General features: G+C 66.9%; 42 protein-coding genes, 3 tRNA genes and 2 pseudogenes (2 of these 47 cut by a window edge). 27 read left to right on the top strand and 20 right to left on the bottom strand.

What is annotated here, in order from left to right:
- The 4 genes in view from Amac_RS06330 to Amac_RS06315 are tightly spaced (each overlapping or abutting the next) and all read right to left on the bottom strand, a layout consistent with a single transcriptional unit that may run on beyond the window.
- A protein-coding gene (locus tag Amac_RS06330) for an acyl carrier protein (protein ID WP_155353366.1) crosses the window boundary here: on the bottom strand, positions 1-99 show its start. It extends 180 nt beyond the left edge of the window; only the first 99 of its 279 coding nucleotides appear in the window; its start codon is at positions 97-99; its stop codon lies off the left edge, out of view.
- Positions 96-623, bottom strand: a complete 528-nt coding sequence (locus Amac_RS06325; RefSeq protein ID WP_155353365.1) for a PaaI family thioesterase — start codon at positions 621-623, stop codon at positions 96-98. Before Amac_RS06325 ends, Amac_RS06330 begins: the two co-directional genes overlap by 4 nt.
- Positions 620-1,486: a ferritin-like domain-containing protein gene (locus Amac_RS06320; protein WP_155353364.1), complete on the bottom strand. Its 867-nt coding sequence runs from the start codon at positions 1,484-1,486 to the stop codon at positions 620-622. The genes Amac_RS06325 and Amac_RS06320 overlap by 4 nt, the downstream gene beginning before the upstream one ends.
- Entirely contained in the window at positions 1,483-3,195 is a 1,713-nt protein-coding gene (locus Amac_RS06315; protein ID WP_218040900.1) for an AMP-binding protein, read from the bottom strand. Before Amac_RS06315 ends, Amac_RS06320 begins: the two co-directional genes overlap by 4 nt.
- A 628-nt stretch (positions 3,196-3,823) precedes the next feature.
- Here Amac_RS06315 and Amac_RS06310 point away from each other — a divergent pair.
- The 11 genes and pseudogenes from Amac_RS06310 to Amac_RS06260 all read left to right on the top strand — a co-directional run bounded on the left by Amac_RS06310 (position 3,824) and on the right by Amac_RS06260 (position 26,025).
- A complete protein-coding gene (locus tag Amac_RS06310; protein WP_246268121.1) occupies positions 3,824-10,555 on the top strand; it encodes a type I polyketide synthase in 6,732 nt (2,243 codons plus the stop codon).
- Complete coding sequence (locus Amac_RS06305; protein ID WP_155353362.1) at positions 10,548-16,373, top strand: type I polyketide synthase; 5,826 nt, start codon at positions 10,548-10,550, stop codon at positions 16,371-16,373. Before Amac_RS06310 ends, Amac_RS06305 begins: the two co-directional genes overlap by 8 nt.
- A gap of 662 nt (positions 16,374-17,035) precedes the next feature.
- Positions 17,036-18,451, top strand: a complete 1,416-nt coding sequence (locus Amac_RS06300; RefSeq protein WP_155353361.1) for a xylulokinase — start codon at positions 17,036-17,038, stop codon at positions 18,449-18,451.
- Positions 18,452-18,806: 355 nt separating this feature from the next.
- Complete coding sequence (locus tag Amac_RS06295) at positions 18,807-19,088, top strand: hypothetical protein (protein WP_155353360.1); 282 nt, start codon at positions 18,807-18,809, stop codon at positions 19,086-19,088.
- Positions 19,085-19,513, top strand: coding sequence for a PIN domain-containing protein (locus tag Amac_RS06290; protein ID WP_155353359.1), 429 nt, complete (start codon positions 19,085-19,087; stop codon positions 19,511-19,513). The genes Amac_RS06295 and Amac_RS06290 overlap by 4 nt, the downstream gene beginning before the upstream one ends.
- A 180-nt stretch (positions 19,514-19,693) precedes the next feature.
- Complete coding sequence (locus Amac_RS06285; RefSeq protein WP_155353358.1) at positions 19,694-20,368, top strand: hypothetical protein; 675 nt, start codon at positions 19,694-19,696, stop codon at positions 20,366-20,368.
- Between the two features lie 221 nt (positions 20,369-20,589).
- Positions 20,590-21,243 (top strand): helix-turn-helix domain-containing protein, encoded by a 654-nt coding sequence (locus Amac_RS06280; protein WP_218040899.1) that lies wholly within the window; start codon positions 20,590-20,592, stop codon positions 21,241-21,243.
- 213 nt (positions 21,244-21,456) lie between these two features.
- The gene (locus Amac_RS06275) at positions 21,457-24,123 is read left to right on the top strand and encodes a hypothetical protein (protein WP_155353357.1); all 2,667 of its coding nucleotides are present in this window, start codon (positions 21,457-21,459) and stop codon (positions 24,121-24,123) included.
- 659 nt (positions 24,124-24,782) lie between these two features.
- Positions 24,783-24,968 carry a helix-turn-helix domain-containing protein gene (locus Amac_RS06270; protein ID WP_155353356.1) on the top strand — a complete coding sequence of 62 codons (186 nt, stop codon included), beginning with the start codon at positions 24,783-24,785 and terminating at the stop codon, positions 24,966-24,968.
- A gap of 153 nt (positions 24,969-25,121) precedes the next feature.
- A pseudogene (locus Amac_RS57845) lies at positions 25,122-25,196 on the top strand (hypothetical protein); the annotation flags it as partial.
- Positions 25,197-25,485: 289 nt separating this feature from the next.
- Positions 25,486-26,025, top strand: coding sequence for a tyrosine-type recombinase/integrase (locus tag Amac_RS06260; RefSeq protein WP_281356250.1), 540 nt, complete (start codon positions 25,486-25,488; stop codon positions 26,023-26,025).
- Between the two features lie 234 nt (positions 26,026-26,259).
- Here the strand turns inward: Amac_RS06260 and Amac_RS06255 are convergent.
- Positions 26,260-26,331: transfer RNA gene (locus tag Amac_RS06255), tRNA-Val, on the bottom strand.
- A 10-nt stretch (positions 26,332-26,341) separates the two neighbouring features.
- A tRNA-Gly gene (locus Amac_RS06250) sits at positions 26,342-26,413 on the bottom strand.
- A 123-nt stretch (positions 26,414-26,536) separates the two neighbouring features.
- On the opposite strand from Amac_RS06250, the gene hutH reads away from it, so the two are divergent.
- Genes hutH through Amac_RS06230 form a run of 4 tightly spaced genes read left to right on the top strand, consistent with a single transcriptional unit; the run spans position 26,537 to position 30,559 of the window.
- On the top strand, positions 26,537-28,072 hold the full coding sequence (hutH, locus tag Amac_RS06245; RefSeq protein WP_155353354.1) for a histidine ammonia-lyase: 1,536 nt from the start codon (positions 26,537-26,539) through the stop codon (positions 28,070-28,072).
- 58 nt (positions 28,073-28,130) lie between these two features.
- Positions 28,131-29,123 carry a chorismate-binding protein gene (locus Amac_RS06240; protein WP_155353353.1) on the top strand — a complete coding sequence of 331 codons (993 nt, stop codon included), beginning with the start codon at positions 28,131-28,133 and terminating at the stop codon, positions 29,121-29,123.
- Between the two features lie 3 nt (positions 29,124-29,126).
- Positions 29,127-29,957: an aminotransferase class IV gene (locus Amac_RS06235; RefSeq protein WP_155353352.1), complete on the top strand. Its 831-nt coding sequence runs from the start codon at positions 29,127-29,129 to the stop codon at positions 29,955-29,957.
- Positions 29,954-30,559 carry a DUF305 domain-containing protein gene (locus tag Amac_RS06230; protein ID WP_246268100.1) on the top strand — a complete coding sequence of 202 codons (606 nt, stop codon included), beginning with the start codon at positions 29,954-29,956 and terminating at the stop codon, positions 30,557-30,559. Before Amac_RS06235 ends, Amac_RS06230 begins: the two co-directional genes overlap by 4 nt.
- On the opposite strand, the gene Amac_RS06225 is transcribed toward Amac_RS06230, so the two are convergent.
- A complete protein-coding gene (locus Amac_RS06225) occupies positions 30,556-31,962 on the bottom strand; it encodes an LVIVD repeat-containing protein (protein WP_155353351.1) in 1,407 nt (468 codons plus the stop codon). The two genes, Amac_RS06230 and Amac_RS06225, sit on opposite strands and share 4 nt — an antisense overlap.
- Before the next feature lie 73 nt (positions 31,963-32,035).
- The gene (locus Amac_RS06220) at positions 32,036-32,452 is read right to left on the bottom strand and encodes an SsgA family sporulation/cell division regulator (protein ID WP_155343490.1); all 417 of its coding nucleotides are present in this window, start codon (positions 32,450-32,452) and stop codon (positions 32,036-32,038) included.
- A 498-nt stretch (positions 32,453-32,950) separates the two neighbouring features.
- Between Amac_RS06220 and Amac_RS06215 the strand changes: the two genes are divergently transcribed.
- A tRNA-Val gene (locus tag Amac_RS06215) sits at positions 32,951-33,025 on the top strand.
- 88 nt (positions 33,026-33,113) lie between these two features.
- Here Amac_RS06215 and Amac_RS06210 read toward each other — a convergent pair.
- From Amac_RS06210 to Amac_RS06175, 8 genes are all read right to left on the bottom strand, one after another.
- Positions 33,114-34,310: a site-specific integrase gene (locus tag Amac_RS06210; protein WP_246268099.1), complete on the bottom strand. Its 1,197-nt coding sequence runs from the start codon at positions 34,308-34,310 to the stop codon at positions 33,114-33,116.
- On the bottom strand, positions 34,282-34,467 hold the full coding sequence (locus tag Amac_RS06205; protein ID WP_170321715.1) for a ribbon-helix-helix domain-containing protein: 186 nt from the start codon (positions 34,465-34,467) through the stop codon (positions 34,282-34,284). The genes Amac_RS06210 and Amac_RS06205 overlap by 29 nt, the downstream gene beginning before the upstream one ends.
- Positions 34,468-34,623: 156 nt before the next feature.
- Entirely contained in the window at positions 34,624-34,797 is a 174-nt protein-coding gene (locus Amac_RS06200) for a helix-turn-helix domain-containing protein (RefSeq protein ID WP_155353349.1), read from the bottom strand.
- 167 nt (positions 34,798-34,964) lie between these two features.
- Positions 34,965-36,797, bottom strand: coding sequence for a cell division protein FtsK (locus Amac_RS06195; protein ID WP_155353348.1), 1,833 nt, complete (start codon positions 36,795-36,797; stop codon positions 34,965-34,967).
- Entirely contained in the window at positions 36,794-37,138 is a 345-nt protein-coding gene (locus Amac_RS06190) for a hypothetical protein (RefSeq protein WP_155353347.1), read from the bottom strand. The genes Amac_RS06195 and Amac_RS06190 overlap by 4 nt, the downstream gene beginning before the upstream one ends.
- A gap of 56 nt (positions 37,139-37,194) precedes the next feature.
- Complete coding sequence (locus Amac_RS06185; protein WP_155353346.1) at positions 37,195-37,383, bottom strand: hypothetical protein; 189 nt, start codon at positions 37,381-37,383, stop codon at positions 37,195-37,197.
- 44 nt (positions 37,384-37,427) lie between these two features.
- Complete coding sequence (locus Amac_RS06180) at positions 37,428-37,565, bottom strand: hypothetical protein (protein WP_155353345.1); 138 nt, start codon at positions 37,563-37,565, stop codon at positions 37,428-37,430.
- Positions 37,565-37,792 (bottom strand): hypothetical protein, encoded by a 228-nt coding sequence (locus Amac_RS06175; protein WP_155353344.1) that lies wholly within the window; start codon positions 37,790-37,792, stop codon positions 37,565-37,567. Before Amac_RS06175 ends, Amac_RS06180 begins: the two co-directional genes overlap by 1 nt.
- Positions 37,793-37,959: 167 nt before the next feature.
- Here Amac_RS06175 and cutA point away from each other — a divergent pair, with 167 nt between their 5' ends.
- Together cutA and Amac_RS06165 are read left to right on the top strand one after the other, a co-directional pair.
- The gene (cutA, locus tag Amac_RS06170; RefSeq protein ID WP_155353343.1) at positions 37,960-38,328 is read left to right on the top strand and encodes a divalent-cation tolerance protein CutA; all 369 of its coding nucleotides are present in this window, start codon (positions 37,960-37,962) and stop codon (positions 38,326-38,328) included.
- Positions 38,329-38,621: 293 nt separating this feature from the next.
- On the top strand, positions 38,622-40,049 hold the full coding sequence (locus Amac_RS06165) for a helix-turn-helix domain-containing protein (RefSeq protein WP_155353342.1): 1,428 nt from the start codon (positions 38,622-38,624) through the stop codon (positions 40,047-40,049).
- A 43-nt stretch (positions 40,050-40,092) separates the two neighbouring features.
- Here the strand turns inward: Amac_RS06165 and Amac_RS06160 are convergent, their stop codons facing one another.
- Positions 40,093-41,424, bottom strand: coding sequence for a helix-turn-helix domain-containing protein (locus Amac_RS06160; RefSeq protein ID WP_155353341.1), 1,332 nt, complete (start codon positions 41,422-41,424; stop codon positions 40,093-40,095).
- A gap of 558 nt (positions 41,425-41,982) precedes the next feature.
- On the opposite strand from Amac_RS06160, the gene Amac_RS06155 reads away from it, so the two are divergent.
- The 9 genes and pseudogenes from Amac_RS06155 to Amac_RS54700 all read left to right on the top strand — a co-directional run bounded on the left by Amac_RS06155 (position 41,983) and on the right by Amac_RS54700 (position 52,364).
- A complete protein-coding gene (locus Amac_RS06155; protein ID WP_155353340.1) occupies positions 41,983-42,177 on the top strand; it encodes a hypothetical protein in 195 nt (64 codons plus the stop codon).
- Positions 42,174-42,575, top strand: coding sequence for an ATP-binding protein (locus tag Amac_RS06150; protein WP_170322349.1), 402 nt, complete (start codon positions 42,174-42,176; stop codon positions 42,573-42,575). The genes Amac_RS06155 and Amac_RS06150 overlap by 4 nt, the downstream gene beginning before the upstream one ends.
- Positions 42,576-42,963: 388 nt before the next feature.
- Positions 42,964-43,887: a GntR family transcriptional regulator gene (locus tag Amac_RS06145; protein ID WP_155353338.1), complete on the top strand. Its 924-nt coding sequence runs from the start codon at positions 42,964-42,966 to the stop codon at positions 43,885-43,887.
- 164 nt (positions 43,888-44,051) lie between these two features.
- Positions 44,052-44,948, top strand: a complete 897-nt coding sequence (locus Amac_RS06140; protein WP_155353337.1) for a GntR family transcriptional regulator — start codon at positions 44,052-44,054, stop codon at positions 44,946-44,948.
- Between the two features lie 373 nt (positions 44,949-45,321).
- A pseudogene (locus Amac_RS06135) lies at positions 45,322-45,634 on the top strand (IS3 family transposase); the annotation flags it as partial.
- A gap of 159 nt (positions 45,635-45,793) precedes the next feature.
- A complete protein-coding gene (locus Amac_RS06130; RefSeq protein ID WP_155353335.1) occupies positions 45,794-47,503 on the top strand; it encodes a DNA/RNA helicase domain-containing protein in 1,710 nt (569 codons plus the stop codon).
- Positions 47,401-47,706: a DNA/RNA helicase domain-containing protein gene (locus tag Amac_RS57840; RefSeq protein ID WP_155353483.1), complete on the top strand. Its 306-nt coding sequence runs from the start codon at positions 47,401-47,403 to the stop codon at positions 47,704-47,706. Before Amac_RS06130 ends, Amac_RS57840 begins: the two co-directional genes overlap by 103 nt.
- 429 nt (positions 47,707-48,135) lie before the next feature.
- The gene (gene fxsT / locus Amac_RS06120; RefSeq protein WP_170322348.1) at positions 48,136-50,664 is read left to right on the top strand and encodes an FxSxx-COOH system tetratricopeptide repeat protein; all 2,529 of its coding nucleotides are present in this window, start codon (positions 48,136-48,138) and stop codon (positions 50,662-50,664) included.
- A gap of 35 nt (positions 50,665-50,699) precedes the next feature.
- Positions 50,700-52,364: a DNA/RNA helicase domain-containing protein gene (locus tag Amac_RS54700; protein WP_218040898.1), complete on the top strand. Its 1,665-nt coding sequence runs from the start codon at positions 50,700-50,702 to the stop codon at positions 52,362-52,364.
- 382 nt (positions 52,365-52,746) lie between these two features.
- Here the strand turns inward: Amac_RS54700 and Amac_RS06105 are convergent, their stop codons facing one another.
- The 3 genes in view from Amac_RS06105 to pglZ are tightly spaced (at most 2 nt apart) and all read right to left on the bottom strand, a layout consistent with a single transcriptional unit that may run on beyond the window.
- A complete protein-coding gene (locus Amac_RS06105) occupies positions 52,747-54,849 on the bottom strand; it encodes a DEAD/DEAH box helicase (RefSeq protein ID WP_246268098.1) in 2,103 nt (700 codons plus the stop codon).
- Entirely contained in the window at positions 54,846-56,174 is a 1,329-nt protein-coding gene (gene brxD, locus Amac_RS06100; protein WP_155353333.1) for a BREX system ATP-binding protein BrxD, read from the bottom strand. The genes Amac_RS06105 and brxD overlap by 4 nt, the downstream gene beginning before the upstream one ends.
- A gap of 2 nt (positions 56,175-56,176) precedes the next feature.
- Positions 56,177-57,671 carry the 3' portion of a BREX-2 system phosphatase PglZ gene (pglZ, locus tag Amac_RS06095; RefSeq protein ID WP_155353332.1) on the bottom strand. 1,274 nt of this gene lie beyond the right edge of the window, so only the last 1,495 of its 2,769 coding nucleotides appear in the window; its start codon lies beyond the right edge, outside the window; the stop codon is at positions 56,177-56,179.

Below are 57,671 nucleotides of genomic sequence, written 5' to 3'. Positions count from 1 at the left end.
GCCGTTGAGCTCGGCGGCGGAGATCTTCAGCTCAGCAGCGATGCATTCGGCCGTGACTGAGGCGATCTCTGCACGGGTGGTGGCGGATTCGGTGGTCATGTCTCTCCAGCTCCATGGTCGAAGTAGTGCCGGACGCGGCTGAAGGCGGCGTCGTCGAGCTTCATCAGTTCTCTGGCCTGCTCGGATCGGATCGGCTGGTAGGTGCCGGTTGCCATGACGTGTAGCTCGTCGCCGGGCCCGGTGATCGTGGCCTCGGTGTGCAGCACCCCGTTGCCCCTGCCGCTTACCCGCGCGACGGTCAGGTACCGCTCTCCCACCATGAGAGGGGCCAGCATCCTGCTGCGTAGGGTCACGGAGAACGCAAGCATGCCGTGGATCAGCGTGAGGGTGTCGCCCATCACCTCGTCCACCAGGACGTTCACGATGCCGCCGTGCACGATTCCCGGGTAGGAGGCGTAGCACTCGGAGAACGTCGTCTCGGCGGCGTAGTCGCCGTTCGACAGCCGTTGCATGCGCAGCTTGAGCCCGACCGGATTGTGTGGGGAGCAACCGAAACAGTTGAACGAGGGCTCCGAAATCCAGGGGAACTCGATCTCCTCGCCGAAGGTGTGCTGGGCGGTCATACGACGACCACGTCCTTCGACGACTCGTCGGCTATCGCCCGGCGCACGTCGGACATCTTGGTCAACTTGTAGCCGGTGATCTGCGAGAAGTACTTGAACAGCTGTTCGCAGCACTTCGCCCACTCCGCGCCGCCTTCGTCAACCTCGGCGAAGTAGGCGAACATCTCGTCGATGGTCTCGTGGTTCGCCAGCTCGGGCAGGTTTCCCTTGAACCGGCTGACCGGGTGGCGGTACAGATCGCGCGTGGTGCCCATGTAGACGTACAGGGTCTCCACTACTGACGCGCATTCCTCCGGCCGTTCGGCCAGTTGCACCGCGGTGTAGTGGACGAATTCCCGCGCGTGCCGCGCCTCGTCGCCGCTGGCTTTCCGCAGGATCGCGGCGAGCACCGGCTCCCGCATGCTGCGGGCGACGCACTTGTAGGCGTGCGTGGCCAGCACCTCGCAGATGACGTTGGTCGCCAGCGTGGCCGCCCTGGTCACCCCCGGCGGGTACGCCGCACGCATCGAGGCGATCGTGCTGTGGTCGATGTTGTGCCCTGCCAGCTGTAGCCAGGTCTGGAAGGCGAGGTGGTGCTGGATCTCCTGGTAACCCCAGATGCACGCGAACTGGGAGAAGTCGTAGTCCATGGCGAACTCGTTGAGCAGTCCGTGGGTGGCTGCGATGACGTTGGACTCGCCCACGATGGCGCCCTTGGCGAACACGATATGTTCGGGCAGCACCAAGTCAGCTCGGAACTCGTCCCACGGGATGTGGTGCATTTCCCAGGTTGCGTGCTGGTAGGCCGCAAACACCCGGGCACTGTGCATCCGTTCGTCCTCGAGCAAGGGCACCCCGGCAGGCGACCGGGTTTTGCTGTTCACACCAGTTCTCCTTGGTCTCGACTTCCGGTGGCGGGGAACACCCCTTCATCGTCACCGGCGGTGACGCGCTGGGCGGCGAGTACGCGTTGCCACTTGCCGCTGGTGGTGCGGGGGATCCAGCGGGGCTTGACCGCGTAGACCTCCACCTGGGCGAGGTCCAACTCGGTGGCCACCCGCCTGCGGACTTCCTCGCGTACCAAGGCGGGATCCCCCCTGGTCTCCACGATGACGCCGATTCGCTCGCCACCCTCGGCGTCGGTGTCGGGGAACGCGACGCAGCGGCGGCGGTAGACGCCTGGCACGGTGCGCGCGACGTTCTCGACGTCGTCGGGGAAGAAGTTCTGCCCGTGCACCACGACCATCTCTTTGCGCCGCCCGGTGATGTACAGTTCGCCGTCGAGCAGGAAGCCGAGGTCGCCGGTGCGCAGCCAGCCGTTGTCGAACACCGCCGCTGTCGCTTCGGGGTTGCGGAAGTACCCGGTGGTCACCGGTTCCCCGGCGATCTGGATCTCCCCGAGCGTGCTGTCGGCGGCCACCACCCCGTCCTCGCCGACGATCCGCAGGTCGATGCCGTGCACGGCGCGGCCCACCGCGACGACCGGTTTGGCCGCGGGCGCGGTCTCCTCGACAGTGCGCACGACACCGGTCCTGGCCAGTTCGTTGCGGTCCACCGCGCGGATCGTCGCGGTGTCGCCGGGGTTGGGGTAACTGATCGACAGGGTGGCCTCGGCCATGCCGTACACCGGGTACATCACCGATGGGTCGACGCCGCTGGGTGCCAGCGCCTCGGTGAAGCGCCGGACGGTGGCCGCGCTGACCGGTTCGGCGCCGTTGAACGCCAGCCGCCAGCTGGACAGGTCGAGGGTGGCCAGTCGCTCCGCAGGGACGTTGTCGAGTATGTAGTCGTAGGAAAAGTTGGGGCCGGTCATCATGGTGCCGCCGCGTGCGGCCAAGTACTCGAGCACCGCGCCCGGCCGCCGCAGAAAGGTGATCGGGGGGAAGACGTGGACGTCGGCACCGTTGAGCAAGTGCGACTGCAGGCCGATCAAGCCCATATCGTGGAAGGTCGGCACCCATTGGACGAACACGTCGTCGGGACTAAAGGCGCCCGACACCACGCAGGCTTGCAGACCGGCCACGGTGGTCCGATGAGGCAGCATCACGCCCTTGGGCATGCTCGTGCTGCCGGAGGTGAACTGGACGATGGCAAGTGCGCCGGGATCGACGGCGGGCAGGGTGAGCACGCTGCCGGTGCCGCTGGGCGAAGGCGGAGACAGCAGGGCCAGGCCAGTGCTCACCGTGGTGAGTTCGCGGCCGAGGTCGTCGTAGTCGGGGTCCAGTACGAGGTGGCGCATGCCCGCGACGGCCATGATGCGCGAGAGACGGCGCGCGGTGCCCTGCACACCACCGAAACCGGCCTGGACCGGCAGCACGCTGACCGCCGCCCCGGCCCGCCAGAGCCCGAAGATCGTGGTGAGGAACCTGGCGGCGGTGGACACCAGTACGCCCACGATCTCACCGGGTCGCACCCCGGCGCGCAGGAACTCGTGTGCGCCCGCCGCGGAAGCGGAGTCGAGTTCCGCCGCGGTGATCTCGTCGCCCGCGGTGGGGAATCTTGCGCAGGAATCCGGTGACGCCTTCGCCAACCGGGCCAGGCTCTCCCCCAGAGTCTCTCCGTCCAGCAGGGCGGGTCGCACAGGTGGCTTCACGCTGATTCCCTTCGTGGTCAGCGAAGTCCGGATCTTGCTGGTTACCGGATCGGTCGAGCGGTCAGTCGGCGGTGAGTCGAGGCGCGCGATCTGGACGACAGAAGGCAGGAACACCTCACACCGCGTGCTGTTCGACGGGCCTTCGACAGCGCGAATAGCCCGGTTCGCTTCGTGGATATCGCGGACCGGAAAACAAATTCCATGATGCCGGATCCGTGTGGGTACCTTCCCGAGCATCATCACACGGATGTGTATGGCGACAAGCTGGCGATGGAAATACTAAGGAATTCACCAGACCCGCGAACCTGCTCATATTGGAATCTGGACGCGCTTGTCTGGCTGGCTACACTCTAGAACGCTACGTGCCGCTACCTGGGCAGGGCCGATATTCGGTGGCGTCCCAGGACCATGCTCGACAGCCTGCGTTCAGAAACGACTTCCGTCGATAATGATCAGGACAGGTGGTTCTATGCAGACCGGCAGTACTGCTCGCCCGGCGCCAGTCGCGGTTATCGGCTTGTCACACAGCCCCTCGACGATTCCACCGGACGAAGCAGTATTTCGGGCGCTGGAAAATGCTGGAGTTGCTCCGGAACGGCTTCGGAATACGGCGGCCGGTGTGTTCGCCATGGCGCACGCCGACCTGATCGCCACCCGACTGGGTGCTCTCGGGCCCGCCGTGACCTTGGACATCCAGCCCGCCGGGGTGGTGCACCTGGCCTGCCAGAGCATTCACGCCGGCGAGTCCGAACTCGCGCTCGCCGGGGTGGTTTCACCCGGTGGAAGCAGCGGATTCCTGCTGCTGAAGCCGATGCCTGCCGCGGTGGCCGACCGTGACCCGATCCACTGCGTGATCGACGGTAGCGCGCTGGGCCGGGGGCGGGTCGCACAGCAGGCCTGTGCTCGCGCCGAGGTGCACCGCGACAGCATCCAGTTCCTGTGGCGGCGCGGGTACCACTCGGGCAAGGCTGCGCTGGACAGAGTGTTCGACGGCGACGAGCCGGGCGGCGAGGACGACGCGGTGACGGCTCTCCTGGAGATGCCAGTGCTGCTCAACCGCAGGCAGGTTCCCGTCGCTGACGCTCCGATCGACCTGAACCGCCGCTTGACCGCGGTGCTCTGCTCCGCGGACGACGCCGGAACGGTCTGCGCATTGGTGCTGTCAGAACCACCCGCGCGCCCGTCGTCGTCGACCAGGCCCGGGGTCCGGACGCTGCCGTTGTTGCTGTCGGCCGACAGCGAAGAGACCTTGCGCGGCAAGGCGGAAAGCCTGCGCGTCCACCTGACCGAGCCCAGCAGCCCCGACCTGCTGGACACCGCACACACGCTGGCGGTCGCACGGCCGCACCTACCGCATCGGGCCGTAGTCCTCGCCAGTGACCGCGCGGAGCTCGCCGACGGACTCGGTGAAGTCGCGGCTGGCAGGGGTGGCACGGCGAAGGCCGGCACTGGGCGCAAGGTGGCTTTCCTCTTTCCCGGTGAGGGCGGGCAGCGGGCGGGCATGGGACGTGAGCTGTACTCGATGTTCGACGTGTTCGCCGACGCGCTCGACGAGGTGTGCCACCACCTGGACGCGGTGTCCACCTGGTCGGTACGCGGTCTGCTGCTCGGCGATGGCCGCACTGAGGTCGCACCTGCCGACGAGGCGCTGTACACCGAGGATGCGCTGTTCGCCGTCCAGCTGGCGCTGTTCCGCCAGTTCGAGCACTGTGGCGTGCGCCCGGACTTCGTGGCGGGGCATTCAGTTGGGGAACTGGCTGCGGCGACGGCCGCCGGGGTGTACTCGCTGCCTGATGTGTGCGCCTTCCTGGCCGAGCGGATCAGGTTGTTCCGGGAGAAGACACCCGTCGGCGGCATTATGATCGCGATGCGCGTCACCGAGGCGGAGGCGCTGGAATCGTTGTCCGGGCTCGAACACCTGGCCGGGATCTCCGCGGTGAACGCCCCGAACTCCGTGGTCGTGTCCGGGGACCGGGAAACCGTGCTGCGGATCGCCGGACTGTGGTCGGATCGTGGCCGCAAGGTGAAGCAGCTGCCAGTCGACCGGGCTTTCCACTCCCCACACATGGCCGCGATGGCCGGTGACTTCGAGCAATTCGCCCGTGGTCTTTCGCCCCGGCCGCCGCGTATCCCGCTCGTCCCGGTGCACACCGGGTTCGGCTCGGACCCCGACGTGGTCTGCCGTCCTGAGTACTGGGGCGCGCAGCTACGCGGGACCGGGCACTTCCTCAACTGCGTGACCAGCCTCGACGCGGCGGGCGTCGACACCTACGTGGACATGAGCGCGAGTGGTGTGCTCGCCGCGCTGGTCGAGGAGACACTGCCCGAGTCCGCTGCCGGGAACGTGCTCGTCACCGCCGCGCTGCGCGGCGAGTCCGATCCGCACGCCGTGCTCGGCACGCTGGGCGAGTTGCACACCCACGGTGTCCCGGTGGACTGGCCCGAGGTCTTCCGCGGCTGGGGCGGCCGGCGCACGCACCTGCCGACCGAACCGATCCAGCCCGCCCGTGCCACCTCCCGGCCGACGGATCTGCCCAGGTTGATCCGGACCGAGGTCGAGGCGATGTTCAAGGGCGGCTACCGGCCGGGCCGGTCGTTCGTCGAGCTCGGACTGGACTCCGTGGCCGCCGTGGAACTGGTGAACCGGTTGCGCAGGCGGACTGGGCTGAAGATCGCCACGGCCGCGCTGTTCGACCACCCCACCCCGAACCAGTTGGCCGCGCACCTGGACAGCCACGCGTCCCAGCCGGTTGCCGTGGTCCCGCGCCGGAGCGGTTCCGACGAGCCGATCGCCATCGTCGGGATGAGCTGCCGGTTCCCCGGCGGAGTGCAGTCGCCGGAGGACCTCTGGCAGCTGGTCGTCTCGGGTCGTGACGTCATCTCGTCGATGCCGGAGGACCGCGGCTGGGACTTGGCTGCCCTGTACGACCCGGAACGACAGCGGCCGGGCACGACCTATGTGCGCAAGGGCGGGTTCCTCCACGACGCCGCCGGGTTCGATCCCGCGTTCTTCGGCATCGGTGGGCACGAGGCTCTCGAGATGGACCCTCAGCAGCGGCTGCTGCTTGAATTGTCCTGGGAGGCGTTCGAACGGGCCGGCATCGACCCCGCCGCGCTGCGCGGCAGTGACACCGGGGTCTACGCCGGGTTGAGCCACAACGACTATGGCATCGGCCCCGGGTACGCCGGTTGGACCGCGCGTCCGCATTTGGCGATCGGGACCGCGGCCAGCGTGGCCTCCGGCCGGATCTCGTTCACCTTCGGGCTGCAGGGGCCCAATCTGTCCATCGACACGGCATGCTCGTCGTCACTGGTCGGGCTGCACCTCGCCGCCGCCGCGCTGCGCCGTGGCGAGTGCTCGCTGGCGCTGGCGGGCGCGGTGAACGTGCTGTCCTCACCGATGGTGTTCGTGGAGTTCAGCCGCCAGGGCGGGCTCGCGCCGGACGCACGGGTGAAACCGTTCGCCGAGGGCGCTGACGGCACCGTCTGGGCCGAGGGCGGTGGGATGTTCGTGCTGGAGCGGTACTCCGACGCGCGCCGCAACGGCCATCCGGTTCTCGCTTTGATCACGGGGTCGGCGGTCAACTCGGACGGAGCGAGCAACGGGCTCACCGCGCCCAACGGCGTCGCCCAGCACCGGCTGCTGGTCTCCGCACTCGCTGACGCCCGGCTGCGGCCGTCGGACGTGGACGTCGCGGAGGCGCACGGCACAGGCACGAAGCTCGGTGACCCGATCGAGGCCGGCGCTCTGCTGGCGGCCTACGGGGCGCATCGGCCGCCGGACCGGCCGCTGCTGGTGGGCTCCTTGAAGTCCAATCTGGGCCACACTCTGGCCGCGGCAGGCGCGGCCGGGCTGATCAAGATGGTGCTGGCAATGCGGCACGGCGTGGTCCCGGCGACCCTGAACATCGACCAGCCCAGCTCCCACGTGGATTGGCGCGCGGGACTGAGGTTGGTCACCGAGCAGATGCCGTGGCCTGATCACGGCCCGCCCCGGCGGGCGTGCGTGTCGTCGTTCGGGATCGGCGGGACCAATGCCCACATGATCCTTCAGCAGCCACCCGCGCAGGCGGAGACCATGGCGGAGCCCGTCGCGTCCGTCTGGCCAATGTGGACAGTTTCGGGCGGTTCGGGAGCGGCTCTGCGCGCCCAGGCGGGCCGGCTGGCCGCGCATTGGGACGCCCACCCCGATCTCAGCGAGCGCGACGTCGGCTTCTCGCTGGCCACGACGCGGTCGGCGCTGGCGCATCGGGCCGTGCTCACTGGCGGTGACCGGGATCGGCTGCGGCGCTCGCTGACCGCGCTGGCAACGGGCAAACCCGACCCCGACCTCATTGTCGGCGTGGTAGCCGAGGGCGGCTTGGCCTTCCTGCTCACCGGTCAGGGGAGCCAGCGAGTGGGCATGGGACGCGAGCTGTATGCCGCGTATCCGGTCTTCGCCGCCGCATTCGACGAGGTGTGCGCCGGGCTGGGCCTGCCGGTGAAGGAGACGGTGTTCGGTACGGATCAGCAACACCTCGACCGGACGGAATTCGCCCAGACCGGCCTGTTCGCCCTCGAAGTGGCGCTGTTTCGGCTGTTCGAGAGCTGGGGTATCCGGCCGGATCTGCTGCTGGGGCATTCCATCGGTGAGCTGGCCGCCGCCCACCTGGCCGGAGTGCTGTCCCTGCGGGACGCGTGCACGCTGGTCGCGGCGCGGGGCTCGCTCATGCAGGCGTTGCCCGAGGGCGGCGCGATGTACGCGGTGGCGACTTCGGAGGACGAGGTCGCGCAGTTGCCCCCGGATGTGTCGGTGGCAGCGGTGAACGGCCCCAGGTCGGTGGTGATCTCCGGGACCGAGGAGGCGGTCGTCGCGCTGGCGGAGCGGTTGCGAGCCCAGGGACGCAAGACCAGGCGCCTGCAGGTCAGCCACGCGTTCCATTCCTCCCTGATGGATCCCATGCTCGACGAGTTCCGCGCGGTCGCGGAAAGCCTGACCTACCACCCACCCGAGATCCCCATCGTGTCCGATCTGACCGGGCGGCTGGCCACCACCGACGAGCTGTGTTCGCCCGAGTACTGGGTCCGCCACATACGTGGCACGGTCAGGTTCCTCGACGGGATGCGGACGTTGCAAGACGAGGGCGTCAACACGTTCCTGGAACTGGGACCGGAAACGACGCTCACCGTGATGGCCGCCGACTGCCTCACCGAAACCGCCGACGCGGCGGTGATCCCCGTCCTGCGCCGCGACGACGTGCTCGGCGCCGTCGCGGCGCTGCATGTCCGTGGCCACGGGCCGGACTGGCCGGCGTGGTATGCCGGCAGCGGGGCGCGACGAGTGGACCTGCCGACGTATGCCTTCCAGCGCAAGCGGTTCTGGCTGATGCCCGACGCGGTCGAGAGCCACTCCCAGCAGACCCACGCGGCCTTCTGGGAGGCCGTTGAGCGCGACGACCTTCAGCGCCTGACCGATCTGTTGGGCACGAGCACCGACCGGAAGTTCAGCGAACTGCTGCCCGCGATGGCGCGGTGGCGACGCAGCCATGACCGGGAAGCCGCGATGGACCGGCTGCGGTACCGGATCGCCTGGCAACCCGGGGCGGACCAGGCCGCCTGCCTGCGGAACTGGCTGATCGTGCACTCCGAGGACCTACCCGTGCCAGAACCACTCGGCGACAAGCTCGGCGCCCAGACGCTGCCCATCGGTATCGGTGCGGGCCGCGCGGAGATCGCCGAGCGCCTTGCGTCGTCCGTAAGTGACGGCGAACCGATCGACGGGGTGCTGTCCCTGCTGGCCCTGGATGAGCGGGGGCATCCGGGAACGGCCGAGGTACCCGCCGGGCTCGCGCTGACCACCGCGCTGATCCAGGCCATGGGGGACGCCGAACTCGAAGTGCCGTTGTGGTGCGCGACACAGGGAGCGGTGTCCACGGGCCACGGTGACCGGCTCAGCAGCCCGGTGCAGGCCATGGTGTGGGGATTCGGCCGGGTCGCGGCGCTGGAGCACCCAAATCGGTGGGGCGGGTTGGTCGATCTACCACTCACGGTGGATTCACCGGCGGCCGAACGATTGGCCGGTGTGCTCTCCTCCGCGGAGGATCAGGTCGCCGTGCGCGCCTCCGGGATGTTCGTCCGGCGCCTGCTGCACGCGCCGGTCGGAACTGGACCCCGACGCGACTGGCCATCGCGCGGTACCACGCTCATCACCGGCGCGTTCGGCGCGCTGGGCAGGCAGCTTGCCAGGTGGCTGGCCGCTAAGGGCATCGAACGACTGCTCCTGACAGGCAGGCATGCGAGTGATCCCGAGCTGGTCGCCGAGTTGACCGCGCTCGGCGCCGAGGTCGACGTCGCCGCCTGCGACGTGGCCGACCGGGAAGCGGTGGCAGCCCTGCTCGCCGGGATCCCCGAGGACCGCCCGCTGACCGCGGTCGTGCACGCGGCCGGGGTGCTCGACGACGGCGTGATCGACGCGCTGGACCCGCAACGGCTCGCGCGAGTCTTGCGGGCCAAGGTCGCAGGCGCGAAGAACCTCCACGAGCTCGCCGGCGGAGAGCTGAAGGCGTTCGTGCTGTTCTCCTCCGCCACCGGCGCGGTCGGCAACGCCGGCCAGGCCAATTATGCGGCAGCCAATACCTACCTCGACGCGCTGGCAGAACAACGTCGCGCCGACGGGCTCGCGGCCACGTCGGTGGCCTGGGGACCGTGGGGGGCCGGTGGCATGGCGGTGGACGGGGCGGAGGCGCAGATCGTGGCCGCGCGACTGCGCCGCAACGGCATGACGGTGCTCGACCCGGACCTGGCGATCGCCGCGCTGGACCTGGCCTTCGCACAGGACGAGTCCGGACTGGTGGTCGCGGATGTCGATTGGGCCCGGTTCATTTCGGTGTTCGCGACCACCCGGCACAGCCCCTTGCTCGTGGACCTGTCCGAAGCGCGGCAGAGCAAGGCCGCTGCGCCGTCCGCGGAGGTCTCCTCGTTTGTCCGGCGGCTGGCCGGAGTATCGCAGGCCGAGCGTGTCCGTGCGCTGCGCAATCTGGTGTGCCACCACGCCGCCCAGGCGCTCGGGCACGACTCGGTCGAGGCGATCCTGCCTGGGAAACCCTTCCATGAGCAGGGGCTCAGCTCCCTGGGCGTGGTGGAGCTGCGCAACCAGCTGAGTGCGGTGACCGGACTGCGGGTGCCCGCGAGCGCGTTGTTCGACCATCCCACGCCCACCGCGCTGGCCGGCTACCTCGACGCCGAACTCGCTCCGGCCCCGGCCGCTGCGCAACCTGAACGCCCAGTGCAGGAGGAGCTCGAGACGGCGGATCTCGACACCCTGCTGAGCCGCGCCGAACAAGAACTCGACTTGGCAGCAAGGGACCGTCTCGATGACTGACGACCGCAAGTTACTCGACACCCTGCAGCGCCTCACCACCACGCTGCGGGACACACGGGAACGCCTGCGTGCGGTCGAGGCGAGCGCACACGAGCCGATCGCCATCGTGGGTATGGGCTGCCGGTTGCCCGGTGGGGCGAACGACCCGGACGGACTGTGGCGGCTGATCGACGCCGGCCGGGACGCGGTCACGCCGTTTCCTACCGACCGTGGCTGGGCAGAGGAGTTCACCGGCGCGGGGGCGTTCATTTCCGACGTGGCCTGGTTCGACGCGGGCTTCTTCGGAATCAGTCCCCGTGAGGCCCTGTGGATGGACCCGCAACAGCGACTGATGCTGGAGATTTCGTGGGAGGCGGTGGAACGGGCCGGAATCGACCCGATGTCCCTGCGCGGCTCGCGGACGGGGGTGTTCACCGGGACCAGCGACCAGGACTACCGCAGTCTGTTCGGCGAGCCCAGCAACCACCACGAGGACGGTGACCACCTGGCGATCGCCACCTCCGCGGGCGTGCTGTCCGGGCGAGTCGCCTACCTGCTCGGCTTGACGGGCCCGTCGGTCTCGATTGACACCGCGTGCTCGTCCTCGCTGGTGGCATTGCATCTAGCAGTCCGGTCGCTGCGCGCGAGGGAATGCGATCTCGCGCTGGCCGGGGGCGTGTTGGTGATGGCCACGCCCAGCGTGTTCACCGTCTTCCAGCGCCAGGGCGCGCTGGCCGCGGACGGCCGGTGCAAAGCGTTCGCGGAGGCCGCGGACGGTATGGGATGGGGCGAGGGAGCCGGGGTCGTGGTCGTCGAGCGGCTGACCGATGCCCTCACCCATGGCCACCCGGTGCTCGCCGTGGTGCGGGGCACCGCGATCAACTCCGACGGGGCGTCCAACGGGCTGACCGCACCCAACGGGCTCGCACAGCAGCACGTCATCCGCGACGCGTTGGCCGACGCGGGGCTGCGCAGCCAGGATGTGGACGCCGTCGAGGCGCACGGCACGGGAACCCGGCTCGGCGACCCGGTCGAGGCGGCCGCGGTGCAGGCAGCCTACGGCCGTGACCGGGAAACCCCGCTGGTACTCGGGTCAGTGAAGTCGAACATCGGGCACACGCAGGCCGCTGCCGGCATCTGCGGAGTGATGAAGATGGTTCTCGCGCTGCGCCACCAGACCCTTCCGAAGACGCTGCACGTGGACAGCGCGTCGTCGCATGTGGACTGGGGGGCGGGCGCGGTGGAACTGCTCACAGAAAGCCGCCCCTGGCAGTCGAGCGCGGGCCGTCCTCGGCGCGCCGGGGTGTCCGCGTTCGGTATCAGTGGCACCAATGCCCACGTGATCCTCGAAGAGGCGCCGCCCGCCGAAGCGCCGGCCGTCGGCCCAGCGCGGCCACTGCCGTGGGTGCTCTCGGCTCGGACCGATTCCGCGCTGCGCACCAAGGCGAGGCAGCTGCTATCACATGTGGACGGTAGGGATCCCTCGGGTATCGCGCAGGCGCTGGTCACCTCCCGCAGTACGTTCGAGCGTCGTGCCGTGGTGCTCGACCCGGATCCCCTGCCCGGGCTGACCGCGTTGAGCCGGGGTGACGCCGTACCGGGCCTGATAACGGGCACTGCGGACCTGATGGGCAAGGTGGTGTTCGTCTTCCCCGGTCAGGGTGGTCAGTGGGCGGGAATGGCCGCAGACCTGCTGGACGCGTCGCCGACGTTCCGAGAGGACATCCACCGCTGCGCCGAAGCGCTGGCGCCACATGTCGACTGGGACCTGCTCGCGGTGCTGCGGCAGCAGCCGGGCGCACCCTCGCTGGAGCGAGTGGACGTGGTGCAGCCGGCGCTGTTCGCGGTCATGGTCTCCCTCGCTGGCCTCTGGCGGTCTTGCGGCATCGAGCCGGATGCTGTGGTGGGGCACAGCCAGGGGGAGATCGCCGCCGCCTACGTCGCCGGCGCGCTGTCCCTCGAGCACGCCGCGTTGGTGGTCGCCCGGCGCGCGAAGGTGCTGACGGCACTGTCCGGCCGTGGCGGCATGGCTTCGGTGGAGATGCCTGCGGACGAACTGCGGGACCGACTGTGCGAGCGGCTGTCGATCGCGACGGTCAATGGACCGGGGTCGGCGGTGGTCGCCGGCGCCACCGACGCGCTCGATGCCTTGCTGGCGGGCTTGGCCGAGTCCGGTGTGCGGGTGCGGAAGCTGGCGGTGGACTACGCGTCCCACTCGCCTCAGGTGGAGCTCATCCGCGACCGCGTCCTCGCCGAGTTGGCACCGGTGTCGCCGAAGGCCACGGACCTCCCATTCCACTCCTCGGTAACCGGTGCCGTGCTCGCCGGGACCGAGCTGGATGCCGGGTACTGGTACCGGAACCTGCGCATGCCGGTGAGGTTCGACGAGGCAGTCGCCGGGCTCGCGGTGCCGGAACACTCGTTCTTCGTGGAGGTAGGCCCGCATCCCGTGCTGGTCCCGGCGATGCGGGCGGCCGTCGATGACAAGGCCGTGGTCGTGGGATCGCTGCGCCGAGGGGAAAACGGCCGCAGAGCGCTTCTCGCCTCGCTCGCCGAGCTGTACGTCCGCGGTCTGTGTCCGCAATGGACTGCCTGGGCAGGCCCGGAAGCGCCCGAATTTACCGAGCTGCCGACTTATCCGTTCGAACGCAAGCGGTTCTGGCTGACCCCGCGTAAGTCCGAAAGCGTTGGTCATCCTGTCCTGGATACGCCGGTGGAGCTGGCGGACAGCGACGAGCTGGTGCTGACCGGGCGCCTGTCGGTGGCGTCGGCTCCGTGGTTGGCTGATCACCGGGTGCTGGATGAGGTCATCCTGCCCGGAACCGCCTGGCTGGAGTTCGCATTGCGCGCGGGCGCCGCGGCAGGCTGCGCCACGGTGGAGGAACTCACCCTGGAACGGCCACTGGTTCTACCGGACGACGGTGCGGCGACGGTCCAGCTGCGTGTCGGTGCACCGGACAATACCGGGCGCCGTGGGCTGACCCTCCATGCGAAAGTGGACGGTGCGCGCTGGGTGTGTCACGGCGAGGGCGTGCTCAGTCCGGCGCACGCCGAGCCCGAGATGCTCGAGGAGTGGCCACCCGCCGGCGCGGAGGTGGTCCCGCACACCGGCCTTTACGCCGCACTGGTTGGGCACGGGTTGCGATATGGCCCCGCATTCCAAGGTTTGCGGACAGTGTGGCGGCGCGGCGGCGCGGTCTTCGCCGAGGTGGCGTGCCCGGTGGACGCACGCGGCTTCGTGGTCCACCCGGCACTTCTGGATTCCGCTCTGCACGCTCTCGGACTCAGCGGCGAGGCAGCACCGGGCGAAGGACCGGTGCTCCCGTTCGTGTGGACCGGTGTGACCGCGCACACAGCTGAACCGGCGACGCTGCGAGTGCGGCTGAGCGGGTCGGTCGATGACGGGGTGCGGCTGACGGTGACCGATGGCGCGGGCATGCCGGTGTTGTCGGTGGACTCGCTGGTGCTGCGATCAGCTGCCGTACGAAGCGATGCGCCGCGGGACGCGCTGTTCCGGAACAAGTGGGTCGAGGTGGGCGCGGCGAGCAGTGTCGCCTCGGAGACAGTCGCGGCCGTGGGTCTCGAGACCGACCACTTCCCCGTTTTTCCGGATCTGGCGGAACTGGAGAAGGCGGTCTCCGCGGGTCTGCCACCGCCGGGCGCGGTGCTTGTCCCCGGCTCCAGCGGCTCGGTGCGGGAGTCCGCGGGCCGCGCGCTGAGACTGGCCCAGCGATGGAGCACGCGTCCGGAGTTCGCCGCGTCCAGGCTGGTGTTCCTCACCTCGGGCGCGGTGGCGGCCAGGACCGGCGACGACGTCAGCGACCTGGCCGGCGCGGCCGTCATCGGCCTGATTCGGTCGGCGCAGACCGAGGAACCCGGCCGGTTCGTCCTGCTGGACGCCGACGAGATCACCCCACTGACGATCAGCGCTGCCCTGGCCTCGAACGAACCGGAAGTCGCCGTGCGGGGCGGGCAGCTGCTGGCACGCCGCCTGGTGCGGGCCTTCCCACAGGGGCCGGCGAAGTTCGCCGGGGCTGAGGACACCGTGCTGATCACCGGTGGGACCGGCACACTCGGCGGGCTGCTGGCCCGTCACCTGGTCACTGTGCACGGGGTGCGACAGTTGGTCCTGGTCAGTCGCCGGGGTGACGCGCCAGGGTTGCGGGACGAACTCACCGCGCTGGGCGCCACCGTCACTGTGGCCGCCTGCGACGTCGCGGACCGGGCAGAGGTGGCCGAGCTGCTCGACGCACACCAGCCGACGATCGTCGTCCACGCGGCCGGGGTGCTCGACGACGGCGTGGTGATGACCATGACCGAGGACCGCCTCGGCGCTGTCCTGCGGCCGAAGGCGGAGGCGGCGCTCGTCCTGCACGAGCTGACTCAGGATCTGCCGCTGAAGTCGTTCGTGCTGTTCTCCTCGGCTGCCGCCACCGTGGGCAGCGCGGGCCAGTCGAACTACGCCGCCGCCAACGCTGTGCTCGACGCACTGGCCCACCATCGGCGCGCGCGAGGACTTCCCGCGGTGTCGCTTGCCTGGGGCCTGTGGGCCGAACGCAGTGACATGACCCGCCATCTGGACACGGCGACCGACTCGCTGTCCACGAAGGAGGCATTGGCGCTGTTCGACACCGCGGTCGAGCTGGCCGATCCGGTGCTGGTGCCCGCCCGGCTCGACCTGCGTGGCCAGGCCAGGCCCCTGCTGCGGGAGCTGGTGAGCCAGCCGGAGGCTTCGAACGGGGATCAGCGTCAGCTGCTCGACCTGCTCGGGGAACCGGAGCGGGAACGGGCCCTGCTCGATCTGGTGCTGGAGAAGGTCGCGGTGACCCTCGGGCACCACGGCACGGACGAGCTCAGGCCGCAGGCCAAGTTCCTGGAGATGGGTGTGGACTCACTGGCTGCGGTCAGCATCCGCAACCACCTCACCGAGGCACTCGACCTGCGGCTGCGGCCGACCGTCACCTTCGACCATCCAACGCCGCTGTTGCTGGTCGGGCATCTGATGAAGGTGCTGGCCCAGGGCGAGGACGAACCGGCCACGCAAGAGGACAGCGAGACCGTCAGAGAGCGGTTCCTCCGGGCCAGGGCGGCCGGATGGGAGAAATCACGAACGTTCTTCACCTCGCTGGACGAGCTGCCTGAGATCCCCCGACCGGTCCGGCTGGCAAGGGGCCCGCAAGGACTGGCACTGGTTTGTGTCACCGCGGTCGTTGGCACGTCGGATCCGGTGCAGTATTCCCGCCTGGCAAAGCCGTTCCAGGGTGAACGAGACGTCTGGGCGCTGCGGCAGCCGGGTTTCCGCGATGGCGAGGCGCTCCCGAAGACCAAGGATGTGCTGCTGGAGATGCACGCAGCCGGTCTGCGTGCGGAACTGCGAGAGCGGCCGTTCGTGCTCACCGGCCTGTCGTCCGGTGGTCTGATCGCTCACATGCTCGCCCGGTACCTGTGCGACCAGGGCACCCCGCCGGCCGGTGTCGTCGTGCTGGACAGCTACGACTCCAGCGAGTTCAGCCGGATCGGCCCACTGCTACCCGGTCTGGGTGAGCAATTGGAGCTCCGGTTGGAGGACCCGACATTCGTGATGTCCGGCGACGACAGCTGGATCACCGCCACGCCGCATTACCAGACACTCGATCCGACGCTCACTGATCTGCCGATCCCCGTGCTGTTCGTGCGTGCGGGGGAACCGCTGGAGGGCTGGCCGGCAGACTGGGAACCCGTCTGGCCGTTCGACGACACCACCGTCATCACCCGCGGCAACCATTTCACCATGTTGGAGGATCATGCCCCGTACACAGCGGCCCTGATACGTGACTGGATCCGGACCACCTTCGACTGAGTCGGACGCGGTGTCCTACACCAGCCCGCGCTGGCGGGCTGCTCCGCTCCAACTTCGCTCGCCGGATCTGGCGGACCGCCTGCGACGACGGCCCTCAGATCCTTCCCAGCGCGGTTTCGGGGTGACCTCTACCCGGCAAAACTGGGCAGACCGCTACCGATCGGGGTAGGGGTCTTGATCTTCCGGGAGCAGTGTGCTTCCGTTTTGCTCCCGATTCCATGGTCAACGATCTTCGAAACGAAAATCCCAGGCCGTTGACCTGGGATTTGTTGGATGAATTTTCGGCACACGCAGGAGGTCTCACCGAGGCGGACATAGCGGCCGACTATGTGGCCGGTCAGGCGCAAGGTCGAGCCGGCGTTGCCGGCGTGGTGGCCGTACGTCGACCGAAGACGTGCTGGCTGCCAGGGCAGTTGTTAACGCCGCTGATGATCAGCTTCGGTAACCCGCCGTGGGCTGCGTCATGATCTTGACAACGCATCTGGCGCAGCCGAATATTTCAGCCATTCGACAAATGATTCAAAGCGTTCTAGAGCTTCGCCCTCAGACACGGTCGGCGCCGAGGGCTTCGGATTCAACCGGCTCGCCGTCGACCACCTGGTCCGCGCCCCCGCTGACCGACCGCGCCACCTGACCCGCACCCGACAACCCCCGGAGGACCGGTGCCCCTCGTCGCCGGGGTCGACTCGTCGACCCAGTCGTGCAAAGTCGTCATCCGCGACGCCGAGACCGGGAAGCTGGTGCGAGAAGGTCGCGCACCACACCCTGTCGGCACCGCCGTGCCGCCGGCCGCGTGGGAGGCCGCACTGTCCGACGCGGTCGCACAGGCCGGCGGACTGGACGACGTAGCGGCTGCCTCGATCGCCGGGCAGATGCAGGGCATGGTGTGCCTGGACGACGGCGGCGCGGTGATCCGGGACGCCGTGCTGTGGAACGATACCCGCTCGGCCGGCGCCGCCGCCGACCTGATCTCGGATCTCGGCGGCGGCGAGGCGGGACAGCGAGCATGGGCGGAGGCGGTCGGCCTGGTACCGGTGGCCAGCTTCACCGTCACCAAGCTGCGCTGGCTGGCCTTGGCGGAGCCGGACAACGCCGCCCGTACAGCTGCGGTGTGTCTGCCGCACGACTGGCTGACCTGGCGACTGTCCGGCGCACCGGGGCTCGATGCGCTGCGCACCGACCGCAGCGAGGCCAGCGGGACCGGATACTGGTCGGCCGCGACCGGTGAGTACCGCCTGGACCTGCTCCGGTTGGCGTTCGGTCGCGACGATGTGCTGCTGCCGCAGGTGCTCGGGCCGACCGGTCAGGCCGGGCACCTGCGCACCGGCGCGCCGCTGGGCCCCGGTGCCGGCGACTGCGCCGCGGCGGCGCTGGGTGTCGGTGCCGAGTCGGGCGACGTGATCGTGTCGATCGGCACCTCCGGCATCGTGTCCACCGTTTCCGACGTGCCGGCCGCGGACCCGAGCGGGATCGTGGCCGGGTACGCCGATATGACCGGCCGGTTCCTGCCGCTGGTGTGCACGCTCAACGCCGCCCGGGTGCTGGACGCGGCCGCGACCATGCTGCGGGTGGACCACGCAGGGCTGTCGGCGCGGGCGCTGTCCGCACCGCCGGGCGCCGACGGGCTGGTCCTGGTGCCCTATCTGGAGGGCGAGCGCACACCGAACCGCCCGCACGCCACCGGAGCCGTGCACGGCCTGACCCTGCGGACCTCGACCCCCGCACACCTGGCCCGCGCGGCGGTGGAGGGCATGCTGTGCGCACTCGCCGACGGGCTGGACGCAATGATCGCGCAGGGCACGACGGTCAACCGGGTCATCCTGGTCGGCGGCGGCGCCCGCTCGGAGGCGGTGCGCCAGATCGCTCCTACAGTCTTCGGCCGCCCCGTGCTCGTCCCACCACTGGGGGAGTACGTCGCCGACGGCGCCGCCCGTCAGGCGGCCTGGGTGTTGTCGGGCGGGCAGCGGCCGCCATCGTGGACGGTCGGGCAGGTTGAGATGCACGAGGCGGACGCCGTGCCGGCGATCCGCGAACGGTACGCCGTGGCCCGCGCGAACGTCCTCGACCGGGCTGGCTGACGGCGCCAGAGCCCAGACCGTTGCGGTCGGGGGCTTTTGTCGTGTCGGGCGCGGTGAGATCCCCGGGCGCTCAATGGTGATGGCCCGCGCCATGAACGGGCCACCACTGCCTTCACCTCCTCGAGCCCCGAGCGCGGCCCAGGACCTGTAAGGGTGTCAACTGTGCCGCACGGAAACTCGAACCTGGGTGGGAGCTGGGACTTTGCCAGCAGCGGCGTGGGCAGATCTGAGAGCATCGCGAGCTGCTGGTGCCCCTCGCTTACATGATCGTAGGGTGCGTGTTGGAGCCGGTGACACCATTTCGGGCGCTGGCAGGCCGCTGGAGAACCCCATCCAGGGGCAGTATGATTTTTGTATGAGCGATGGTAGGAAGGCGCGGATCTCGGTAACGGTCGACCCTGACCTGAACGAATACGCCGAGCGCATGGTCGAAGGGGGCATCGCTCCTTCCGTCTCCGCGGTGGTCAACACCGCGATGCGGGAACTCCGTGCCCGAGACCTGCGAGCCGCAGCGGCCTGGGCCGCGAAGCTGGAGGAAGCCCAGCAGCCAGACATAGCCGCCCGCGTCGACCGGCTCCAGGCGAAAGTGGACCAGCAGCTCCAGGCGCACGGCTTCTCCGCCCCGGGCGCCGCGTGAGCCACATCCGCACGCCTCTCATCCTGGACACCAGCGTCATGGAAGACATCGCCCGCGGCGACGCCGGGCTGATCGAGCTGGTCCAGCGCTACGACAGTCTCGGCCAAAACCTCATCGCGCCCTCACTGGCCATCGCGGGCGTGGCCACCGCACTGCACGGCATCCAGGAAGCGCAAGACCTTCTCGCCGGGATGGCCCGAATGGATGCCGTGACCGTCGCCCAGCTTCACGGGGTCGAGCAGGCATTCGCCCTCGTCCGAGTGATGAACCGTACTGGCCTGGACCCGTGGGACGGCCACGTCGCGGCCATCGCCGACGCGAGTATCTGCCCGATCCTGACCATCAACCCCGCCAAATGGAGCGGTCCGTCCCGAGCACTGGACGATCCCCTCCACATCATCGAGATCACCGACGATCCCGATTGAATACCCATGGTGTGCTCGTATGGGACCGGCGTCTCGATGTCTATGTCCAGCGAACTCCGCCGGAGCGCTACGCCCGCCATGCACGACAGCAGCGGTGGCGCCGAGGTGGGGTGCATAGCAAGATGGACCGCATTGCTCAGCTTCGTGGTGACATGTCGTACTGCAGAGGAGAATGCCCGAATGGAGATCGTGCCGCTGCTCGGAGCGTTCGTTCTCACGCTCGGCGTCGCCACCCCGGCGCTCGCCGACCCGGACATCTCCTCTGTGAGGATCTCCCCCACGACAGTCGAGGTGTCCCAGTCGAAGAGGGCGACGGTGACGGTCAAGGTCAAGGTCGTGGACGCCGACTCGGTGACCGCGACGGCCAGCAGTCGTGACGGTGCCGACGAGGTGACATTCGGCCTGTTCACCGAATACACCGAGGACTACTGGACCGGCATCGCGAGGATCGGCGGCGACATGCCCACCGGGGCGTGGACCCTGCAGATCACCGCCACCGACGGCGATACCACCACCACGACGACCCGAACTTTCTGGGTGAAGCGGAAGACGGCGACGACTCTAGTCGCGACCAAGACCTCGGTGCCCAAGGGCGCCAAAGTCAAGCTGTACGGCCACGTCTATCGGATCACCTCTGACGCCGACCTCAGGCACAAGCTGGTCCGGATCTACTACCGGAAGTCCGGCACCACGGCCTGGCACTCCTTCACCTCGGTGAGGACTGACGGCACGGGCTACTTCGAGAAGACGATCCGGCCGAAGTTCGACGCGAAGTGGATGGCCGTCAGCGTGGCGACCAACACATACGCGAAGTCGGAGTCCCCCGCCAAGTTCATCGACACCTGGCCCTATTGAGTAGCAGATCAGGCACGGGCGGCCAATCGGATCATGCAGGCGCCTACCTGAACCGGCCGGCGCGCCGCTACCAGGGGACGATGGGCGATGCGGGATATGAACGGCACACCTGTACCTGCCGATAACGTCATCCGTGCAGGCCATACGGCTTTCCTGACCCTTCGTGACGTGTGCCTGCTCCGGCTGTCGACAGCCACTGGGGCGGGGCAAAATGATCCCTCGTGCTCTTCCGTCTGGCCTACCTGACTGTCACGAACGCCTTTGCCGCGCTGCGGCTGCTGCCGCTGGGAGATCGAGACAAGGATGTCGAGATCCTTGCCCTGCGACACCAGATCACCATTTTGGAACGGCAACTCGGCGTCGGCACCAGGGTGAGATTCGCCCCGGAGGACCGGGCCTTCCTCGCAGCTCTCCTGACGTCGCTGCCCCGCGAAGTCCTGCGCGGGCTCCGGCTGCTCGTCCGTCCGGACACTGTCCTTCGCCGGCACCGCGATCTGGTCAGGAAGGGCCATGCTCGCGTGTGCCGGAAGAAGCGGCCCGGCCGGCCGCCTACGGTGCGCTCCATCCGCGCTCTCGTTCTACGGCTGGTCAAAGAGAATCCGGCATGGGGTTACCGGCGCGTGCACGGCGAACTCACCACTCTCGGTATCAAGGTCGCGCCCTCCACCGTCTGGGAGATCCTCAAGCAGGAAGGTGTTGATCCGGCACCCGAGCGGGCGTCCACCACGTGGGCCGCCTTCTTGCGGTCCCAGGCTGACGCGCTGCTGGCCTGCGATTTCATCGAGACTGTCACATCGGGCCCATCAAGCCCTGGATCAGGCGGCTCCGCTACGCGCCGTCCCGGATCCCATCACCGATCCGGCTGGAATCGTTGACTTGAGCGTACGCCGACGGGACCGGCTCGGTGGAGTCCTTCACGAATACTCGCGTGCCGCTTGAACTGCACAATCTCAGAGCTAACCGGGCGTCGCTCAACAAGCTCTTTCGTCCCGCGTCGTTGAGTAAGGGGCTACTCATGCGAACCTAGATCCCCCAGAGCCACGATGACGACTGCGGATGATCCGCGCTAAGTCGAGGCTGGAGGGGCAATGTTCGCTTGGTCTGCCCATGGTACGAAGTGGTTGCGGGTGTTGGCCGGGGCCGTCGTGGCTCTCCTGGCGGGTGGGTTGCTGGTCGCTCCGCCCGCTCACGCCGAGGTCGCCTATCCGAATCCGCTGCCCGACTTCTCTCATCCGAACCGGCCCCACGCGCCCCTGTTCAGGGATCGCAGCGATCTCCCGATCCCGCTTCTGGTCGTCTACGCGACGTTCAACGACCAGGCCAACACCACCGAGCAGAGCATCGAGGACAGGTTCTTCCCGCACACCACGTTCAAGACGGTGACGAACTACTTCTTCGCCAACGGCTTGGCCACGATCGCCCCGGTGGTGGAGACCTTCGGGGAGCAGAACAACGGGGTCGTGTTGGTCGATCTGGGCGCCTCCGGGCCCGCCATCGCGCAGGACGCGGCGGAGCGCCGTCGCAGGATGTTGGACCTCGCCGACCCGTTCGTCGACTTCGCCCGGTACGACACCAACCACAACGGCTCGGTTGAGGACTCCGAACTGGCCGTCTTCACGATCTTCACCTCCCGCCCCGGTACGGACTACTGCGGGCAGACCAGGGGCGTGGCCCAGGGTCGCGAACTGGACGGCAAGAGGGTCGCGTTCCGCACCGGGGACGCGGGAACCGCGACCAACCGGATGACCCTGGCCCACGAGCTCGCCCACCAAGTCTACGAGCTCGAGGACCACTACGGTTTCGGCGTCGGCGCTTTGGACATCGCCGGGCCCACCTGCATCCAGGGTGAATGGTGGTTCGAAACCAACATCTGGCACCGGATGCACCTGGGCGGCCAGAAGCCGATCGTGGCCGTCAAGGACGGGTACGTCGACCTGTCCGCCTCCTCCATCGGTCAGGCGTACCTGCTGTACGACCCGGAGAAAGGCACCGACGACTACTTCCTGGTCGAGGCCAGGGACCCCGCGCCTGGTACCTACGACGAGAACGCCTCCGACAGCGGGCTCGTGGTCTGGCGCATCGATGAGCGGAACGTTCGGAGCGGGATCGAATCCAAGCGCGGAGTCGAGCTGATCCGGCCGGACGGTGTGCGCATCCCCGGCTGCGACGACGAGGACCTGGACGGCCGGGAAGGCGAAGACCCCGACAACGACGTGGACGACGATCGCGACGGGCGGATCGACGAGGACGTCAAAGAGGACGACGGGAACTGTTACGGCGGGAGTGACACCGATGCCTGGAACCCCACCGACACCCGGACCGTGCTGCGGACGATGAACGCCGCCTGGGCCGACGGAAGCCCCGCCAAGGTCGCCATCCGGGCGATCGGCCGCCCGTTCTACGCCGACACCTCCAACGAGAAGCGTTTCCTGGCCTACCTCGACGTGCGCGGCCCCGGCATCCTCATCGACCCGGCCCGCAGTGACGGCAACGCGCCGCACCCGACGGTCGCGCTGGGTAGCACCTTCGAGTTCACGTACCCGGTGCGCAACACCGGCGAGGCCACCGACACCTTCGAGTTCACCGTGTACGGGCCCGACGGCTGGTCGGCCACCACGGACACGATGACCCTCGGCCCCGGTGTGGCGTCCACTGCCGTGATCAATGTCACCGTTCCGACCGGCATCCTGTATGACCGCACCACGCTGCGGGCCTCGGGCCGGAGCACGACCAACCCGGACGTCCGGACCGATTACCAGTTCCTGGCGGACATCGTCAAACGTCCGCTGGTGCTCACCTACGGCGGCGACCGGTCGAGCGACTACTCCGACCCGGCGCAACTCGTCGCCGCGATCCGGGACGGCATCACCGCCCAGCCCGTGACCGGCAAGCAGGTGACCTTCACCGTCGGCACCGACACCTTCCAGGCGACGACGGACGCGGCCGGGGTCGCCCGCGCCACCTGGGCAGGGGGCTCGCCCGGCGGGTACGCGATCCACGTCCAGACCCCCGAGGACGCGCTCTACCGCGGCGGCTCCACCGTCGCGCCGTTCACCGTGAACCCTGAGAAGGCGACGGTGACGGTCACGAGTGACGGCACACAGGCCGCGTTCGGCGCGACCCTGACGCTCAAGGCGGTCCAAGAGAACGACGGCCACCCCGGCGACCTCACCAAGGCCGGTGTCACCGTCACGCTGACCCCCACGCTCGGCGACAATTCCCTGGTCCGTACGGCGATCTTCGACGCGGCGGGCAACGCCACCATCCGGCTCAACGCGTCCGCCGACCTCTGGTCGGTGAACCTCACCACGAACGGCGGCTTCTTCTCCGCCCCCACGGTCGAGTCGAGTCTCGCCCTGTACGACCCCGGCGCCACCCTCACCGGCTCCGCCCTGGGCAGATCCCAGGAGCCCGCCGCCCGAAGCGGTACCCAGCCGGGCACCACCGTCCTGCTCACCTCGGCCCTCTTCTACCTGGGCACCCACCCCCTCGGCACGACCACCCTCACCTACGGCACCAAGCTCTTCATCGCCAGTAGGACCAGTTGGATGATCGCCTCAGGCGACAAGGCCATCCTCGAAACCACCGGCACCTTCAACGGCGGCCCCGCCAAACTCCGGGCCACCGTGACGGACAAGGGCCCCCTCTTCCGAGACGCCTTCATCGTCACCATCTCCACACCCAACGCCACCTACACCGCCAACGTCCCGACCGCCACCGGCAACCTCACGGTCAGGACGTCCCCCTCCCGCTAGGCCAAGCCCAAGCGCTCGGATGCTCAACTCGCAAATCCGAGCGCTTGGCAGGCCAGGTCACCTCGACCGCGTGAACCTTCCGCCGGCCGCCGGTCGAATGGCTCAGCCACGGCGTTGGACCCATAGATGCCGAGAATCGTGTCAGGTCGGCACGGACCATGCCCGCGATCCGGGGAGCGGTTCACCCCACCGGCGCCGGAGCAGCTGGCACGAACAGGACTGAGGACGATGGCACTCGGTTCACGCCCACCGGCGTGGGAAGCAGGGCGACGAGATCACGTCACGACTGACGGGCGCCGGTTCACCCCCACGTGGGGGTGAACCGAAGGCCGGGGAGGTGGTCGACTGGCTGAAGGGCTGCTCCCCACGACCGTGGGGGTGAACCGTGCTCCCGGCGGTCCGGTCATGGAAAGTCCTCTCGGTCCACGGTTGTCTGTCAGCTCGGTTGTGCGAGGTTGGCACGATTCCTGGTCGGCTCCTGGTCGAGCAGAGGCGATACGCAACAGCGCCTGCGAGGTAACCCTCTTCGATCAGCATCACGCGCGCTCGGTCATCCAACCGTGCCCGATCCGCAGTGAACTTGTCCCGGGGAAGGGGTCTGGGCAGGTCTTTGTAGATGTCAGTGGCCGGTCTCTCGGGGCCGTACTCGATGGTCGACCATCGCAGAGTCCAAGCTGCTCTACACCCCGGACGAGGCGGCCGTCCTGCTCGGAGTGAAGCCCTCCTGGCTGCGCCGCAAGGCCGCCGCCCGCGCCGTCCCGTGCACCTTCCTCGGCAAGCACCTGCGCTTCTCCCGCACCGACCTGGAGGCGATCGCCGCGGCCGGGCATCGCCCGGCGGCTTGACCACTCGCGGGCAGGGGAGCGTCGATGACCCCTACCCACCCCATCCACCCGAATGATTGTGGAGGCGATCATGGCATGGGCGGAGAAACGCGGCCCGTGGTTCCGGGTCCGCTACCGCGACGCCGACGGCGGCGTGCACACCACTCCTGACAAATACCCCAGCAAGAATGCCGCCCCGGCACCCGCGCCAAGTACGACCATCACCTCGATCAGCACATCCCGCCGATCTTCGGTCAGGTAAGCCTTGATGGCATCCGGCGGATGGCGGTCAGGGAGTGGGCCGCCGACCTGGCCGTCCGCTACGCCCCGGCCACGGTCTCCAGCATCGTCACGCTGCTGTCGGTGGTGCTGAACGCGGCCGTGCACGAGCAGGTGATCGCGGTCAACCCTGAAGATCAGCAGCCGCACCGGCGGCGGCAATCCACGTCACGGCCGCCCGATCCCCCAGGAAAGCACATCCTGCCCCTGGCGGAATGGGCCGGAAGGTTAGGCGGCCGCACCGCCGAGATCCAGGGTCCTGACCGCGGCGTTCACCGGCATGCGCTGGGGCGAGTTGGCCGGGCTGGCCCGCCCCTACTGCCGCACCAGCGAGAACATGATCTGGATCCACGCCGAGGTCGGGGCATTGCACGAGGTGAAAGGGGAACTGTGGCTGGGCCCGCCCAAAAGCCAGGCGGCGGTCCGCCGGATCGATCTGCCGCCGTTCCTCGCCGCCCTGCTGGAGGAGGCGATGGACGCCCACACGCATGAGCTGGTCTTTTCCGGCCTGGAGGGCGGGTGGTTACGCCGCTCCAATTTCGCTCGCCGGATCTGGAGGCCCGCCTGCGACGACGGCCCCAAGATTCTTCCCGGCGCGGTCTTTCACGGGCTGCGGCATCTGTACAAGAGCGTCTTGATGGAGGCCGGTATCCCGCACGTTCTGCAGTTCGAGCGGCTCGGGCACGAACTGGGCGGCATGGACGGCGTCTACGGTCACGTCACCGAGGCGATGCGCACCCGTCTGATGGATGAGCTGCAGCGCCGCTGGCGCAAACGTGGCAAGGGTCGGAAACGGTGATTCGGCGGTGGCCGGCGGACCGCTGAAGGGTCCCGCTCGGGGTGTGCTCCGGAGGGAGCAGAAATGCTCCCGGTTTCGGGGTGACCTCTACCCGGCTAAACCGGGCAGACCGCTACCGATCGGGGTAGTGGTCTTGATCTTCCGGGAGCAGTGTGCTCCCGTTTTGCTCCTGATCCCAGGGTCAACGATCTTCGAAACGAACAATCCCAGGCCGTTGGCCTGGGATTTGTTGAGTGGACGATACTGGGATTGAACCAGTGACCTCTTCCGTGTCAGGGAAGCGCTCTCCCGCTGAGCTAATCGTCCGGGGACTGCGAGCGGAAGACGGGATTCGAACCCGCGACCCTCACCTTGGCAAGGTGATGCTCTACCACTGAGCCACTTCCGCGTGATCTTGCCGGGTGGGGCCCGGCTCACGGAGAGAACACTAGCGAATCCTGGCTGACTCCCCAAATCAATTGTCGTGTAAGGAGCTACCATGCTTGACGATGGTTACCTCCGGAGGGTGATTATGGACGTTGAGGTTGGGCCTGGGCCGTTGGGCTTTGCGGATGTCGTACGGGTGGCCAGGTATGGGGCCGGGGTGCGGCTGAGTGAGGTGGCCGTCGCGGAGATGTTCGCCTCGCGGGGGAGGATCGAGGAGCTCGCCGAGGGGGACACCCCGGCTTACGGGGTTTCGACCGGGTTCGGGGCGCTGGCGACCAGGCATATCGATCCGGGGCTGCGGGCGCAGTTGCAGCGGAGCCTGGTGCGGTCGCATGCGGCGGGGTCGGGGGCCGAGGTCGAGGATGAGGTCACGCGGGCGCTGATGCTGTTGCGGCTCAGGACGCTGGCGTCGGGGCACACGGGGATCCGGCCGAAGACGGCGCGGGTGCTGGAGAGCCTGCTCAACGCGGGGATCACGCCGGTTGTGCATGAGTACGGCAGTCTGGGCTGTTCCGGGGACCTCGCTCCGCTTTCCCATGTGGCGTTGACGATCATGGGGGAGGGGGTCGTCCGGGATGCGGACGGTGTGCTCATGGACGCGCCCGAGGCGCTCAAGCGTGCCGGGATCGAGCCGGTCGAGCTGGCGGCCAAGGAAGGGCTCGCGCTGATCAACGGGACCGACGGGATGCTGGGGATGCTGGTCCTCGCCATCGAGGATCTGACCCGGTTGCTGAAGGTCGCGGACATCAGCGCGGCGATGAGCGTGGAAGGGCTGCTGGGGACCGATCGGGTGTTCTCGGCCGATCTGCAGGCGTTGCGCCCGCATCCGGGGCAGGCGGCGAGCGCGGGCAATCTGCGGCGGCTGCTGCGCGGTTCGGGGATCATGGAGTCGCATCGGGACGGGACCTGCACGCGGGTGCAGGACGCCTACTCGTTGCGGTGCGCGCCCCAGGTCGCGGGGGCCGCGCGGGACACGGTCGCGCACGCGGCGGCGGTGGCGGAGCGGGAGCTGGCCAGCGCGATCGACAATCCGGTCGTGCTCGCGGACGGGCGGGTGGAGTCCAACGGGAACTTCCATGGCGCGCCGGTGGGATATGTCCTCGATTTCCTGGCCATCGCGGTGGCGGATGTGGCTTCCATGTCCGAAAGGCGTACCGATCGGATGCTCGATGTGGCGCGGAACCATGGGCTTCCGGCGTTCCTGGCGGATGACCCGGGAGTGGACTCGGGGCACATGATCGCCCAATACACCCAGGCGGCGATCGTTTCCGAGCTCAAGCGGCTGGCTGTTCCGGCGAGTGTGGACTCGATTCCGAGTTCGGCCATGCAGGAAGATCATGTGTCGATGGGGTGGTCGGCGGGGCGGAAGCTGCGGCGGGCGATCGACGGGCTCACCCGGGTGCTCGCCGTCGAGGTGCTGACCGCGGCGCGGGCGATCGAGTTGCGGCAGCCGTACCAGCCGGCGGCGGGGACGGGCGCGGCCGTGGCGCTGCTGCGCGAGTCCGTCTCGGGGCCGGGGCCCGACCGGTTCCTCGCGCCCGAGATCGAGGCGGTGGTACGGCTAATCGCGGACGGATCCCTCGTCGCGGCAGTCGAGGCCACAACCGGCCAGCTGTCCTGAAATTTCGGGACGCTAAGCCCGAATGCCGCCACGGGCGGAGGGCTGGGAGAATGGGCGGATGCACGACGCGTTCGCCCATATTGGCGGCCGGCTGGCCGTCGGCCTGCGGGATGTGACCACCGACCTCGCGGCGCTGGACTCCGAGGGCTGGTGGGGGGTCGTCGTGGATTTCGAGGGCAAGGTCACCTGCGCCCGTTTCGACCAGGTACGGCCCTCCTCGCTCCCCACGCCCACCCGCCCCTGGCGAGGACCTGCCCAGGATTCCTGGCGCTCCTCCCTCGACCAGAAGGGCTACGAGCACGCCGTCCAGGAGATTCGCGACGAGATCGAACGAGGTGAGGTCTACCAGGCCAACCTCTGCCGAATCATGTCCGCCCCCCTCGAAGGCCCGCAGGACCCGCTCGCCCTCGCCGTCCGCCTGGCCGAGGGCAACCCCGCCCCGTACGAGGCCGTGATCAGCGTCCCCGGCCTGGCCGTGATCTCCGCCTCCCCGGAGCTCTATCTCGGTAAAAATGGCGACATAGTTGAGTCACGCCCGATCAAAGGCACCGGCGTGACCCCGGACGACCTTCTCGAAAAGGACTACGCCGAGAATGTGATGATCGTCGACTTGGTGCGCAACGATCTCGGCCGGGTCGCCGAGGTCGGAACCGTCAGCGTTCCCGCGCTGTGCGAAGTCGAGGAACATCCCGGTCTCGTGCATCTTGTCTCGACCGTCCGGGCGCGTACCACCGCGGGCTGGCCGCAGCTGTTCGGCGCGACCTTTCCGCCCGGTTCCGTCACCGGGGCCCCCAAGTCTTCGGCGCTTCGCATCATCAATCGGCTCGAACCAGAGCCGCGCGGGCCCTACTGTGGGGCGGTGGGCTGGGTGGATGCCGACCGGCGCGAAGCGGCGCTGGCCGTTGGCATCCGCACCTTCTGGATCTCCGGTGAAGAGATCCATTTCGGCACCGGAGCGGGCATAACCTGGGGCTCCGATCCCCGGCTTGAGTGGCGGGAAACCGAACTGAAGGCCGAACGGCTCATCGGTCTGGCGTCCTTTGGAGGTTAGGTAATGAGTGTCCCCATCTGGGTCAACGGCGACCTGCTGGCACCGGAGCAGGCGGTCGTGTCCGTCTTCGACCACGGCCTGATGGTCGGCGACGGCGTCTTCGAGACGATCAAATGCATGGACGGGAAATCGTTCGCGCTCACCCGCCACCTCGACCGGCTGGCGCTCTCCGCGAAGCGGGTCGATCTCCCCAAACCCGACCTGGCCGCCATCGCCGACGGCGTCCGGCGCTGCCTCGAAGCCGCCCCGGCCTGGGCGCTCGGCCGCATCCGCGTCACCTACACCAGCGGCCCGGGCCCGCTCGGCTCCGACCGGGGCGCCGAGGGCACCAACACGATCATCATCGTGGGCGAGCAGAAGCCGTTCCCCGCGGCGGCCGAGGTCGTCGTCGTGCCCTGGCCGCGCAACGAGCGCGGCGCCCTCGCCGGCGTGAAGTCCACCTCGTACGGCGACAACGCCAAAGCCCTCGCCTACGCCAAGGAACGCGGTGGCGGCGAGGCCATCTTCGAGAACCTGGCCGGCAACCTGTGCGAGGGCACCGGCAGCAACGTGTTCCTGGTGACCAAGGGGCGGCTGATCACGCCCACCCTCGCGTCCGGCTGCCTGGCCGGGGTGACCAGGGCGCTGACCCTCGAATGGTGCGACGGCGCCGAGCAGGACGTTCCGCTTTCCACGCTTTACGACGCGGAAGAGGCCTTCCTCACCTCGACCACCCGCGACATCCAGCCCATCGGCTGGGTCGACGGCAAGCCCCTGCCGCAGGCGCCGGGCCCGGTGACGCTGGCCGCCATGCGGACCTTCGCCGCGCGCTCGGCGGACGATCTCGATCCGTGAGAGCGGCCGTCGCCCTCGCCGCCGTGCTCGTGGCCGCCTGCTCGGCGGCCACGCCGGAGACGCCGCTGGTCGCCGGGTCCGGCGCGCCGGTGGTCGTGCCGGGCGGGCCCGGCGGCGTGGGCCGTACGGCGACGCCGGGGGAGCGGATCGGGACGGGGGAGTCCCGCTCGACCGGCGCGGATGTCCGGTTCGCGGAGATGATGATCCCGCATCACCGGCAGGCCCTGGAGATGGCCGGGCTGGTCCCGGACCGTACCACGAACGCCCAGGTCACGGCCCTGGCGCGGCGCATCGAGGCGGCGCAGCGCCCCGAGATCGCGGTCATGACCTCCTGGCTGGCCGCTCTCGGCCGCGCGCCCGCCCACGATCACCCGGATGGGTACGGCATGGCCAGCCTGCCCGAAATGAACAACCTCCGCACGGCCAGGAACGCGGCCTTCGACCGGCTTTTCCTCACCCTGATGATCAAGCACCACGAAGGCGCGCTGACGATGGCCGCCGAGGAACTCCGCGACGGCCGTGACCGCATGATGCGCACCCTGGCCACCGACGTCGCGCGCGGCCAGCGGATCGAGATCGCCCGCATGCGCGAAATGCTCTAGTACGACCGCTGGGTCTGCACGTTGAGTTCGGTCATCTTCACGGCTTTGGCGGGATCGGTCAGCGGATCGGTGATTTCCAGGACGTCCAGGCCCTTGGTGATGTCACTGGAGTAGATGTAACCGTTGTAGTAGTACGCCGACCATGACCCGCCGAGCTGCTTGCCCGGCGGCAGCGGTCCGCGCTCGAAGAACCCGATCTCGCGAGGATTGTCGGAATCGGTGAAGTCCCAGACCGAGACGCCGCCCTGGTACCAGCCCTGGACCATGACATCCTTGCCCGGCACCGGGATCAGCGAGCCGTTGTGCGCGACGCAGTTCTCCTCCGGACTCTGCGCCCGCGGAATCTTGAAATATCCGCGTTTCTGGAGCTTCGGACCGGCGACGAGGTCGTAGATGGCGTTCGCGCCCTGGGTCTCGTCCACGTTCGCGTCGCAGGTCGGAGCCATGCCGCCGCCCAGCTCGTCCCCGAAGACGACCTTGGTGCCCGCGTTGTTGAACGTCGCGGAATGCCAGATCGCGAAGTTCTCGTCCTGGACGACCTGCAGCGTCTTCGGCCGCAAAGGATCGGTGATGTCCAGCAGGAAACCGTCCCCGAAACACGCGGCCGCCGCCAGTTTCCGCTCGGGATAGACGGTGATGTCATGACATCCGGCCGGATTGAACTCGGACTCCCCGTCCCCGCCCGGCCGATCCTGGAAGACGTCGGGTTTCGCGGCCACCCGGGCGGCCTTGGGGTTCTGCACCGGTACGTCGACGATCGTCAGGTTCTGATGCGGTGGCGGGCAGTTCCGCTCGTCCGGTACGGAAGCCGGCGACGACACGTACACATATATCGACGTTTTACCGGGAACGAGCGCGTGCGTGTGGGATCCGCAGTCGGTCCGCACCGAGGTCACGTACTCCGGCTTGGCCTTGTCGGAAATGTCGAATACGCGGATGCCCTCCCAGGCCGTCGGCGCACCCGGATCCGACGCCTGACCCTGGCAGGTGTCATCGCTCCTGGGCGAATCCACCGACAGGAAGAGCAAATTCCCAGATACCGAAATATCGTTCTGCCCACCCAGGCACACGGTCCGCGACACCACCGCGGGTTCCGCCGGATCCGCGATATCAACAATCGTGAAACCCTCATAATTGCCGACATATGCGTACGTGCCCTGGAACGCGAGATCTGTCCCCCAGGCCTGCGGTCCGTCGAACGGCGCTTCCAGCGGCACGTTGGCGACCAGCCTGACGTTGTCACTGTGCTTGATCTCGTCGACGCCGGGCATGCCTCCCGTCTCCGGTGGGGTCGTGGCGGCGATCGGGGGCCGCGTTTGAGGCGGTTCCTCCACCGCCGGCGACGCGCACGCCCCCAGCAGTAAGACCCCCGCGAGCAGCGACGCTCCCGTCCCACGCCCCATCTCGGCGCCCCCCTATCTCCAGACAGGACGCTATGTCAGGAAAGCATGGGCTGTGTCGGGAATAGGTAACAGTTCAGGAGCTCCAGAGCATATTCGTCAATTCTTCGTCCAGGTCCATGAAGTCGACTTCACGCCCAGCGGGCACCAGCTCATACGTACGGTGCAGGAACTCGGTCAGCGGCGCCAGCGGCACCTCGAACAGGGCCTGCCCGAACGGCGACGTCAGGCTGATGTTGAGCGTGCGCTCACCGTCCGACCGCGCCGGCCAGACCTGGACATCCCCGTCACCCACCCGCCGCACGATGCCGACGGTCAGCAACTCGCGCGCGAAGATCCACTCGACCGGCTCGTCGTTCCCCACGTGGAAGGCCATCCGGATGGCGTACGGATCCTCGGCCGTATAGCTGAGTCCGGCGAGCAGGGGGACGGTAGTACGGTCAGGGACCACAAGCCGAAGGCCCAGCTCGGCAGAGACGGTGGTGCTGTTCATCGTCAGCCAAACCTTTTCGTCGTCGGGTCCCCTCAACGGGGCTTTCACTGCTCACACGGACTACGTCCCGTGCTATGACGCGGAACGAAGAAACCTGTAGGAAAGATTCCGCTCTCAGGCCCTTCTGTAACGCAGTTCACAGCAAGACATTTAGGCGACTACCTGCGCAAACGTCACCAACAGGTGCATGTTTGCAAGGGTTTTGCGTGTCGTCGGGAGGGGTGTATCGGTCTCAGGTGGTGCGTATTGGTCGAGTGTGGGGCATCACGATGCTATGACAACACACCGCCACGCCGCCGCACTCCAGAGAACCTTTCGGTGACGATGCGCCCCAACTTGCGGCGCGCTGCCCCTCACACCACCAGAACACCCCGGAATCCACCGCTCCGCACTCACTCGCTCACCCATCGCATCCTCGCCCGCCCGTCCCAAGCACTTCGCGCACCACCCCCCGAGTACGGTATGGTTTTCCACGTCGGGCCAACGCCCGGCCATCCCGGGCGATTAGCTCAGCGGGAGAGCGCTTCGTTCACACCGAAGAGGTCACTGGTTCGATCCCAGTATCGCCCACCAGTCGTAGCAGGTGACAAGGGTTTCGGTGTCAAGCCGAGCCCTTTTTTCGATCTTGAAGGTCGTTGGGGAGCCAAACGGGGAGCCAACCTCACGCGGACTTTGGCTTACGCTTCTTCTTGTCGCCGAAGATCGTGTTCATGGTTTCGGCACCTCTGGTGATCACTGGTTTGAGCTGGTGTCGGTAGACCTGCTCGGTGACCCTGGTGCCCGCATGTCCGACGAGATCGGCGATGGTCTCGATGGGCACGTCGTTGTCACTCATGATCGATACGAATGAGTGTCGTAGTTCGCGAGGAGTCCACTCCTCTCCGATCCCCGCGTTCTTGGTGATCGCCCGAAAGGACCGCCGCACGTTGGCAGCGTCCCAAGGTGTGCCGACCGTGGTGCAGAAGACAAGGCCATGGTCTTGCCATGCTTTCCCCGCCGCAAGCCGTTCTGCAGCCTGGCCCTTGTGGTGACGCCGAAGTGCCTGTGCAGCCAGCCGTGGCAGTTCCAGCGTGCGCCGCGACTTGGGAGTCTTGGTGTCGCCCCCCACTCGCTCCGCGCGCCATACGTAGATGGCGAATTTCTTGTGATCGAACCCTGCTTCGGTTACCGGTCGCCAGCCTTGGACGTCCTCTACCCACGCCACGATGTGATCCCAGCGCAGGGCACGGGCCTCCTCGGTGCGTACGCCCGTCATGAGGCTGAGCACCACATAGGTGTGTAACGGCGACGACTTGGCAGCCTCAAGGACTGCTGTGGCCTGCACGAAGGTCAGAGACTTGCTGGGACGTCCAGCCCTGCCTTTGGGGGTGGTGACCAGTTCGGCCACGTTCTTGAGCACCATGTCGCGGGCCTGAGCGTGGCGGATGGCGCGCTTGAGGATCGAGTGGATGGTTTGCAGGCTGCGGGTGGACAGCTTGTCTGTCAGCCCATCGAGCCAGGCATCGACATCATCAGCCCGCAGCAGTTTGACCTTGGTTTTGCCGATCAGCGGGTTGACATGCTTGTCGGCCATGATGCGCAGGGTGGTGATGGTTTTCTCACTCCGGCCCTTGAGTCCCATAGTCAGCCAGTCTTCGACCGCACCACGAACGAGGTAGTTGTCGGGACTGGTGATGCCGGCTTCCAGGTCCTTGACGGCTTTGATGAGCTTGTCCTTGACCTCTGCTTTGGTCCTGCCCTTCCGCTTGAGCCGCAGGCGCTTGCCGTCGGGGCCGAACCCGAGAGAGATAGCTCCGGTGAAGCCGTCTCCCTCGGGGTAGATGGTCCCTTCATGTTTGCCGATCATGATCTTTGCCAAGTGATCCCTCCTCGTGGCGGTTGAGATATTCCTCGATCGCCTTCCTGATCACCCATGACACGGCGCGCTCCTGCGATTCCGCGTAGCGGCCTAGGCGCTCTTTGAGAGCAGCCTCCACGCGTACAGGAGGGAGCATGGCGGTCTTGTCGCTCGTCATGCAGCGCATCCTTCCAATGAAGTCGACACCCTGCACAGTGGGCGCGTCGCGTCGTTGAAGTTCTCAAGGGGCGAGAAACCGGAGACCTTCCCTCTGGTGAGTAGAGGGCGCGCCGCCAGCTTGTATAGCTATGTAATGCTTTGCTATACATGATTGTCAAGACTCCTTCGCTTCGAGGGAAGCGACGAAATCGGCGAGATGCCGATCAGTGATCCGACGAAGCTTGCCGATCTTGATGCTGTTGAGCTGTCCCGTACGGAGCAGCGCGTAGACTTTGTCGCGGCCGATGTTGAGGATCTCTGCTACCTGCTCGACGGTGTATGCCTGCATGAGGGCACCACCTCCTTTTCCTCCCCTGGACAGAACGCCCACCCGATTTCGTCGGTACTTCACGCTGCGTGATTGTCTTCGTCTTTGTCTCCGTCTCCGCATCCCGCCTACGTGCAGGCGCGCCCGTAGACGGAGACAAGTGGGGAGACGAAGACAATCACGCTGGGTTAGTTCACGGTCGGGTAGCCGCGCCACCGTCCGCGGGAGACCTGGCTGATACGCCCGGCATCGGAATGCTCTTTGAGCCGTTTGTAGAGCCAGGGTCGGCTCATGGCGGTGACGCGGAGCAGTTCATCGATCGAGATGCCTTCTGAGGGGGCACGCCACAGCGCTTCCCACAGCGCGTTCTCGGCGTCCTGCACGGCGCTGTGACGGCCGTTCCGGTCCGGTTCCCGTGCCTGCTGAGGGTCGGCTTCTGAACCATGCTCGTGGCCGTGTCCGTGCGGCCTAGCAGCCTGGGGTGCGGTGGCTGAGATGGGGTCCAGCAGGGGGCGGTGCGGCGCGTGCGTGCTGGCGGTGCGCTGCACCTGGTGGTCATCGATGAGGTAGGTACGGGCGCGGCGCGGGATGTCATGCTCGGGGGCGCTGAGCAGGAACTTGCCGGGCGCGTTGAGGGTGTGGGAGTGCCATCCGCTCTTGAGCATCCCCTGTCCCAGGATCAAGTCCACGTCGCGTTGTTCGCGGACGCGGAAGGACAGCCGCACATCCATCTGTGAGCGGACCGCGCCGTGTCCCATGGCCTTCTGACTGGGGCGTTGGGTTGCGGCGACCAAGGTCACCGCAACCGCACGTCCGCGTCGGGCGATGGAATCGGCATGCCGGACGGCTTCCGGTGCCTCATCGACGAGTTCGGCGTACTCGTCGATGAGGATGATCAGCGCGGGGGCGTCCGGGTTCGGTTCCCACACCCGCAGGCCGTCGCCGGCCAGGGCATCGGCGCGGGCCTCCAGGATCGCTATCGCGTCCCTGAGCAGGCGTTCAGCTTCCTGCGGGGTGGTGGCCAGCCGGTCGAGGCAGGACGCCCACGGGAGCAACTCCATGCCGCGTTTGAGATCGATGCCCCAGATGATCACGTCGGGGCATGCGGTGAGTTCCCCGAGTATGACGTTGATGGCTCCGCTCTTGCCGGCGCCGGCCACCCCGCCCACCAGGGCGTGACGGCGCAGCAGGGACACGCGTACCGGGGTGGCGTCCTCGAACAGCCCCAGCGTGACCGGTTCGGCGATTGAGGTGATCGAGGGTCCGGTCCAGCCGATGGCGTCGGCGTGCGGGTCGGTTTCGATCACCCGCAGCTCCATGCGGTCGGCGCGTTCGGGAACCGGCTGGATCCGTGCCGCACCCCTGCGCGCCCCCAACGCCGACTCCAGGGCGGGAATCTTCGCCACCGCGTCCTCTACGGTCTGGCCACGGGCCAGCGCGACGCGGACGCGGTATCCCCACAGGTCCACCAGCGCCGATTGCACGCGTGAACCGGCCAGGCCGACCGCGTGCGCGATGTCGGGCCAGGCGGCGAGCTTGCGTTCCACGCGCACCCGGGCGCGTCTGCGGCGGTGCGCCCACCAGGGGACGGCCACCACCACACCCCCGATGGCCAACGCCAGGGGCAGGGGTGGCGTGAACGGGCCGATGACGGTGGCCGCGCCTGTCCATCCGCCGACGAGTGCCAGCACGGTAGCGGCGTAGGCCGCTTCGATCGGGCGCAGGTCCAGCCACCGCCGCAAGACCACCACCGCGCCCACGGCAGCGGCGGTCACAGCCAGAACCGTCACCCAGCGGTTGGGGGCATTGCCGTGCAGCAGCACCGCCGTCCCGACCATCAGGGCGGCAGTGAGGAACGGCGCGAGTTCGGACCGGTACCGCCACAGGACACGTCCGATGGCGGTGATGAGCAGGGGTGCCAGGTCCAGGTCATCGGACAGGAGCACGATGGGTTCGGCTCCGTAGCGGCGGACCTGGCGGGCGTTGCGGCGGATGCGATACCGGGAGGTGGAGCGCCTCACCACGTGTCCCCTTGATCGTCGCTTGGGGGTGGGGTGTGCTGGGTGAGTTCGTCTCGCAGGTAGTACAGCGGGTCGGTTTCGCCGGCGTGGTCGGCGGACAGGGTGGCGCGGGCGGCTGCGAGCAGGTCGGCGCGACTGTGGTAGAGGGCGGTCATGTCGTCGCGCATGCGGAGGATCTCCGCGCACAGGGCGGGGATGTCGTCCAACGCCGCGTGGAGGCTGTTCCACAGGTCGGCGAGGGTCAGGGTCGAGGCGGATAGGGCGGTGAGCAGGCGTCGGGCGGTGTGGTGTCTGGTGGTGATCTCCTGAAGGTCGATGTCGGGCGGGGGAAGGTCGGTCATGGGCATCACTCCTTTGGGTCGAGACGATCACGAGCGCTGCGGGTGCTCGTGGCTGGTCACAGGTTGGTCAGCCATCGCAGCGCGGCGTTGACGGCGGTCCGGATGGTGGGGGCGGCGGCGGTTGCGGCCAGCAGGAAGCCGAACAGTGTGCACGCCACGGCTTGCCAGAGGCTGAGGCGCAGGTAGCGCCATGCGAGGAGCACGACAGCGCCCAAGATCAGCACGATGGGAATGGAGATCTCCACAGGTCATCACCTCCTTTGCTGGTGTGGGCGCGGATGGGGTGGGGTTAGATGCCGTCGTGGTGGGCCTTGCGGCGGTACCAGCGGGCACGGGCACGGCACTTGTGGCACTTGGCGTTGGAGGACTGCAGGGCCGCGCCGCACAGGCACCGGCGACCGAAGGACGGCAGGGAGAGAGCGCGCATCAGACTTCACCTCCTCGCATGGTCGAATCGGGATCGTTAGTTGTGGGAATGGGATTGCGCTGGTACAGGCCCACAGCGCGACGAGTCACAGCCCCAAGTGCGCTGCTTTGGGGGGTACGAGACGGGCGATCACCGAGGCGGATGCCGACGAACAGGAGGAGAAAAATTCCCAGCGCGGCACCGGCCAGGAACACCGCCCCCAACACGATCAGTGTGAAGATGTCCATTACCGTTCTCCTCCCTGAGTTCGCTTGATTCCTATGGCAGCGACAGTAGGTTTGGGAGATCGGTGTAACCCATTGCCGAGTGAGATCCGACGGTGCGATCGTTTTATTCCAGCGCGAGATTCATTTATCGCAGGGTGAGATCACGAGCAGAGTGAAGGGGTGGAGCCATGGTTGAGTACGTGCAGGTTCAGACGTCGGTGGATAGCGAAGAGGCCGGAGCACGCTTAGCGCAGGGAATCGTAGAAGCGCGACTAGCGGCATGCGTTCAAATCGGAGGCCCCATACGCTCCTGCTACTGGTGGCAAGGCGCCATGGAAGCGTCCACAGAATGGCAGCTCTTCATTAAGACGGTCGCTGGGCGAGTCCCCGATCTAATCGAATACATCGAGACCAATCATGACTACGACACACCTGAGGTGATCGCGACCCCGATCATCGCGGGCAATTCCGCCTATTTGCGATGGATCGCAGATGAGGTCGAAGCGCGCGACGCCCGCCCCATCAGGAGACCTGCCGATCCACATCACAGCGAATAATGATTCGCCTGTTACTGGTGATAGTGCCCAGCCGATTCCCGCCTCAGTAAAGGGGTGGAGGCATGTCTCTGGTGACAGTCCGCCCTAAGCGGCCTACACCTATGCGAGCTCTTCGGCTCGTGACCTGGGCTGCTCGGTGTGATGGGCGGTGCGAGAGTGACGGAACTAAAGCGATCCTCGTTGTAAGTTGACTGATCGCACTCGTATCTGCTCGTGATATCTCACGGTGTGATGGACTGGAGGTCCTATACCTGCTCTCGCAGTGCTGATGCCTAGGGGACGATACGCCTGCCATGGCCTTGGACCAGCAAGACCTCAGAGAGAACCTGGAGCGCATATTTGCAGGTCAAGAGATGGAAGCTGCGTGCAGAACGCGCGATCTCGGGGCGATCATCCGGACCCTGATGAAGTACGGCGTCACTCAGGGCAAGATCGCTGGTCTCACGGGTATCTCCCAGGGGCGCTTGAGTGAGTACAAGACCGGCAAGCGGGTGCCGATGGCCAAGTCTATTTTTGAATCTGTAGCCAACGGCTTGGACATGCCCGCGAACCTACGTCGGGCATTGGGACTCGCAGCGGCTAGTGAGCCGGGCAAGATCTCGCCTTCCGTCCAAGGAAATGGTCTACCCACCGACACATATGAACTCCAGCTGCTGGCGGAGGCCGTAGGAAGAGGCGGGGAGAGCGTGAGACGTCGTGAATTACTTCAACTGGCGGGGAAAATTGGCTCCTCCGCAGTCATGGCACAGAGCGAAATTGCCGAAAGGCTGGCAGCAGCCCTGGCCAGACCGAATGCTATGGATGAGTCGATAGTCCGAGAGATCGAGGCCAGGTCATTCGGGTTTCATCGACTTGAGCAACTGATCGCAGCCCCAATCCTCTTCGGGGGCATCGCTGCGCATCTCAGAGAGGTCAGTGTCCTTCTGAGCGGTACAGCGGCTGATCCGCGTGACGAATTACGGCACCGTCTTATCGTGGTCGCCGGAGAAAGTAGCACGCTTGCGGGCTGGATCGCTGCCGATAAAGGAGACATCACAACTGCTCGCAGCTTCTACCAAACCGCAGAAAGGGCCGCGAAAGAGGCGAACGACCCTGAGATCCATGCCTGCGTGCTCGGATACCGAAGTTACAGTTCCGGGATGAAAGGTGCCCACGGGCGCTCACGAGCTCTCTTAAGCGGTGCCCTGGAGATTCTTTCTCCCACTGCTTCCCCCGGAACCCTGTCATGGATTGCCGCACGACATGCTGAGGAAAGCGTGGCGCTGGGGGATCGCTCACAAGCTCTGAGATCTTGGGCGAAAGCAGAGGAAGCGTACAGCATGGCCGATCCAGAAGAGGATCGCGTTTGGACTCGGTTCCTGGATCAAGAACGGTTCGATACTTTCCGAATCTCGACACTTGCTGGCGTGGGCAGAGTCGATGAGGCGCAGGAGTCAGCGCTTACTTTGCTGGCGCGATTGCCGCAGTCGCGAAGGCAACGATCTGTGATCATCCTTGAAACCATCGCAACGGCATACTTCGTTCAGGGTGCAGTCAATGAGACGGCAAGGCTAGCGTTGCAAGGCCTTACTGCGCTGAGGGAAACGGCGTACACAATCTGGCTGCCGAAATATGAAGCGCTTGGCCAGGGATTGATGCGCTGGCGAAATCAACCTTTGGTCCGGGCGTTCTTGGAAGATATTGCGATGACAAAGGCCCAGTTCGGGTCTTCGCGCGGATGATATTCCTTCGGTGCCAGTGCTCATCGCGAATCGCCCGTCGCTCTTAGGCGCTGGTGGCGGGGGCGATGGCCAGTAATTCGCGGAACTCTCCGACTGCCGGGCGGTCCCGGCGATCAATAGGTACCGCGCGGAGTAACTTGCGCCCTGTCTCCATGATCATGTTACTGCGTTGTACAGTCGGAAGATCATTGATCACTGAGGCGGCACTTTGTACGCCTTGATCGATTCCACCGTTCAGCACTGCGCATAGGGCGTCGTGGAGTTGAAGAATTGAAGAATATTGCTGATCCCCGGTAACGCCCAACACGACAAGCGAGCGATCCTTTGCCTCACTCGCTTTGGCCTCCTTCCCGGCGTATGTGTGAACCAGGTTCTCCGCGAACGGAAGCTGACCAGCCTGCCAGTAGTTCGGCATGATGCTTGGTGGGGGTGGTTGGACCTCCAGTAAATCGCTGGTGTGATTCAACGCCCGGCGAGCCTCATCGTGCCTTCCGAGCAGAGCAAGTGTTTTCGCTTCAGAGCAGGTGACCAGTGCCAAGCCAAGTGAGGGTGTGGTTCCCGCGATCTGCTGCGCGCCTTGGATCAGCTGCAGGGTGCTTAGCGGGTCGCGCTGACCGTAATTGGCGTGGCCTGTTTCCGTCGCGTAGATGCCCAACTCCAGTTGCAGATCCCCGGACTCGTGGGCTGCAACGCGTGCCGTGCGCCACCAGCGCAAGGCCGCTCCGTGGTCACCCAGTCGAGTCAGCGCGTTCGCGTGCAGAGTGGAGAGTGCAGCGATGACCCGTTGGATCTCGGCTTTGTCCTGGATGGGCGTCCTGTCCAGCTGCCGTTGTGCGGTCATCAGATCCACGACGAGGTCATCTCGGACCTGGGCCGCCGGTCGTGTGCGCAGTCCGTACAGATGGGCGGCGACGGCAAGTTCCCATTCCTCGATGCTCCGGGATTCGTGATTGAGGGACAGGTCAAGTAGCTGGCGTACCGGTTCGCCTGCGGCACCGAGCGCTCCGAGTCCGGCTGTCGCGGCGGCAAGCTGTAAAAGCCGTCGACGTTCCATGTCCTCATCCTTGCCGTGAGCGGGGGAAGCTATGCCAAGAGTGTTGGCGCGTATCTGGTCCAGATGCGTGATGGCGGTGTGGAGCGCCATCAACTGACCATCGGCGGTGTAGAGGCGGTCCAGGTCGGGGACCAGGTATGGCGGTGTCGGCCGTTCCCCGCGTTCCAGCTTGGCAAGGTGCGAATGGTCCATACGGATGGCCTCGGCAACCTCCCGCAGGGACATGCCCCGGACATCGCGCCACCAGCGGAGCGCATAGCCGAGTAGCCGGGAGGGGAAGGCGTTCGGCCGGGCAGGCAGCGATGTTCTGGTCATCGTCATCCTCGTGATCGTGGTCACGGTGCGGGTCGGTTGTGGAATCCGTGACCCGTGCCGTATGGCTTTGCCGGGTACCCCCAGAGACTTCCCCTATTGCACCACGGCAGGGCTTATCGGCTCCGTCGTGATCGTGGTCAGGGTGTGGTCATCGTGACCACACGTTTCGGTAGTGGTCGGGGCGATGGGTCAGTGAGATGGCTGGTCGCCACCGGTCAAACGTTGCGCGATGAGGTCGGCTTGTGGTCCTGGCGTGGTCGCAGCGCCCACATTGCGCGCCTTGTCGGCTACCGAAAGTGACGTCAACGATTGCGTGCTGAGAGGGCTGATGGCCCGGGATAGGGCGGGTCCGGCTGGCGCTGCGAACGACCAGACGGACCCTTGCTCGCACAACTGGAGGTGCGAACCGTGAACGAGTTTAGAGGGAGGCGTGGCCGTCGCAGACGGAGAGGCCGTCGGGAAGATCCGCGGCCGGCGAGCGGTGGGCTGTCGCTGCGGGAGCAGATGCGGCGTGAGCGGTTCGATCTTCTGGCGCGTCTGGCGTTTGCGTTGGAGGGACGGGGAGTGTCGTGCACGCTGCGGCTGTCGGGTCAGCCGGGGGTGCCTGCGGTTCTGGAGATGCCGGGAGGCATGTCCGGGGTGGTGCGGGTGCGGATGCGCAAAGAGCTCAGGGGCTGGCAGTACACCGTGGGTGCCTCCACGGTGTGGGCGCAGGGTGAGGACCCGGTGGGGTTGATCCTGCGGGCGGTGTCGTGGTGAGCCGCTTGGGGGTGCTGGGGGTCGTTGACCTGCCCGGTGAGGCTGCCTCGGTGGTGCGGGCGCGGGCTTTTGTGCGGGGGCTGCTGGAGCGGGCGGGTGTCGGTGAGGCGTCGGATGTGCTGCTGCTGGTCTCGGAGCTGGTCAGTAACGCCGTCGCGCACAGCGAATCCGGGCATGGCGGACGGGTGGGGGTCGTGGTCATCGGCTGCCCTGACCGAATCGTGCGGGTGGAGGTCTGCGACCAGGGCTCGGATGCGAGCAAACCGCAGGTCCGGGACGACCAGGGATTGCTGTCCGCTGGGGGGCGTGGGCTGCGGTTGGTGGAGCAGATCGCGCGTGGCTGGGACTGGGATGAGGACGGTTCGGGCCGGACGGTGTGGTTTGAGGTGGCTGTATGACCGGCGATCACTGTTTGCCGGGGTCTGGTGAAGGGCTGCGGATGATCTCTGCGGCCATGGCGGGGGGATGAGGCTGCCCCTGGCTGGCCCTAGCTCCCCCGGAGGTGGCTCCTCCCGGGGTCGAGCGGTTCCGTGCTGACTTTCCAGGTTCGGGCGCGGGATGTGGGTGGCCGGGGGTTGGTGTGGCGGGGCGGGTGATGCGCGGATTTGGGCCGCGCTCCCCGTTCCGCCACGCGTGAGATGCGGCGGGATGCCCGCTGAGATCAGACAGCGCGGGATGCCGGAGATCCCCTCGGTCGCCGATGTGGTGTCGCGTTCACGACGAGAGAACACGAGTAGGAGAGCTGATGATGTTCGCAGAGCGGACGGTGTGGTTTGAGGTGGCCGTATGACCGGCGATCACTGCGTGGCCGATTCCGTGACGGATTCGGTGGCCGGGTCTCGTTGCGGGGAGGTGATCGAGAGCCTGGTCGCCAAGCTCGGTGGTGGTGAGCTGGCCGCTGGTGCGCCGTTTCCGCGTCTGTGGGAGTTGATGCGCACTTATGGGGTCAGCAGGAGTGTCGCCGCGCTGGTGCAGCGGGAGTTGACCGGGCGGGGACTGATTCACGTCGTCGGCAACGGGCGTGTGGTGGTTGCGGGCGAGGTCGGGCGGGAGAGGAGCCCGGACAGGAGTGCTGGTCTGCGGGGTGATGTGCTGGATCGGGTGGGGCCGGTTCCGTTGTACTGCCAGATCGCCGACATCCTGGCCCGGATGATCAAGAACGGGGAGTTGGCTGCTGGGGCGGTGGTTCCCAGTGAGAGTGAGCTTCGCCGGGTGTATGGGGTCGGGCGGGAGACGGCGCGGTCGGTGCATCGGGAGTTGCGGGAGCGTGGGCTGGCCTACACTCTCGGCGGGGCGGGAACGATCGTCGGGCTGGGGGTCGGTTCGGCGGATTCGGGTTTGCGGCCGGTGTATGTGGTGATCGCGCGGGATCTCGCTGATCAGATCCGGGTGGGCCGGATTGCGCCGGATCGGCGGATCCCGAGTCAGCAGGCGCTGATCATGCGGTATGGCGTTTCGCTGGTCACGGCCCGGCGTGCGGTGAGGGTGTTGCGTGAGGCGGGGTGGGTGTACACGGTGGCGCGGCGGGCGAGTTTCGCGGCGCGGCCGGAGCGGTGGCCCGCGTGGAAGGTGTGGGAGGCGGCCACGGCCGAGCGGGGCGCACGCCCTCTCGGTTCGGGGGCCGGGACTGTGCCGGGGTCGGGAGTCGGTCGCAATGGATGCGATCCCGGTAGACGAGTGCCGGTGGGTAGCGCCGGGGGTGGCCGGTGAAGCGCCAGGTCGGTACAGAGGTGCTGGTGCGCACGTATCGAAATGAGCCGTTGCGGCCTGCGTGCGGTCGTTGTGGCCAGGAGATCCCGGGGATTACGACCGCAGATTTGGTGGCGCGGTATCGGGGCGGGGCAAGTTTGGCGGCGATTGCCGCGTGGGCTCGGGTGGATTCCAAGACCGTTCGCACGTGGCTGGCGGAGGCGGGCGTGCAGATCCGGCGTCCTGGTCGTCGGGTCCGCACGCCGGTACGGGCGGAGCTGGGGAGATCGGTGGAGCCGGTGGCGGCGTCGGCTGAGAAGCGGGAGGTGAGCGGGGAAGAGCTGGCGGGCTTGTACCGGGCGGGGTGGGGCCTGAGCCCGCTGGGGGTGGAGTTCGGGATGTCCGCGCATCGGGTTCGGGCGCGGCTGCTGGCTGCGGGGGTGGAGATACGCGGACGCGGGCGACTGCGCCGGGATGTGGTTGCCGCGCGGCCGGGGTTGCCCGTGGTGTCCGGGCTGCGCGCGCTCCGCTCGTCGGGTCCGCAAGAGCGGGAGGTGTGGCGGCTGATGGCAGATGAGGTCATCGCCCGGATCCGGTCGGGGGAACTCGCGGTGGGGGCGCGTATCCCGCCTCAGGCCGAGTTGATGCGCTCGTTCGGCGAGACCAGCCGAAAGCATGCGTACCGGGCGGTGCGGGTCTTGTGCTCGCAGCGCTGGGCGGTGCCGCTGGGACCGAGAACCTTCGTGGTCACCCCGGAAACCAAGTGGCCAACCCGGGGTGAGGGGCGGGCGGCCAAGATCTACCGTGGCGGCCCGGAACTGGTCTACCGGCAGATCGCTGACATCCTCGCGGAAGAGATCGCGAATGGGGAGATCAAGCCCGGCGCGAGGGTGCCGAATCAGAGCGAGCTGCGCCGCGAGTTCGAGGTATCGCCGATGAGCGCCCGGAAGGCCCTCCAGGAGTTACATGAGCGTGGGCTGGTCCACACCGTGGGCAGGGCGGCCAGGTTCATCGTCCCGCAGGGGACGCCACTGCGGGGCACGGGTGAGGGTGAGAGAGCGGTGGCGGACTCCGACCAGTGACCCAAGTAGCCCTAAAGACGTGGGAGGGCCTCCGACGCGCCCGAGTTCTCAGCCTGGCTTGTATTAGGCCCGACCACCCCTGTGTGCGGCTGTGGCGGATGAATAAGTTCTGGTACTGGGCCGTGGTGATCTTGGGCTGACGCGGTGGGAGAGGTCTTCGCGTGTGGCTATGAAGGCGTAAACGAGAGCCGGGTGTAGATGGATTTGGGGGCCAGTTACTGATCAACGAGCTTGAAATGTTGGTGACATCCGGAGCGTGCTGAACGGCTGGGAGTGCTGGCCGAATGTTGCTGTGCGTGACGGGAGCGGTGGTCAACCGGCTTGGTGTTCTCTGGACGTGCGAGGGCCCGAGATCCTCGGGGCGGATTCAACTGGTCGTCGCAACACCTCGATCGCCTTCGGTCGGCGCTGCGAGCAGGCGGGCATCCGCCCGTCGACGGGCCGGACCGGGACGTGCTTCGACAACGCGATCACCGAAAAGCTTCTTCGCGTCCCTGGAGTGCGAACTGATCGACCGACGGACCTTCCGTACCAGGTCAGAGGCCGAGCGGGCGGTGTTCGCCTATATCGAGGGGTTCTACAACCCGCGCCGCCGCCACTCGGCAAACGGCCAGCTCAGCCCCGCCGAATACGAGCGCCGGCAGGCACTCAAACCCATCCACGAAAGCGACTATGCTGCCGCGTAGCCGAAAGCCCTGATGTGTCCATCAAACCGGGGCAGCTCCACCTGGATGGCGAGGGTCGAATTACCGCAGCAGAAGTCACTCCCAGCGGACACCTCCGCGAGGTCGAGGCGAACGTCGTAGGCTGATGGATCTACTCCGAGATGATCTTTAGTTCTAACGTTGGCGACGCTCGTCTGGGGGCTCACAGTTATGGCGATCTCCTGCCTGCACCGTGCAACAGCACGCGAACTCGCCGATGTCATCGCTGAGGGCAACCTGACCCAGCAACTGGTCAAAGCCTACCGGGAACTGCTGTGGCAGGAACCGAGCCCAAGCGAGGTTAGCTCGTGGGCTAACAGCATCCCCACGGTGGTAGATGCCCTGCTCAAAGCTGGGCTCGGCGATGTGACCGTGCTGCTGGAGATGAAGACCCCCATCACCGATGTGCGCATGGACATGGTCCTGGTCGGCACGCATCCCACCTCCGGCCGCATGTCGGTGGTCGTGGTGGAAAACAAGCAGTGGTCGTGGGTGCAGCCGGTGTCCGAATCGGAGCTTGTGCGCATCAGCCGCGGCGGCAAGGCGACCCTTCACCCGGCCAACCAGGTGTGGGGGTATCGGCAGGTGCTGACGGACTTCGTCCCGTTGCTTCGTAACGCCATGGTGTGCGGCGTGGTCAACCTCCACAACGCCCCGAGCGAGCAGGTGGCAGCGATTCATCCTGGCGCCCAAGGTCTCGACCCCGTGATTCCCCATTGGGTGCGCCTGTTCGGTAAGGACCAGGGTGAAGAGTTCCAGGAGACTCTGCGGGCGGTGCTGTCGGCCGAGCGATCCGCGCAGTGCGCCGATGACCTGCTTGAGTCGGTTGTCACCCCAGCCGAGGGGCTCATGACCAAGGTCGCCGAGGCCGTCCGCACCCGCAGCGTGTTTCCTCTGCTGGACGAGCAGCGGGAGGCCTACGACTACGTGCGGGCCCAGGTCAAGAAGGCTAAGGCAGGCCACAAGGAGGTCGTCGTTATTGTCGGCGGTCCGGGTACCGGCAAGAGCGTGATCGCCGTCGAACTGCTTGGCGCGCTCAACCGCCAGGGCACCCGGGCGGTGCACGCCACCGGCAGTCGCGCGTTCACCCAGACGCTGCGAGCCCGCGCGGGCTTAACCGGCAAGGCGCGCGGCGGGTTCGCCTACTTCAACAACTTCACCGACGTCACCGCCAAAGACCTGGACGTTCTGATCGCCGACGAAGCGCACCGCATCCGCCGCACCTCACGAGACCGCCAGGCGATGGATGACACGCGCGTCGCTCCGCCCCAGATCGATGAACTGATCAACGCCGCCCATGTGCCGGTCTTCCTCCTGGACGAATTCCAGATCGTGCGCCGCAACGAACTCGGTTCCATTGCCCTCATCGAAGAAGCGGCCTCCCGCGCTGGATATTCAGTGACCCGTATCGACCTACGGCATCAGTTCCGCTGTGCCGGCTCGCCCGGCTACGTCAACTGGATCGAGCGACTGTTGAAGCTTGCACCCACGAACGGCAAGCCCATGTGGCAGCAAATCGACGGATTCACCGTCCAGATCGCCCGTCATCCAGCCGCCATGGAGAAGTTCCTGCAGGAACGGGTGACCGAAGGCCACACCGCGCGCATCATGGCCGGCTTCTGCTGGCCATGGAGCGAACCCGAACCCACCGCCAACAATCCTCTCCCCGTGGACGTCAAGCTGCCCGGCTGGGAGCGCCCATGGAACCTTCAAGCCGATGAGCCAATCAACGGCATCCCCCGTGGCCACTGTGGGCCACCGACCCCGCCGGCTTCAGCCAGATCGGCTGCATCTACAGCGCTCAAGGCTTCGAGTTCGACTACGCCGGAGTCATCATCGGCCGCGACTTGACATGGACCCCCACAGGCTGGGCCACGGTCCGGCAGGCAAACCTGGACCCGGACCAGCGCAGCGCTCCCAGTTTCGACACCCTCGTCCGCCATACGTATCGGGTGCTGGCCACACGCGCAATGCGCGGGGTCGTCCTCTATGCCGAAGACCCCGCTATCAACCATCTTCTGGAAGACCTCGGTGTACCTGTCTTGGAAGGCTGAGCCCATGAGCGACGCGGATTTGGTAACAGCCGCCCTCCCCCTAGTCTGCGTGCCGCCCATCCGGCCCGGCTTCGGCCAAATCGACCGGTCTCCACCGCTCAGAGATTCGAGTTCGACTACGCGGGCGTCGTCCTCGGCAACAACTTGACCACCAGGGCCGGCCCGGGCGTACAGGTCGCGCGCAAAGCCAACGAGGGCAAGGAGGTTCACGGCGTCCCCGGGTTCGGGAAACTGGACCGGCGGAGAGCTTCCCATAGGCCGTCCGCTCCCGATCACACTCCCAGCCGCCCGGTAGCGGAGTGAGAGATCACGATTGCGATTCGTGATCGTTTCGAAACGGCGCAACGTGGAGCGTCGTCGGAGACAGTGCCGCCAGCGGTCTTGATGCTGTTACAACACCCGGCCTTGTGGGTTCATAGAGTACCGGTCATGGACCTCGTGGCCCTGGTGGGCACGCTAGCAGGAGTGGCTGCGGCGGTTGTCGCCGTGTTGCAGCTTCGGCGAACGCCACGCGAGCGCAACGCTCGTGTTCCCGCCGTCACCGTCACCACCACTGCCACCACCGAGCCTGTGCCGAGGTTGCTGGCCCCGACGGGCAAGCTCGGCGAATTATCCGGCAGGCAGGAACTCCTCACGAAGCTGGAGGAACGCCTGATAGAGCCAGACGGCCGTTTCCACGTGCTGGCAGGGCTGGGCGGGGTGGGCAAGACGACTGTGGCTCTGGCGCTGGCCGAACGGGCACGGCAGCTGGGCTGCCTGGTGTGGTGGGTGAGCGCGATCGACGAAGCCTCGATGACAGCGCCGTTGCTGAGGCTCGCCGGGGAACTCGGCGCGCCGCTGGGTGAGGTGGAGGAGGCTCGGGCCGGCCGTCGGATTGCCGCCGACGTGTTGTGGGCCAGGCTTGAGCAGAGGACCGGGTGGCTGCTCGTCCTCGACAATGCCGACGATCTGCACGCCCTGCAAGTGGCCGGTGCTCCGGTCATGGAGGCGACCGGGTGGCTGCGGCCAACCCGGTCGGGGCTGATCCTGGTGACGAGCCGGGTCGTCGACGCCGGAGCGTGGGGGCGGCACGGCGCGCTTCATCCACTCGCGCCGCTGAGCCAGGACGAAGGGGCCCGGCTGCTGGTAAGCCTTGCCGCGCACGGAGGAACGCTCGACGAGGCCAGAGCTCTCGCAGGTCGGCTGGGTGGTCTGCCGCTGGCTCTGACGCATGCCGGACACCATCTGTCCTCACCACTCTCAGCCGAGCAGACGTTCACCGCCTATACAACCGCGCTGGACGACCGGCTGCCCGAACTGCTCGGCGAAGGCAGTGACGACCCTGCGGTGACGAGCACGTGGGAGGTGTCGCTGGACACCCTGGCCCGGCAGGGACAGGCACAGGCAAGGCCGCTGCTGCGAGTGCTGTCCTGTTTCGCGCCGTCGGTGGAGATCGATACCGGATGGCTGGACACACGAGTGTTGTCAAAGGTCAGCGGCGGGGAGCGGAAGGTGCGGTCCGGGCTGGAGGCACTGCTCTCGATGGGCCTGGTGGAGACTCGCACGGTGCCGGGCTGGAAACGGCGAGGGCTGATCGTCCATCCCCTGGTGGCAGCCGCGGGTCGACTTCATGCCTCCCCTGAGCTCACCCGAGCCGCCGTCGGAGTGGTCCACCGTGTCGTCTCGGACCTGCGCGAGGACGAGCCCTCCAACTGGCCGGCGTGGCAGGGCCTGATGCCGCACCTGCGTGCCCTCCTCGGCCTGTCCCCTGCTGTCATCGAGGAGCCCGTCCTCGACCAGCTCGCCAACGTGGCCGCTCGAGGGGCGGCCGCGTTGCGGGTGATCGGCGCATACGTCGCGGCGGCGGAATTGGGGGCGCTCGCGCTTCGGCAGTGCGACGTGCTGGGCGCGCGGCACAAGCGGGTGCTGGCACTGCGCCACCAGCGGGCGAGGGCCCGCGTCGACCTGGGCGACGCAGTCGTGGCCGAAGCCGAGCTACGACAGGTCCTCCTCCAGGAGGCGACATTGGGCCCACGACACCCCGACACGCTTGCCGTACGACACGGCCTCGGGCAAGCGTTGTTCGCCCAGGGACGCTACGAGGAGTCGCGTCAGACGTACGAGAACCTGTTAGAGATCGAAAACGACGTCCTTGGAGCCGATCACCCCGACTCCCTGGCAACGCGGCATGAGATCGCGCGCGCCTTGGCGGCCCGCGGTTTGTTCGCCGCATCCGAGCGTGCCTGCAAGGAAGTGCTGGCGGTCCGTACGCGTGTCCTCGGCCCCGAACATCCGGACACGCTCACCACACGGTTCCACTGGATCCGCGCCATCGGCGAGCTGGGACACTACGCCGAAGCTGACGCGGGTTACCAGGATCTGCTTGCTGTACGCACGAGGGTCATTGGTGCAGAGCACCCCCTTACGCTCCGAACCAGGCTCAATCTGATCACTAACCTAGTCGACCAGGGCCTTCTCGAAGAGGCCGAGGCAGAATACAGCGCCCTGCTGGTGCAACAGGTGCGGATCTTGGGGCCGGAGCACTCAGACACCTTGCTGAGCCTGTCCAACAGGGCCTCGACACTCACGGAGCTTGGCAGGCACGCCGAGGCCGAAGAAGACCTGCGCAGGGCCCTGGACATCTCCATCCGGGTGCGAGGTGCCGACCATGTGTACACCCTCGACATCAGATACGAACTCGGCCGGACCCTTCTGGCCAAAGGCGAGTACCACGCGGCCGAAGACGTGCTGATGGCGGTCATGCGTGACCAGACCAGAGTGGCGGGCGCCGACAACCCCCAAACGATCGCCACCCGCCATGAACTGGCGCGCCTGATGGCGAAGCAGGGCCGCACGGCCGAAGCCCGGGCCGAGTACATCATCGTCGTGGACCACTCCCTGCGAGCTCACGGGCACGACCATCCCCTGACAACGGCGGCCAGGGTCGAGCACGCGGCCTTGGAGCTCCTCACAGAATGATCTTAGACGCGCGACCGTCGAAGCCCGGGATGCCTATGAGGCAGGCCAAGGCTTTCGTCGTTTCGGTGATGCACCCCTGGAAGTACGCGACGGGTTCCTTTCAGCTTAAGCAGCCGCACAGCCTGCGCTCATACACGGCTGTCCGGAATCGCCGTAGCACCTCAGACTTCCTACGGGCCAAGCAGGCCGACGGGTACAGCGCCCGCATCGGTGCCGGCTTCTGCTGGCCGTGGAGTGACCATCTTGCCGACGGCACCCTGGTCGACGACGTCCAAATCGGCGACTGGCGCCGCCCTTGGAACTCCAGTACAGATAGGGAGACCAACGGCATCCCTCCATCCAGTCTGTGGGCTACTCACCCCGCTGGCTTCGGTCGGATCGGCTGCATTTACACCGCGCAGGGCTTCGAGTACGACTACGCGGGCGTCATCTTCGGCGATGATCTGATCTGGACCGGTCAGGATTGGCAAGCCAACCGCCGAGCCAACAAGGACAAGGAGGTCCACGGTGCCCCCCGATTCGGGAACTGGTCCGCAACACCTACCGGGTCCTGGCCACCCGAGGCATGTCCGGCGCGGTCCTCTATTCCACCGACCCCGCCACCAACCGGCTGTTCGCCGATCTCGGCATCCCCGTTTTGTGACGAGCCCACCCCACAAGGAACGATTTCATTGACGCAGGTCCTCATCCACCCGTCAGGCAATGCCGAAGCGCTTCGGCACTGGAAGATCACCCTAAATCAGCCCATCGACTACCACACGGATCCGTACGCGACGCCCCTGACACTGGAGGAACGGACAGCCCTCGACGCTCTGCACCCCGATGGCAAGGCGAGGTTCTGGGGAGCAACAGGCATCCACGACGCTAAAATGGCGAAATTGCGTACGGGCGACATCGTCCTGCTGACCGGCAAGAATCATGTACGTGCGGTCGGCGAGATCGGCCACTCATTCCGCAACGCCTCCTTCGCCGACACCCTGTGGTCCCCTCATGCCAAACACGGCTCCTGGCATAACGTCTATAGCCTGCTCAACTACGAGCAGACCGCGATCCCCTACACGGAAATCTGGGACCTGCCCGGTTTCACCCCGGGGGATAACTTCATGGGTCTGCGTCTCCTCGACGCGGAGAAGAGCAGAAACGTCCTCGACGGCCTCGGCATCGAGACGCTGACAGAGCGCGCCATAACCACTCTCAATGACAGCGGTGTTCAGGTCATCGGCGTCGAAGCGGTCAATATCCTCCGCACCAGCTTCGATCGACTGGGCGGGACGACCCTTGTCAACCGCGTGGAAGCGCACCTCGTGCAGAGCTACCAGGCGACCCTCGGTGTCGCGGTTGCTCGCTTCCGCGCTCCGGCTGGCATCACCGACCTGTATATCGTCACATCCGACGACACCGAGATCGTAGAGGCCAAGCGGTCGGCAGACCACGCCTTCGTCCGCCAGGCGCTCGGGCAACTCCTGGACTACGGCCCCCACAGTCCGCAGCCAGTGACTCGACTCACCGGACTGTTCCCCGCTCAGCCCACCGATGCCGATACCGGTCTACTCCATCGCTACGGCATCGATTGCGTTTACAAGACCGAGTCGGGGGCTTTCGTACGCATACCGGCGCCAGCATCTCAGCGTGAAGCCATGATGAAGATCATCCAGTCAGATGATCCGATTACCACTTCTAAACGAGATAGTGATGCTTAACCATAGCCACATCAACAAAAGAGATGAATTGTAAATTCTGGGGCGCAACTATTGATTCCGGCCGAAGGGCCGGAATCACACTCGGATCGGCAAACGTGGGCCAATGTCGACTGCGTCACCAACGTTGCCTGGTCGTCGGGGAAGCCCTTGCGCCGTTCTCTGTCCTCCGTGTAGCCCACCGCGTGGTCAGAGGACTTGAGGTCCTTGTTCAGCACAGCCCCGTCGCAGGTGACGATGCCGAGGACCTGACCAGGTTCGCGTCACTGGGCTTGAACGAGTCCCTCGGCGAGCCCGCCTCCGGCTTCTCACCAGCGACGGCTCTCTCATGGCCGAGGAGTAGCGCAAAGGCGGGGCCCAGGGTCTTCGAAAATCTCCCATCTGTCTACATGAGGACCGTCCAGCGTGCCGATTCCCGGAGGACTGCTGCGGCGCCTTCCAAGTCGGCAAGCCGGGCCGCGAGCGTTGCCTCGGCGAGCCGACGCGGGAGCGCCGCACTGAATTTGAGTCCGTTGAGGGCCTTCTGGTCGACTTCCGGGAGGGAGAGCCGGGCGACCCCATCCGCCACGGCCACCTTCCATTGCTCGAAGGTGACGTCATCGCGGAGCCTGATGGAGTCGTCCTCGACCCGCTGTCCTGGGCTGGCAATATCCGTCAGCGTTGACGCGAGGGTCGCGTTGGCGCGGAACCCACCCCATGTCCACCACCGGACTTCCCCGTTCCTGTCGCGTGTGACGACGGTGCCAGCAGGATGAACAGTGTCGATGGCCCCCTCGCGGATCGTCGCGAGATGCTGTTTCGCTCGCTGGGTGAGCCGCACCGGCGGATCCTCGCCGAGCAGCACTGAACGCATCGCCTGGGTCAGCATGTGCGACAGTCCGCTCAGCCCTTTGATGCTGTTCCAGCGTGCCTTTCCCTGTCCGTCCGACGGCTCGACAAAGCAACGCCGCCGGCGCCAGTCGATGTAGGTGACCCGCCAGGTGCGCCCGCCGAGCAGGAGGAGTCGTGGCCCCTCGATCTCTTCGGTCAGCAGAGCCGGGTCGGTGCGGCCTACCTCCTTCCTCCCTGCCAGCACCGTGAACTCAGGGGCTGTGGTAAAAACACTGGTCATCTCCATGAAGTGCCGTCGCCCGAAACGGCGTTCGGCCTCTGGACCGATGAACAACATGCCGGAGTCCTCGTCCAGAAATCCCTGGGAGACGAGGTGCCGTACGATCGGGTCCGCCGCGCCGCCGAAAGGTCCGAGTCCGTTCCACCACTCTCGCCATACCTGGTCGCCGACTCGGTGTTCCTGGAGGCAGAGCGCAAGCACTTGCTGGGCGACGATATGGCGAGGCTCGGGAGGCGCGGTGACCGGCTCTACCCAATTCCTTCCCCACAGGACCAACAGACCCGCCGCATGCATGAGGGCATCGTCGGTGAGTGCTAGGAACAGGCAGTTGCGCAGGGTTCCGGGGCGGCGTCCGGTACGTCCGAGCCGCTGTAGGAAGGAGGCGACGGTGCCTGGAGCGTTGATCTGGATGACGCGGTCCAGATCCCCTACGTCGATGCCCAGTTCCAGGGTGGAGGTTGAGACGATCACGCAGTCGCGCGCTTCTTCGAAGGCCGCCTCAGACTGCCGGCGCTGCTCGATGGACAGGGAGGCGTGGGACAGGAAGGTGGTGACGCCTAGTGCCCGCAGAGTGTGTCCAAGCTCTTCGACCAGTTGCTTGGAGTCGCAGAAGACCAGTCGTTTCTCGCCTCGATGCAACGAGGCGATCACTTTGGCAGCGTTCGCGGCCGAGCCGACGTAGTCGAGCTGGATATCACCGGACGGCGTGCCCAACGGAGCGGCGGCACTATTAGCAGCGACCACCTGAGCGGGACGGGTGCTTGTCCCCTGGAGCCAGGCCAGCAGCTCCGAAGGATTGCCGACAGTGGCCGACAGACCCACCCTCTGGATGGGATGCTCGAGGAGCCGGGTGAGTCGCTCCAGGACGGCGAGCAGGTGCCAGCCTCGGTCATCGCCAGCAAATGCATGCACCTCGTCGACGACGATGGCCTGTAGGCCGGAGAAGAACTGCCGGTGGTCCACGTTGACGCTCACGAGCATCGCTTCAAGGGACTCCGGTGTGGTCAGCAGCACGTCGGGGCGGCTGGCGAGGATCCGCTTGCGCGCCATACCGTTGACATCCCCATGCCACAGAGCGGCCCGACGGCCGATCCAGTCGGTGTACTTCTCCAGGCGCGGCAGCAGGTTATTCAGCAGTGCCTTCAGCGGGCACACGTACAGGACCGAGGTGCCGTGCCAGTTGGATGATGCCATCCGGGAGAGGAGCGGGAATATCGCCGCCTCGGTTTTGCCGCCGGCCGTGGGAGCGAGCAGGAGCGCGTCGGAGCCCGCCATCAGCGGGTCCACGGCGGCTTCTTGAAGGGGACGCAACTCGGGCCATCCGAGCGTGTTCACGATGTGGTGCGCCAGCGCCGGATGTAGCTGCGCGAATGTCACGACAGGTCCAGTTCGACCTCATCGGCGGAATCCGCGGGCGCTACAGCATGCGCTGCGTTCCGTTCGACGTCGGTCAGTTCCACGGCCGAGACTGTGAGTGCGTAGTGCTTGCGGGGGTCGAAGTCGTCGAACTGGTCGACTCTGTCCAGCACGTCGATGAGCTTCCGCAGGAAGGTCCGGGGTGCGACACCGATCTGACCGCCGAGGTGTCCCGCCACTGCGGAGGCGAGTTCCTTGACATAAGTGTCGTCTACAGCCGAGCAGATGCGATCGTTCCCTGAGGCGTATAGGGAGCGGACCTTACGTCCGAGCTCGCCGAGCGAGTCCAGCGTGAACCCCGGCAGCCGGATCTGGATCGCCCTGGGGTTGTCAAAGCGTGCGTCGGAGGTGAAGTCGACTGAGAGCCGCTGTGCCAGTGGGGTGAGCCGCTGCACGCCCTGGGGTCCGTCATAGAACGCGGATGTGCCAGTGATGAGAAGGTAGAGGCCGGGGAACCTGCCGGAGTGGACCTCGTCGATGAGCTGGCGCAGCGAGTTGAGTGCCTTGTCGCGAGCGTCGGAGCGGACCCGTTGCAGGGTTTCCACCTCGTCGAGCACTAGCACCAGGCCAGGATGGCCGGAGTCGTGCAGCACCGTCAGCAAGCCCTGGAGAAAGCCCAGGGCTCCGAAATGGTCGAGGTCACCGCGGACTCCGGCGGCCCGGCGCGCCGCCGCGGCAACGTTCGGCTGGCCGCCCAGCCAGGCGCGGATGGAATCGGCCGTCCCACTGTCTCCGGAGGCAAGCGCATTGCGGTAACCCCGCAAGGCCGCGGCGAACGTCGGCGCGGACCGGCTGACCTCAGCGAGCCGCTGGGAGAGCAGTTCCTCGACGGCGGCTTCGAGCGCCGCGCCTTCCAGCGACGAGTCCGCCGCGAAGGCGTCCTCCTCTAGGACGTAGAACCAGGCGTCGACCACAGGTCGCAGTGCCGAGGGCGCGTACGAAGCGGTTGAGAGCCGCTCGGTGAGGCGCCGGTACACAGTTTCCAGCCTGTGTAGCGGGGTCTCGTTCTCCGACACTTGGACCTCGGAGGTGGCCATGCCTCGACGCTTGGCCTGTTCGGCGAGCCAGCGGGTGAAGAAGGTCTTGCCCGAGCCGTACTCACCGCGGACCGCTTTGAACACCGCTCCTCCGGACGTGACGGTGTCCAACTCGGTGTCCACTGCCGAGGCGAATCGGTCGAGGCCGACGGCGAGCAGGTCGAGCCCTGCCTGAGGCACTGCCCCGTTTCGCAGCGCGTCGATGACCTCGCGACGCCGTATGGCGCTGACCGACACCGACTCCGACACCTCTACCGCCCTTTCAGACCGAACTGTTCACGCAGCAGCGCCACGTCGAGCTTGAGATTGCGCCCGTTGTCGACGACCGCCAGAACAGGGTAGTTGTCGAGGTTGAAGATGCGCTGGAGTGTCGCAGCAAACCCGGCGGCCCGCACGACAGGTTCACCGGCCCGCTCCGCGGCGACCGGCAACGGCAGCACTCCTCCGGACTCGAGCAGCGCCACAAGCACAGCCTCGATCTTTGCGGCCGGGACTCTACGTGGCATCAGCCGCTGCTGGGCCTGGAACAGCTCGGTCCCGAGCAGTTCGGCCACGAGCGCCGTCTCTGGCGCGTGCGGCGCCTCGGGGGATGCGATCGCGACGTCGAAGAGGCCCGGCCGTTCCTGCTGGTCCTGTTTCACGTTCTTGCGCGACCTGGTGCGCGCAGGAGTCTGTACGGCGGGTGCCCCTGGCCCGGAGGCGTCGAGTGACCACCACGAAGGGCTTTGGTCGGGCAGCGGGCGCCACCCGGTGGGGGCGGAGGCTCCGAGCGGCAGGAACGCAAGCAGCGGGATCGTCACCTCGGCCAGCGACGCGCCGCCGTGATAGCCGGCCTTCTTGTCGGTGTAACGGACATACGGGTCCCACAACGCGAGGATCCGGCCGTCTGCGGCGGCCACCCGGGACCCGGCCAGCTCCACCTCGCCCGCATCGACCGGTTTGCCGACACTGCGGTGCCTGGCCGACCTGACGCCATCCGCACGGCGCAGCTCGCTGCCACGTTCCAGGACGTGGCCGTGGTCGCTCGTAATGATGACTGCGCGGCCCTGGTAGCGGGCGTAATCGAGCAACGTCTGCATTCCGGCGATGTCGGATACGCGCCACGGGACATCGGCGCGGCCCTTGGCGAGGCTGTCGTCGATCGTGTTGAGGACGACGGCCACCGCGGTGGCATCGTCATTCAGGGCCTGGACCAGGTCGTCGCCAAGGGCCTCGCCAGCATCCCCCGGGAGGCCGCCCTTGTGGAAGAGCCGAGCTTTCCTGCCCTTCCAGAATGCGTGCTTCTCGAAGGCGGCGCGCTCATCGTCGGGGCCACCGGTGGTGATGCGAGCAGCGAACAGGCTAGCCCGCGACACCTGGGTTAGGGTGGGCAGGGCGGCGACCACGGCCCGGCGCCGCGGCTCCTCGTCAGGACCTCCGACCGGGTCGTACTCCTCCCACCGCTCGGTGCGCAGTTCCTCGCCGAGTGTGGTGGCCACGGCCGTGCTCATCCCATCCAGCACCAGGAGCACGACCGGACGTCGGTGGCCGTTCCCACCCGCAACCACGGGAGCAACGACGCGTGACAGCACGGTCTCGACGGTGAGAATCGGACCAGGATCGGCCCCTGCCTTCGTTGAGGCGGCGAGCCTACCGGCGAACTCCTCGTCCAGCGCCCGTCTACGGTCCCGGACCAGCCTATACAGGTCCCTATAGGCCGTCTGCAGCGTCCTGTCGACCTCCTCGCCCGCCCAAATGTCGTCCCGG

Source organism: Acrocarpospora macrocephala (assembly GCF_009687865.1).
Lineage (GTDB): Bacteria > Actinomycetota > Actinomycetes > Streptosporangiales > Streptosporangiaceae > Acrocarpospora > Acrocarpospora macrocephala.
Note: the sequence above shows the minus strand (reverse complement) of the source record. Positions and strands in the feature narration are given on the sequence as shown.

Coding starts and splice junctions, on each gene's coding strand:
- Amac_RS06275 (WP_155353357.1), top strand. CDS start 21,457: ATGTTCGCTTGGTCTGCCCATGGTACGAAGTGGTTGCGGGTGTTGGCC.
- Amac_RS06200 (WP_155353349.1), bottom strand. CDS start 34,797: ATGCAGGCATACACCGTCGAGCAGGTAGCAGAGATCCTCAACATCGGC.
- Amac_RS06175 (WP_155353344.1), bottom strand. CDS start 37,792: ATGGACATCTTCACACTGATCGTGTTGGGGGCGGTGTTCCTGGCCGGT.
- Amac_RS06235 (WP_155353352.1), top strand. CDS start 29,127: ATGAGTGTCCCCATCTGGGTCAACGGCGACCTGCTGGCACCGGAGCAG.
- Amac_RS06165 (WP_155353342.1), top strand. CDS start 38,622: ATGGCCTTGGACCAGCAAGACCTCAGAGAGAACCTGGAGCGCATATTT.
- Amac_RS06295 (WP_155353360.1), top strand. CDS start 18,807: ATGAGCGATGGTAGGAAGGCGCGGATCTCGGTAACGGTCGACCCTGAC.
- fxsT (WP_170322348.1), top strand. CDS start 48,136: ATGGACCTCGTGGCCCTGGTGGGCACGCTAGCAGGAGTGGCTGCGGCG.
- Amac_RS06205 (WP_170321715.1), bottom strand. CDS start 34,467: ATGACGAGCGACAAGACCGCCATGCTCCCTCCTGTACGCGTGGAGGCT.
- Amac_RS06285 (WP_155353358.1), top strand. CDS start 19,694: ATGGAGATCGTGCCGCTGCTCGGAGCGTTCGTTCTCACGCTCGGCGTC.
- Amac_RS06310 (WP_246268121.1), top strand. CDS start 3,824: ATGGCGCACGCCGACCTGATCGCCACCCGACTGGGTGCTCTCGGGCCC.
- Amac_RS06220 (WP_155343490.1), bottom strand. CDS start 32,452: ATGAACAGCACCACCGTCTCTGCCGAGCTGGGCCTTCGGCTTGTGGTC.
- hutH (WP_155353354.1), top strand. CDS start 26,537: ATGGACGTTGAGGTTGGGCCTGGGCCGTTGGGCTTTGCGGATGTCGTA.
- Amac_RS06240 (WP_155353353.1), top strand. CDS start 28,131: ATGCACGACGCGTTCGCCCATATTGGCGGCCGGCTGGCCGTCGGCCTG.
- Amac_RS06145 (WP_155353338.1), top strand. CDS start 42,964: ATGACCGGCGATCACTGCGTGGCCGATTCCGTGACGGATTCGGTGGCC.
- Amac_RS06160 (WP_155353341.1), bottom strand. CDS start 41,424: ATGACGATGACCAGAACATCGCTGCCTGCCCGGCCGAACGCCTTCCCC.
- Amac_RS06305 (WP_155353362.1), top strand. CDS start 10,548: ATGACTGACGACCGCAAGTTACTCGACACCCTGCAGCGCCTCACCACC.
- cutA (WP_155353343.1), top strand. CDS start 37,960: ATGGTTGAGTACGTGCAGGTTCAGACGTCGGTGGATAGCGAAGAGGCC.
- Amac_RS06180 (WP_155353345.1), bottom strand. CDS start 37,565: ATGCGCGCTCTCTCCCTGCCGTCCTTCGGTCGCCGGTGCCTGTGCGGC.
- Amac_RS06225 (WP_155353351.1), bottom strand. CDS start 31,962: ATGGGGCGTGGGACGGGAGCGTCGCTGCTCGCGGGGGTCTTACTGCTG.
- Amac_RS06325 (WP_155353365.1), bottom strand. CDS start 623: ATGACCGCCCAGCACACCTTCGGCGAGGAGATCGAGTTCCCCTGGATT.
- Amac_RS54700 (WP_218040898.1), top strand. CDS start 50,700: ATGAGGCAGGCCAAGGCTTTCGTCGTTTCGGTGATGCACCCCTGGAAG.
- Amac_RS06190 (WP_155353347.1), bottom strand. CDS start 37,138: ATGACCGACCTTCCCCCGCCCGACATCGACCTTCAGGAGATCACCACC.